The 57,671-nt window shown below is 65.2% G+C and carries 46 protein-coding genes and 1 pseudogene; 30 read left to right on the top strand and 17 right to left on the bottom strand.

All coding sequences use genetic code 11. From position 1 onward, the window contains the following. Window positions 1-234: 234 nt before the first annotated feature. The 12 genes from gcl to HNP46_RS30770 all read left to right on the top strand — a co-directional run bounded on the left by gcl (window position 235) and on the right by HNP46_RS30770 (window position 15,407). Window positions 235-2,010: a glyoxylate carboligase gene (gene gcl / locus HNP46_RS30825; RefSeq protein WP_184596716.1), complete on the top strand. Its 1,776-nt coding sequence runs from the start codon at window positions 235-237 to the stop codon at window positions 2,008-2,010. Between the two features lie 132 nt (window positions 2,011-2,142). Next, window positions 2,143-2,925, top strand: a complete 783-nt coding sequence (gene hyi / locus HNP46_RS30820) for a hydroxypyruvate isomerase (protein ID WP_184596714.1) — start codon at window positions 2,143-2,145, stop codon at window positions 2,923-2,925. A 45-nt stretch (window positions 2,926-2,970) separates the two neighbouring features. Beyond that, window positions 2,971-3,993: a 2-hydroxy-3-oxopropionate reductase gene (locus HNP46_RS30815; protein ID WP_409372477.1), complete on the top strand. Its 1,023-nt coding sequence runs from the start codon at window positions 2,971-2,973 to the stop codon at window positions 3,991-3,993. A 454-nt stretch (window positions 3,994-4,447) separates the two neighbouring features. After that, entirely contained in the window at window positions 4,448-5,719 is a 1,272-nt protein-coding gene (locus HNP46_RS30810; RefSeq protein WP_184596712.1) for a glycerate kinase type-2 family protein, read from the top strand. Continuing rightward, window positions 5,716-7,146: a pyruvate kinase gene (gene pyk / locus HNP46_RS30805; protein ID WP_184596710.1), complete on the top strand. Its 1,431-nt coding sequence runs from the start codon at window positions 5,716-5,718 to the stop codon at window positions 7,144-7,146. Before HNP46_RS30810 ends, pyk begins: the two co-directional genes overlap by 4 nt. A gap of 509 nt (window positions 7,147-7,655) precedes the next feature. Further along, the gene (locus HNP46_RS30800; protein ID WP_184596708.1) at window positions 7,656-8,573 is read left to right on the top strand and encodes an urea transporter; all 918 of its coding nucleotides are present in this window, start codon (window positions 7,656-7,658) and stop codon (window positions 8,571-8,573) included. A 33-nt stretch (window positions 8,574-8,606) separates the two neighbouring features. After that, the gene (gene dapF, locus HNP46_RS30795; protein WP_184596706.1) at window positions 8,607-9,443 is read left to right on the top strand and encodes a diaminopimelate epimerase; all 837 of its coding nucleotides are present in this window, start codon (window positions 8,607-8,609) and stop codon (window positions 9,441-9,443) included. Between the two features lie 206 nt (window positions 9,444-9,649). After that, the gene (sstT, locus tag HNP46_RS30790) at window positions 9,650-10,894 is read left to right on the top strand and encodes a serine/threonine transporter SstT (RefSeq protein ID WP_184596704.1); all 1,245 of its coding nucleotides are present in this window, start codon (window positions 9,650-9,652) and stop codon (window positions 10,892-10,894) included. 77 nt (window positions 10,895-10,971) lie between these two features. After that, window positions 10,972-11,817 carry an ion transporter gene (locus HNP46_RS30785; protein WP_184596702.1) on the top strand — a complete coding sequence of 282 codons (846 nt, stop codon included), beginning with the start codon at window positions 10,972-10,974 and terminating at the stop codon, window positions 11,815-11,817. 151 nt (window positions 11,818-11,968) lie between these two features. Next, window positions 11,969-13,630: a mucoidy inhibitor MuiA family protein gene (locus tag HNP46_RS30780; protein WP_260403314.1), complete on the top strand. Its 1,662-nt coding sequence runs from the start codon at window positions 11,969-11,971 to the stop codon at window positions 13,628-13,630. Window positions 13,631-13,702: 72 nt separating this feature from the next. Further along, complete coding sequence (locus HNP46_RS30775) at window positions 13,703-14,326, top strand: HD domain-containing protein (RefSeq protein WP_184596699.1); 624 nt, start codon at window positions 13,703-13,705, stop codon at window positions 14,324-14,326. 82 nt (window positions 14,327-14,408) lie between these two features. Further along, on the top strand, window positions 14,409-15,407 hold the full coding sequence (locus HNP46_RS30770) for a sulfate ABC transporter substrate-binding protein (RefSeq protein WP_184596697.1): 999 nt from the start codon (window positions 14,409-14,411) through the stop codon (window positions 15,405-15,407). Between the two features lie 242 nt (window positions 15,408-15,649). Here HNP46_RS30770 and HNP46_RS30765 read toward each other — a convergent pair whose 3' ends face one another. Together HNP46_RS30765 and eutH are read right to left on the bottom strand one after the other, a co-directional pair. Further along, complete coding sequence (locus HNP46_RS30765; protein WP_184596695.1) at window positions 15,650-16,006, bottom strand: DUF1937 family protein; 357 nt, start codon at window positions 16,004-16,006, stop codon at window positions 15,650-15,652. 69 nt (window positions 16,007-16,075) lie between these two features. Further along, window positions 16,076-17,311 (bottom strand): ethanolamine utilization protein EutH, encoded by a 1,236-nt coding sequence (eutH, locus tag HNP46_RS30760; RefSeq protein WP_184596693.1) that lies wholly within the window; start codon window positions 17,309-17,311, stop codon window positions 16,076-16,078. Window positions 17,312-17,670: 359 nt separating this feature from the next. On the opposite strand from eutH, the gene HNP46_RS30755 reads away from it, so the two are divergent. From HNP46_RS30755 to HNP46_RS30740, 4 genes are all read left to right on the top strand, one after another. Continuing rightward, window positions 17,671-18,447: a DeoR/GlpR family DNA-binding transcription regulator gene (locus tag HNP46_RS30755; protein ID WP_184596691.1), complete on the top strand. Its 777-nt coding sequence runs from the start codon at window positions 17,671-17,673 to the stop codon at window positions 18,445-18,447. Window positions 18,448-18,625: 178 nt separating this feature from the next. Continuing rightward, entirely contained in the window at window positions 18,626-20,032 is a 1,407-nt protein-coding gene (locus tag HNP46_RS30750) for an NAD(P)/FAD-dependent oxidoreductase (RefSeq protein ID WP_184596689.1), read from the top strand. Beyond that, the gene (locus HNP46_RS30745; protein WP_184596687.1) at window positions 20,019-21,251 is read left to right on the top strand and encodes an NAD(P)/FAD-dependent oxidoreductase; all 1,233 of its coding nucleotides are present in this window, start codon (window positions 20,019-20,021) and stop codon (window positions 21,249-21,251) included. The genes HNP46_RS30750 and HNP46_RS30745 overlap by 14 nt, the downstream gene beginning before the upstream one ends. Before the next feature lie 22 nt (window positions 21,252-21,273). Next, window positions 21,274-22,689, top strand: coding sequence for a glycerol kinase (locus HNP46_RS30740; protein ID WP_184596685.1), 1,416 nt, complete (start codon window positions 21,274-21,276; stop codon window positions 22,687-22,689). A 6-nt stretch (window positions 22,690-22,695) separates the two neighbouring features. Here HNP46_RS30740 and HNP46_RS30735 read toward each other — a convergent pair whose 3' ends face one another. Further along, window positions 22,696-23,793 carry a P1 family peptidase gene (locus tag HNP46_RS30735; RefSeq protein ID WP_184596683.1) on the bottom strand — a complete coding sequence of 366 codons (1,098 nt, stop codon included), beginning with the start codon at window positions 23,791-23,793 and terminating at the stop codon, window positions 22,696-22,698. A 19-nt stretch (window positions 23,794-23,812) separates the two neighbouring features. Then, on the bottom strand, window positions 23,813-25,177 hold the full coding sequence (locus tag HNP46_RS30730; RefSeq protein ID WP_184596681.1) for an APC family permease: 1,365 nt from the start codon (window positions 25,175-25,177) through the stop codon (window positions 23,813-23,815). Between the two features lie 198 nt (window positions 25,178-25,375). Here HNP46_RS30730 and HNP46_RS30725 point away from each other — a divergent pair, with 198 nt between their 5' ends. The 3 genes from HNP46_RS30725 (at window position 25,376) to HNP46_RS30715 (ending at window position 28,451) form a co-directional block, all read left to right on the top strand. Beyond that, on the top strand, window positions 25,376-26,179 hold the full coding sequence (locus tag HNP46_RS30725; RefSeq protein WP_184596680.1) for a helix-turn-helix transcriptional regulator: 804 nt from the start codon (window positions 25,376-25,378) through the stop codon (window positions 26,177-26,179). 153 nt (window positions 26,180-26,332) lie between these two features. Further along, on the top strand, window positions 26,333-26,917 hold the full coding sequence (locus HNP46_RS30720) for an HD domain-containing protein (protein WP_184596678.1): 585 nt from the start codon (window positions 26,333-26,335) through the stop codon (window positions 26,915-26,917). Between the two features lie 142 nt (window positions 26,918-27,059). After that, entirely contained in the window at window positions 27,060-28,451 is a 1,392-nt protein-coding gene (locus tag HNP46_RS30715) for an adenylate/guanylate cyclase domain-containing protein (RefSeq protein ID WP_184596676.1), read from the top strand. A gap of 627 nt (window positions 28,452-29,078) precedes the next feature. On the opposite strand, the pseudogene HNP46_RS30710 reads toward HNP46_RS30715, so the two are convergent. Further along, window positions 29,079-30,379, bottom strand: a pseudogene (locus HNP46_RS30710) (dicarboxylate/amino acid:cation symporter). Between the two features lie 363 nt (window positions 30,380-30,742). Here HNP46_RS30710 and HNP46_RS30705 point away from each other — a divergent pair. After that, complete coding sequence (locus HNP46_RS30705) at window positions 30,743-31,744, top strand: AraC family transcriptional regulator (protein WP_184596673.1); 1,002 nt, start codon at window positions 30,743-30,745, stop codon at window positions 31,742-31,744. Window positions 31,745-32,048: 304 nt separating this feature from the next. On the opposite strand, the gene HNP46_RS30700 is transcribed toward HNP46_RS30705, so the two are convergent. The 5 genes from HNP46_RS30700 to HNP46_RS30680 form a co-directional block, all read right to left on the bottom strand. Beyond that, window positions 32,049-33,392: an ATP-binding protein gene (locus HNP46_RS30700; RefSeq protein WP_184596665.1), complete on the bottom strand. Its 1,344-nt coding sequence runs from the start codon at window positions 33,390-33,392 to the stop codon at window positions 32,049-32,051. Further along, window positions 33,389-34,066, bottom strand: coding sequence for a response regulator (locus HNP46_RS30695; RefSeq protein ID WP_184596663.1), 678 nt, complete (start codon window positions 34,064-34,066; stop codon window positions 33,389-33,391). Before HNP46_RS30695 ends, HNP46_RS30700 begins: the two co-directional genes overlap by 4 nt. Window positions 34,067-34,121: 55 nt before the next feature. Continuing rightward, a complete protein-coding gene (locus HNP46_RS30690) occupies window positions 34,122-34,733 on the bottom strand; it encodes an outer membrane beta-barrel protein (protein ID WP_184596661.1) in 612 nt (203 codons plus the stop codon). Window positions 34,734-35,047: 314 nt separating this feature from the next. After that, window positions 35,048-36,256 (bottom strand): lytic murein transglycosylase, encoded by a 1,209-nt coding sequence (locus HNP46_RS30685; RefSeq protein WP_184596659.1) that lies wholly within the window; start codon window positions 36,254-36,256, stop codon window positions 35,048-35,050. After that, complete coding sequence (locus HNP46_RS30680; protein ID WP_184596657.1) at window positions 36,253-36,924, bottom strand: polysaccharide lyase family 7 protein; 672 nt, start codon at window positions 36,922-36,924, stop codon at window positions 36,253-36,255. The genes HNP46_RS30685 and HNP46_RS30680 overlap by 4 nt, the downstream gene beginning before the upstream one ends. Window positions 36,925-37,130: 206 nt before the next feature. Between HNP46_RS30680 and HNP46_RS30675 the strand changes: the two genes are divergently transcribed. The 3 genes from HNP46_RS30675 to HNP46_RS30665 all read left to right on the top strand — a co-directional run bounded on the left by HNP46_RS30675 (window position 37,131) and on the right by HNP46_RS30665 (window position 40,477). Continuing rightward, the gene (locus HNP46_RS30675) at window positions 37,131-37,931 is read left to right on the top strand and encodes a dienelactone hydrolase family protein (RefSeq protein WP_184596655.1); all 801 of its coding nucleotides are present in this window, start codon (window positions 37,131-37,133) and stop codon (window positions 37,929-37,931) included. Between the two features lie 239 nt (window positions 37,932-38,170). Next, the gene (locus HNP46_RS30670; protein WP_184596653.1) at window positions 38,171-38,881 is read left to right on the top strand and encodes a 4'-phosphopantetheinyl transferase family protein; all 711 of its coding nucleotides are present in this window, start codon (window positions 38,171-38,173) and stop codon (window positions 38,879-38,881) included. A 222-nt stretch (window positions 38,882-39,103) separates the two neighbouring features. Next, on the top strand, window positions 39,104-40,477 hold the full coding sequence (locus tag HNP46_RS30665) for an OprD family porin (RefSeq protein ID WP_184596651.1): 1,374 nt from the start codon (window positions 39,104-39,106) through the stop codon (window positions 40,475-40,477). A gap of 183 nt (window positions 40,478-40,660) precedes the next feature. Here the strand turns inward: HNP46_RS30665 and modC are convergent, their stop codons facing one another. From modC to HNP46_RS30635, 6 genes are all read right to left on the bottom strand, one after another. Next, window positions 40,661-41,764: a molybdenum ABC transporter ATP-binding protein gene (gene modC, locus HNP46_RS30660; RefSeq protein WP_184596649.1), complete on the bottom strand. Its 1,104-nt coding sequence runs from the start codon at window positions 41,762-41,764 to the stop codon at window positions 40,661-40,663. Between the two features lie 7 nt (window positions 41,765-41,771). Beyond that, a complete protein-coding gene (gene modB / locus HNP46_RS30655) occupies window positions 41,772-42,452 on the bottom strand; it encodes a molybdate ABC transporter permease subunit (RefSeq protein WP_138526086.1) in 681 nt (226 codons plus the stop codon). A gap of 17 nt (window positions 42,453-42,469) precedes the next feature. After that, window positions 42,470-43,225, bottom strand: coding sequence for a molybdate ABC transporter substrate-binding protein (modA, locus tag HNP46_RS30650; protein ID WP_184596647.1), 756 nt, complete (start codon window positions 43,223-43,225; stop codon window positions 42,470-42,472). 233 nt (window positions 43,226-43,458) lie between these two features. Then, window positions 43,459-45,084 carry an ATP-binding protein gene (locus HNP46_RS30645; RefSeq protein WP_221455175.1) on the bottom strand — a complete coding sequence of 542 codons (1,626 nt, stop codon included), beginning with the start codon at window positions 45,082-45,084 and terminating at the stop codon, window positions 43,459-43,461. 226 nt (window positions 45,085-45,310) lie between these two features. Beyond that, window positions 45,311-45,856 (bottom strand): GNAT family N-acetyltransferase, encoded by a 546-nt coding sequence (locus tag HNP46_RS30640; protein ID WP_221455174.1) that lies wholly within the window; start codon window positions 45,854-45,856, stop codon window positions 45,311-45,313. A gap of 12 nt (window positions 45,857-45,868) precedes the next feature. After that, window positions 45,869-46,573, bottom strand: a complete 705-nt coding sequence (locus tag HNP46_RS30635; protein ID WP_184596643.1) for a response regulator — start codon at window positions 46,571-46,573, stop codon at window positions 45,869-45,871. A 783-nt stretch (window positions 46,574-47,356) separates the two neighbouring features. On the opposite strand from HNP46_RS30635, the gene HNP46_RS30630 reads away from it, so the two are divergent. The 4 genes from HNP46_RS30630 to HNP46_RS30615 all read left to right on the top strand — a co-directional run bounded on the left by HNP46_RS30630 (window position 47,357) and on the right by HNP46_RS30615 (window position 53,763). Next, window positions 47,357-50,245, top strand: coding sequence for a ribonucleoside-diphosphate reductase subunit alpha (locus HNP46_RS30630; RefSeq protein ID WP_184596641.1), 2,889 nt, complete (start codon window positions 47,357-47,359; stop codon window positions 50,243-50,245). Window positions 50,246-50,577: 332 nt separating this feature from the next. Beyond that, complete coding sequence (locus HNP46_RS30625; RefSeq protein WP_081518061.1) at window positions 50,578-51,825, top strand: ribonucleotide-diphosphate reductase subunit beta; 1,248 nt, start codon at window positions 50,578-50,580, stop codon at window positions 51,823-51,825. A 128-nt stretch (window positions 51,826-51,953) separates the two neighbouring features. Continuing rightward, a complete protein-coding gene (locus tag HNP46_RS30620; protein WP_184596639.1) occupies window positions 51,954-52,838 on the top strand; it encodes a hypothetical protein in 885 nt (294 codons plus the stop codon). Between the two features lie 457 nt (window positions 52,839-53,295). Then, window positions 53,296-53,763, top strand: coding sequence for a BRO-N domain-containing protein (locus HNP46_RS30615; RefSeq protein WP_184596637.1), 468 nt, complete (start codon window positions 53,296-53,298; stop codon window positions 53,761-53,763). A gap of 1,423 nt (window positions 53,764-55,186) precedes the next feature. On the opposite strand, the gene ycaC is transcribed toward HNP46_RS30615, so the two are convergent. Next, the gene (gene ycaC / locus HNP46_RS30610) at window positions 55,187-55,816 is read right to left on the bottom strand and encodes an isochorismate family cysteine hydrolase YcaC (protein WP_184596635.1); all 630 of its coding nucleotides are present in this window, start codon (window positions 55,814-55,816) and stop codon (window positions 55,187-55,189) included. Between the two features lie 357 nt (window positions 55,817-56,173). Between ycaC and HNP46_RS30605 the strand changes: the two genes are divergently transcribed. The 3 genes from HNP46_RS30605 (at window position 56,174) to HNP46_RS30595 (ending at window position 57,546) form a co-directional block, all read left to right on the top strand. Next, window positions 56,174-56,395 (top strand): DUF1654 domain-containing protein, encoded by a 222-nt coding sequence (locus tag HNP46_RS30605; RefSeq protein WP_184596633.1) that lies wholly within the window; start codon window positions 56,174-56,176, stop codon window positions 56,393-56,395. Between the two features lie 359 nt (window positions 56,396-56,754). Next, entirely contained in the window at window positions 56,755-57,108 is a 354-nt protein-coding gene (locus HNP46_RS30600; RefSeq protein ID WP_184596631.1) for a hypothetical protein, read from the top strand. 243 nt (window positions 57,109-57,351) lie between these two features. Beyond that, window positions 57,352-57,546, top strand: a complete 195-nt coding sequence (locus HNP46_RS30595; protein WP_184596629.1) for a hypothetical protein — start codon at window positions 57,352-57,354, stop codon at window positions 57,544-57,546. The last annotated feature ends 125 nt before the right edge of the window (window positions 57,547-57,671 follow it).

Raw genomic sequence — 57,671 nt, 5'->3', positions numbered from 1 at the left:
TCTCACTCAAAGCAACTTAAAAGGACAATTCACATCTATTTTTGTATACATTTTTTCAAACGATAGTTTGACCCTGCGCTCAGGTTTTCGCGCAAAGCAGCGTAATAGAAGGCTTTCATGGAAAAATGACCGCTCAGTCCCTCGTATACAACCCGTCTTGACCTTCGTCGAATTGCCTGCCTAGAATCGCCTCAACTTTTGTACACAATCAGTATAAGAACCGAGGAACAAAATATGGCCAGAATGAGAGCAATCGAGGCTGCCGTACTCGTCATGCGTCGCGAAGGCGTCGATACCGCCTTCGGCGTACCGGGCGCCGCCATCAACCCCATGTATGCGGCCATGAAGAAACTCGGTGGCATCGATCACGTCCTGGCCCGCCACGTGGAAGGCGCCTCGCACATGGCCGAGGGCTACACCCGCACCAACGCCGGCAACATCGGCGTGTGCATCGGCACTTCCGGCCCCGCCGGCACCGACATGGTCACCGGCCTGTACTCGGCTTCCGCCGACTCCATCCCGATCCTCTGCATCACCGGCCAGGCTCCCCGTGCGCGTATGCACAAGGAAGACTTCCAGGCCGTGGACATCACCAGCATCGTCAAGCCGGTCACCAAGTGGGCGACCACCGTGCTGGAGCCGGGCCAGGTGCCCTACGCCTTCCAGAAGGCCTTCTTCGAAATGCGCAGCGGCCGTCCCGGCCCGGTGCTGATCGACCTGCCGTTCGACGTGCAGATGGCCGAGATCGAATTCGACATCGACGCCTACGAGCCGCTGGCGGTGAACAAGCCCAAGGCCACCCGCGCCCAGGCCGAGAAAGCCCTGGCCCTGCTCAATGACGCCGAGCGCCCGCTGCTCTGCGCCGGCGGCGGCATCATCAACGCCGACGCTTCCGACAAGCTGGTGGAGTTCGCCGAGCTGACCGGCGTGCCGGTGGTGCCGACCCTGATGGGCTGGGGCACCATCCCCGACGATCACCCGCTGATGGCCGGCATGTGCGGTCTGCAGACCTCGCACCGCTACGGCAACGCCACCGTGCTGGAGTCGGACCTGGTGTTCGGCATCGGCAACCGCTGGGCCAACCGTCACACCGGTTCGGTCGACGTCTACACCGCGGGCCGCAAGTTCGTCCACGTGGACATCGAACCGACCCAGATCGGCCGCGTGTTCACCCCGGACCTGGGCATCGTGTCCGACGCCGGTTCCGCCCTGGACGTGTTCCTCGAAGTCGCCCGCGAGTGGAAAGCCGCCGGCAAGCTGAAGGACCGCAGCGCCTGGGTCGAGTCCTGCCGCGAGCGCAAGCGCACCCTGCAGCGCAAGACCCACTTCGACAACGTGCCGGTCAAGCCGCAGCGCGTCTACGAAGAGATGAACGAGTTCTTCGGCAAGGACACCTGCTACGTCAGCACCATCGGCCTGTCGCAGATCGCCGGCGCGCAGTTCCTCCACGTCTACAAGCCGCGCCACTGGATCAACTGCGGCCAGGCCGGCCCGCTGGGCTGGACCATTCCGGCAGCGCTGGGCGTGGTCAAGGCCGATCCGAGCCGTCAGGTCGTCGCGCTGTCGGGCGACTATGACTTCCAGTTCATGATCGAAGAGCTGGCCGCCGGTGCGCAGTTCAACCTGCCGTACATCCACGTGCTGGTGAACAACTCCTACCTGGGCCTGATCCGCCAGGCGCAGCGCGGCTTCGACATCGACTACTGCGTGCAGCTGGCGTTCGAGAACGTCAACGCGCCGGAACTCAACGGCTATGGCGTCGACCACGTGGCCGTGGTCGAGGGCCTGGGCTGCAAGGCGATCCGCGTGACCGACCCGAACCAGATCGGCGCGGCCTTCGCCCAGGCTCGCGAGCTGATGCAGCAGCACCGTGTACCGGTGGTGGTCGAGGTCATCCTGGAGCGCGTCACCAACATCTCCATGGGTACCGAGATCAACGCGGTCAACGAGTTCGAAGAGCTGGCGCTCAAGGGCATCGACGCCCCCACCGCCATCTCGCTGCTGGACTGACAGAACCGCACGACTCCTCCCTGCGGGGAGGAGCTGGGGGTGGACATTTCCTGGCGGGGAGTCCCCCACCCCCTGCTCTCTTTCACGAAGAAGCCGAGCGCCACGCACCACCCGTTCAACAGGAGTGACCCCATGCCCCGTTTCTGCGCCAACCTGTCCATGCTGTTCACCGAGGTGGACTTCCTCGACCGTTTCGAAGCCGCCGCGCGCGCCGGTTTCAGCGGTGTCGAGTACCTGTTTCCGTATGACGTCGAGGCCGAGGTGATCAAGGCCCGCCTGGACGCCAACCAGCTCGAACAAGTGCTGTTCAACCTGCCTGCCGGCGACTGGGCCAAGGGCGAGCGCGGCATCGCCTGCCACCCGGATCGCGTCGAGGAATTCCGCGCCGGCGTCGACAAGGCCATCGCCTACGCCAAGGTCCTGGGCAACACCCAGGTCAACTGCCTGGCCGGCATCCGTCCGCAGGGCCATGACTGCGCGACCATCGAGAACACCTTCCTGAACAACCTGGAGTACGCGGCGGGCAAGCTCGAAGCCGCGGGCATCAAGCTGGTCATGGAAATGATCAACACGATCGACATTCCCGGCTTCTACCTGCAGACCACCCAGCAGGCCCAGGACATCCGCGAGAAGGTCGGCAGCGCCAATCTGTTCCTGCAGTACGACATCTACCACATGCAGATCATGGAAGGTGACCTGGCGCGGACCATCGAGAAGAACCTCGCCGCGATCAACCACGTGCAGCTGGCCGACAACCCCGGCCGCCACGAGCCGGGCACCGGCGAGATCAACTACCGCTTCCTGTTCGACCACCTGGACCGCATCGGCTACCGCGGCTGGGTCGGCTGCGAATACAAGCCCAGGACCACCACCGAAGCCGGCCTCGGCTGGCTGAAGAGCCACAACGTGGTGTGACCGACTCACTTCGTAGGATGGCGTGGAGCGAAGCGATACCCATCGATCCCGGCACCGCTGGGTGATGGGTATCGCAAGCTCGCGAAACGCCGCCCGGCCCATCCTACGGACTGCTCAACGACTCCCTGGGTACGCAGGGAGCCGAAAGCCCAACAAGAACAACCAGGAGAATTCCTCATGGCCAAAATCGGATTCATCGGCACCGGCATCATGGGCCTGCCCATGGCGCAGAACCTGCAGAAAGCCGGTCACCAGATCTTCGTTTCCACCCACCACGATGCCGCTCCGGCAGCCCTGGTCGAAGCCGGCGCCATCGGCCTGGCCAACCCCAAGGAAGTCGCCCAGGAAGCCGAGTTCATCATCGTGATGGTCCCGGATACCCCGCAGGTGGAAGACGTGCTGTTCCGCAAGGACGGCATCGCCGAAGGCGTGGGCCCGAACAAGGTGGTGATCGACATGAGCTCGATCTCCCCTACCGCCACCAAGACCTTCGCCGAGAAGATCAAGGCCACCGGCGCGCAGTACCTGGACGCCCCGGTTTCCGGCGGTGAAGTCGGCGCCAAGGCCGCGTCCCTGAGCATCATGGTCGGCGGCTGCCCGAACACCTTCGAACGCGCCCTGCCGCTGTTCCAGGCCATGGGCAAGAACATCACCCGCGTCGGCGGCAATGGCGACGGCCAGACCGCCAAGGTGGCCAACCAGATCATCGTCGCCCTGAACATCCAGGCCGTCGCCGAAGCCCTGCTGTTCGCCGCGAAGAACGGCGCCGACCCGGCCAAGGTGCGTGAAGCGCTGATGGGCGGCTTCGCCTCCTCGCGCATCCTCGAAGTGCACGGCGACCGCATGGTCAAGGGCACCTTCGATCCGGGCTTCCGCATCAGCCTGCACCAGAAGGACCTCAACCTGGCCCTGGCCGGCGCTCGCGAACTGGGCCTGAACCTGCCCAACACCGCCAACGCCCAGCAGGTGTTCAGCACCTGCGCGGCCATCGGCGGCAGCAACTGGGACCACTCCGGCCTGATCAAGGGCCTGGAGCACATGGCCAACTTCTCCATCCGCAAGGACTGAAGAAGCGCCGCGTTGATCGGCGCATGAAGCGCTCCGATTCATCCGCCCTGCGGGGAATACCGACGTAGGGCGGATAACGCCCCAGGCGTTATCCGCCGAAGCGCCTTCGTAGGATGGCGTGGAGCGAAGCGATACCCATCGCTCCCTTGCAAACCTGGGTGATGGGTATCGCAAGCTCCACCCATCCTACGAAGAGCAAAACGTAGGGCGAACAACGCCAAAGGTGTTATCCGCCACCGAGCAAAGTGGCGGGCGAAGTTATGGGAGTGGCCTCGCCCGCCACGCTGCAAAGCGACTCGAACACCCGGCCGGAGGGAATACGGCCTCGCCGGCCGGGATGTTCGATTCCATCGCTGAGCCTTCTGAAGACAGAGAGTCTTCTGAAGACAGAGAGCTTTCTCGAGACAGAAGCCTGAGCCATGGAACACCACAACCAGAATCACCGGAGCCTGACATGAGCCTCGACCCACGCGCCTTCCTGCGCGAGCTGTTCGACACCGCCATCGCCGCCGCGCATCCGGCCCAGGTACTGGCGCAGCACCTGCCCGCCGATACGGGCGGCCGCACCATTGTCATCGGCGCCGGCAAGGCCGCCGGGGCCATGGCCGAAGTCGCCGAGCAACACTGGAACGGCCAGGTCGAAGGCCTCGTCGTGGCGCCCTACGGCTACGGCGCGCAGTGCCGCAGCATCGAAGTGGTGGAAGCCTCGCACCCGGTGCCGGACGATGCCGGCGAGCGCGTTGCACGCCGCGTGCTGGAACTGATCAGCGGCCTTTCCGAGAACGACCGGGTGATCTTCCTGCTCTCCGGCGGCGGCTCCGCCCTGCTCGCCCTGCCCGCCGAAGGCATCAGCCTCGACGACAAGCGCAGCGTGAACAAGGCCCTGCTGAAATCCGGCGCCGCCATCAGCGAAATGAACTGCGTGCGCAAGCACCTCTCCGCCATCAAGGGCGGCCGCCTGGCCCGCGCCTGCTGGCCGGCCAGCGTGTACACCTACGCGATTTCCGACGTGCCCGGCGACGAGGCTACAGTGATCGCGTCCGGCCCAACCGTGGGCGACCCGACCACCTCCGCCGACGCCCTCGCGATCCTCAAGCGCTATGCCATCGACATCCCGGCGAACGTGCGCGCCTGGCTGGAAGACCCGCGTTCGGAGACCGTCAAACCCGGTGACGAGTGCCTGTCGCGCAGCCACTTCAAGCTGATCGCCACACCCCAGCACGCCATCGACGCGGTGGCTGCCAAGGCAGAAGCCGCGGGTATTCCGACGCTGATCCTGGGCGACCTGGAAGGCGAGTCCCGCGAGGTGGCCAAGGTCCACGCCGGCATCGCCCGGCAGATCCGCAAGCACGGCCAGCCGCTGAAGGCGCCGTGCCTGATCCTCTCCGGTGGCGAGACCACCGTGACCGTGCGCGGCAATGGCCGTGGCGGACGCAACGCCGAGTTTCTCCTCAGCCTCACCGCCGACCTGAAAGGTGAACCGAACATCTGGGCCCTGGCGGGGGACACCGACGGCATCGACGGCATGGAAAGCAACGCCGGTGCCCTGATGAGTCCGTGCAGCTACAGTCGCGCCCTCAAGGCCGGCCTGAACCCGCTGCTCGAGCTCGACAACAACAACGGCTACGGCTTCTTCGCTGAACTGGGCGACCTGGTGATCACCAAGCCGACCCGCACCAACGTCAACGACTTCCGCGCCATCCTGGTCCTCGAGAACGACAAATGACCCCTGACAAGAAAGTAAAAATTCTCGCCACCCTGGGCCCGGCGATCAAAAGCCGCGACGACATCCGCGCCCTGGTGGAAGCCGGCGCCAACCTGTTCCGCCTGAACTTCAGCCACGGCGAATACGACGACCACGCCCAGCGCTTCGCCTGGGTGCGCGAAGTGGAAAGCGAGCTGAACTACCCTATCGGCATCCTCATGGACCTGCAGGGTCCGAAGCTGCGCGTGGGCCGTTTCGCCGACGGCGCGGTGCAACTGCAGAAGGGCCAGACCTTCACCCTCGACCTGAACGACGCACCAGGCGACACCCAGCGTGTCACCCTGCCCCACCCGGAAATCATCCAGGCGCTGGAGCCGGGCATGAGCCTGCTGCTGGACGACGGCAAGATTCGCCTGCTGGTGCTCAACGCCCACAGCGACGCCATCGAAACCCGCGTGATGAACAGCGGCGAGCTGTCCGACCGCAAGGGCGTCAACGTCCCCGAGGCCGTGCTCAAGCTCAGCCCGCTGACCGCCAAGGATCGCCGTGACCTGAGCTTCGGCCTGGAGCTGGGCGTGGACTGGGTGGCGCTGTCCTTCGTGCAGCGCCCCGAGGACATCGAGGAAGCCCGCGCGCTGATCGGCGACAAGGCCTTCCTCATGGCGAAGATCGAGAAGCCTTCGGCGGTGCAGTCCATCGAAGCCATCGCCAAGCTGTCCGACGCGATCATGGTCGCCCGTGGCGACCTCGGCGTGGAGATGCCGGCCGAGAGCGTGCCGGGTATCCAGAAGCGCATCATCCAGGTCTGCCGCCAGCTCGGCCGCCCGGTGGTGGTGGCGACGCAGATGCTCGAATCCATGCGCTTCTCCCCGGCGCCGACCCGCGCCGAGGTGACCGACGTGGCCAACGCCGTCAGCGAAGGCGCCGACTGCGTGATGCTCAGCGCCGAGAGCGCCTCGGGCCAGTACCCGCGTGAAGCGGTGGAGATGATGGCGAAGATCATCCGCCAGGTCGAAGCCGAGCCGGACTACCAGGCGACGCTGGAGATCAACCGCCCGGAACCGGACGCCACCGTCTCCGACGCCATCAGCTGCGCGATCCGCCGGATCAGCCGCATCCTGCCGGTGGCGGTGCTGGTGAACTACACCGAGTCCGGCGCCTCGACCCTGCGCGCCTCCCGCGAACGGCCCAAGGCACCGATCCTCAGCCTGACGCCGCAGCTGAAATCCGCCCGCCGCCTGACCGTGGCCTGGGGCGTCCACTCGGTGGTCAACGCGCAGCTCGCCCATGTCGACGAGATCTGCTCCACCGCCCTGGACATCGCCCTGGCCCAGCGCATGGCGCGCCGTGGGGACACCGTGGTGATCACCGCCGGCGTGCCGTTTGGCCAGCCGGGCAGCACCAACATGCTGCGCATCGAGACGGTGGCGCCGGCGTTGGAAGTTTGATGCAGGCCTGAGAGCCCCTCTCCCCAACCCTCTCCCGCAAGCGGGAGAGGGAGCTTGAACGGCAGCAGGCGAACTGCAGAGTTACCGACCACTCCGAACTGTCCCCTCTCCCTTCAGGGAGAGGGTTAGGGAGAGGGAAGCAAGAGACACGAAGAAACACCGAGTTCAGGAGCCACGCCCACGCGCGTGCCTCCGCACCGAGTCACTCCCGGACGGACGGGGCCGGGAATACGGGGCCGCGTCCCCGTCCGTCCGGGTTTGACCTTGTGATTGATCAGTAGCGAATGCTTGTCGGTCCATGGCCCCCACGCAGCGACTCCCAAGCTGGCCATGGAACTTTGAGGTTGCTGGCGGTGATCCCGCCGGCAACCTCTTTTCTTTTTCCAGACCCGTGGCGCCGCTCCGTGTGGCAGCGTCACAGAATGCTCACGCAGCGCCCGCCGATGGAGCCTTGAAGCTCCACACCCAACGAGGCGCTGCGGAGTCACTTTCAACTGCCCAGAAAACCCATGCACCTGAACCAGCTCATCCCCAACCGGCTGATCGGCTTCGGCCAGATCTACCTGCAGGCCGACGCCCGCTTCGGCCTGATCCTGCTGCTGACCATCGCCTGGTCTGCCCCGCAGCTGTTGCCCGGCGCGCTGCTGGGCGCCCTGCTCGGCCCGCTCACCGCGCGCTTCGTGCGCGAGCCGCAGGCGGACGTCGACGCCGGCCTGCACGACTACAACCCGATCCTCATCGGCCTGCTGCTGCCCTTCCAGTTCCAGTGGTCGCTGGGGCTGGTGATGCTGACCGTGGCCGCCATCCTCACCAGTGTGGCGGTCCAGGCCGTACTGCTGCGCCAGTCGCGCCGACGCTTCGGCCTGCCGGCCTATACCTCGGCTTTCGTGCTGCTGGGCTGGGTGTCGGTGGCGCTGGGCAAGGCACTGGGCTTTGTGCCGGCTAGCGGGCTGGCCTGCCTGTCCTGCGGCGTGGCCAATCCGCTGCTGGACTCCACCGCGCTGGGCTTCGGCGAAGTGATCTTCCTCGGCGAACCACTGGCCGGCCTGACCATCGCCCTCGGCCTGCTGCTGGCGGATCGTCGCGCCGCCTTCTGGGCTTTTGTCGGAGCCGCGGGCGCACTCGCCCTGGCGCCGCTGCTGGACCTGCCGCCAACCTCCGCTCAGGCCGGGTTGCTCGGGCTGAATGGCGCCCTGGCCGGCATCGCCCTGTCGCTGCGCTACCGCAGCCCGCTGGCACCACTGTGCGGCATCGCCCTGGCAGTCGTGCTGCAGCCCTGCTTCGCCCTCGTCGGCCTGCCGGCGTTCACCGCGCCCTTCATCCTCGCCTGCTGGCTGGTGATCCTCGGCCAGCGTGCTCTGGAGGCACTACTGCACACTACGCGCAGGGAAAGTCCGCGCAGGGAAAACAGCGGCCCCCGTGTATAGTCGAGGGCCCTCCTGCGGCGACGGAACGCACCGATGAACTTCGTGAAATACCAGGCCCTGGGCAACGACTACCTGGTCTACGCCGGCGACGCGCCGTTCGCCCTGACGGCAGCGCAGATCAGTCGCGTCTGCGACCGCCACCACGGCATCGGCTCCGACGGCATCCTGCTGGCCAACCACAGCGACGCCGCCTTCGGCCTGCGCATCCTCAACCCCGACGGCTCCGAAGCGGAGAAGAGCGGCAACGGCCTGCGCATCTTCTCGCGCTACCTGTGGGACTGCGGGCTGGTGGCCGGACAGCCGTTCGACATCGTTACCGCCGGCGGCACGGTCACCAGCCAGGTGTTCGACGAGGGGCGCAGCGTGGAGGTGTCCATGGGCCGCGCCGAGTTCGCCTGCGCGAGGATTCCCGTGCAGATCGAAGCGCCCGAAGCGCTGGACTATCCCCTGGATGTCGACGGCGTGGAGTTGAAGATCAACGCCGTGTCCATGGGCAACCCGCACTGCGTGGTGTTCGTCGATCAGACCAGCCGCGAGCTGGCCTGCCGCCTCGGCCCGCTGCTGGAGAACCACCCGCTGTTCCCGCGGCGGACCAACGTGCAGTTCGTCCAGTGGCTGTCCCGCGATGCGCTGCGGGTGGAAATCTGGGAGCGCGGCGCCGGCTACACGCTGTCCTCGGGCACCAGCAGCTGCGCGGCGGCTTCGGTGGCGCGGCGGCTCGGTCGGTGTGACGAGCACATCGACCTGCACCTGGCCGGCGGCCTGCTGAAAATCCGCGTCGAAGATGACTTCCAGGTGACCATGCGCGGCGCCGTGCAGCGGGTCGCCGGCATCGACCTGGACCCGGAAGCCTTCGCCGACCTCGGCTGACCCCCGCCCTATTCCCGAAGCGACCGGCATGGATCAATGCCGGTCCGCACACGGCCGTCCAGACTGCGACCTGACACCTGCTGAAGCAGAACCTGCCCGATCAATCGACGGGTAACCGCGCATTTGCCGGAGGCAGACGGCATAATCCGCGCCCTTTCGCCTCCGGCCCGCCGGAGCGATCCCATTCCCACGCAGCGAAAGATGTCATGACGCTTCCAACTCCCACTCTCCTGCAGCGGCTCAAGGGCACCAGCCTGGTCCTGCGCATCTTCATCGGCATGCTCTGCGGCATCGCCCTCGCCGTGCTCTGGCCGCAGGGCGCGGTGGCGGTCGGCCTGCTCGGCAAGCTGTTCATCTCCGCGCTGAAAGCCGTGGCGCCGGTGCTCGTGCTGGTGCTGGTGATGGCCTCCATCGCCAACCACAAGCAGGGCCAGCGCACCCACATCCGGCCGATCCTCCTGCTGTACCTGATCGGCACCTTCGCCGCGGCGATGATCGGCGTGATGGCCAGCTTCGCCTTCCCCTCGACCCTGGTGCTGAGCGCGCCGACCAGCGAACTGGCGCCGCCCGGCGGCATCGGCGAGGTCATGCGCTCGCTGCTGTTCAGCGTCACCACCAACCCGGTGAAGGCGCTGCTGGAGGCGGACTTCATCGCCATCCTGGCCTGGGCCATCGGCCTGGGGATTGCCCTGCGCCACGCCCGCCAGACTACCCGCGATCTGCTGGATGACGTGGCCAACGGAGTGACGCTGATCGTCCGCGTGGTCATCGCCTTCGCCCCGCTGGGCATCTTCGGCCTGGTGGCCGGCACCATCGCCGAGTCCGGCTTCAAGGCACTGGTCGGCTACCTGCACCTGCTGGCCGTGCTGCTGGGCTGCATGCTGTTCGTGGCGCTGGTGATCAACCCGCTGATCGTCTTCGCCAAGATCCGCCGCAACCCCTATCCGCTGGTGCTGCTGTGCCTGCGCGAAAGCGGCATCACCGCCTTCTTCACCCGCAGCTCGGCGGCCAACATCCCGGTCAACCTGCAGCTGTGCGAACGCTTAGGGCTTCACGAGGACACCTACTCGGTGTCGATCCCGCTGGGCGCCACCATCAACATGGCGGGAGCGGCGATCACCATCAGCGTGCTGACCCTGGCGGCGGTACATACCCTCGGCATCGCCGTGGACCTGCCCACCGCCATCCTGCTCAGCGTGGTCGCCTCGATCTGCGCCTGCGGCGCTTCCGGCGTGGCCGGCGGCTCGCTGCTGCTGATCCCGCTGGCCTGCGGCCTGTTCGGCATCTCCAGCGAAGTGGCGATGCAGGTGGTGGCGGTCGGCTTCATCATCGGCATCCTCCAGGATTCGGCCGAGACCGCGCTGAACTCCTCCACCGACGTGCTGTTCACCGCCGCGGCGTGCATCGCCGAGGGCGACGTGGACCAGCCGCCGGCAGGCGAACGCGCCTGACCCTGCGTGCCGGGGCGGCTGCGGTCGCCCCGGCGCATCTCGGCTAAGGTGTCTGAATCCGTCTCCTGGATTCACCCATGGCCGATTCCCCCAACTGGCGCCAGCGCCTCTACGTCGTCATCTTCCAGTCCGACACCGTCGCCGGCCGGCGCTTCGACAGCGCGCTGCTGATCGTCATCCTCGCCAGCCTGCTGGTGGTGATCCTCGATAGCGTCGACGACATCAGCCACGCCTACGGCGGCCTGCTCAGCGACATCGAATGGGTGATCAACGGACTGTTCCTGGTCGAGTACCTGTTGCGCCTGTACTGCTCGCCCAAGCCGCTGCGCTACGCGCTGAGCTTCTACGGCCTGGTGGACCTGCTGGCGGTGCTGCCAGGGGTCATCGCCATCTTCTATCCCGATGCGCAGTACCTGCTGGCGGTGCGGGTGATCCGCGTGCTGCGCATCTTCCGTATCCTCAAGCTGCGCCAGTACCTGCGCCAGGCCGACTTCCTGCTCACCGCGCTGCGCGGCAGTCGGCAGAAGATCACGGTGTTCTTCGTCTCGGTGATGAGCCTGGTGACGGTGTTCGGCTCGCTGATGTATGTGGTCGAGGGGCCTGAGCATGGCTTCACCAGCATCCCGCGCGGCATCTACTGGGCCATAGTCACGCTGACCACCGTGGGCTTCGGCGACATCACGCCGAAGACTCCGCTGGGCCAGGCGATTGCCAGCCTGGTGATGCTCACCGGCTACTCGATCATCGCCGTGCCCACCGGCATCTTCAGCGCCGAGCTGCACAACGCCATGCGCCAGGAGCGCACGCCCGGCGCGCTGGACAAGCCCTGCCCGGCCTGCGCCAAGGCCAGCCACGAAGCCGAGGCGGCGTTCTGTTCGCGCTGCGGCAATGCGCTGTATCCCCGCGAGGCCGTGGATAGCTGAAGGAACCGTTCGTCGGTCATCTCGCGACGCTCAACCCCAGGCTCAACCCGTTCTGCCGCTCACCGTCGTCACAGGCAGCATGGACGGACGCCAAGGTGGCGTTCCGCAGTGCCGGCCGCCTCCCATGGAACGGCCTCGTCGAGGTGAGCACATGCCCTTTCGTATCCACCCACTGATGATTGCCCTGGCTGGCGCGCTGGCCAGCACCTCGCTGCTGGCCGCGCCGCAGGTGGCCGACAGCCGCATCAGCGCGGTCACCGTCTACACCGACCGTGCCATCGTCACCCGCACCGCTACCCTGCAACTGCCCGCCGGCCAGCATGAGATCGCCCTGGAGCAGTTGCCCCTGCGCATCGACGACAACAGCCTGCAGGCCTCGCTCAGCGCCAGCGCCGCCGCGACCCTGCTCGACGTCAGCAGCGCGCCGCAGGTTTCGCCGCCGTCGCAGGACAATCGCCTGCAACAGCTGGATGCCCAGCTGCGCGACATCGAACGGCAGGAGCGCGAGATCAGCGACCGCGGCAGCGTGCTGGAGAACCAGAAGCAGTTCCTCGCCGACATCCAGGCCAGCAGCACCAAGCCGGGCAAGAACCAGGCGCTGCCAAGCATCGAAGAACTGAAGAACCTGCTGCAGCTGAGCGAAGGCAACCTCGGCCACATCCTCGAAGAACAACGCAAGCTCGACCAGCAGGGCGAGGAATTGCAGCAACGCAAGCAGGAGCTGGAGAACCAGCGCAGCCATCTGGCCGGCGACGGCACCCACTACAAGCGCGCGATCCTCCGCGTGGCGCTGGAGAAGCCCGCGCAGGTGCAGCTGCAGCTGAGCTACACGCTGTACGACGCCTCCTGGCGCCCGGCCTACGACGCGCGCCTGCGCGATGGCGAAAAGCAGATCGAGATGACCTACCAGGGCATAGTCCGGCAGAGCAGCGGCGAGGACTGGACCGACGTCGACCTGACCCTGTCCACCGCCCGGCCGAACCTGGGCAGCAACGTACCGGCGCTGTCGCCCTGGTTCGTCGACACCGCCATGGACCGCGCGAAGATGCTCAACTCCATCGCCATGCCTGCGCCGGCCGCACCGACGATGGCGATGGAAGTGAAGAAGGCCCAGCGTTTCGCCGCGGACGAGAAGATGGCCGCCGCCGATGCCCTGGCAGAGATGCCGGCGGCCGTGGCCGAGGTCAGCGGCGCCACCACCAGCGCCTCCTTCCATATCCCCACCCGCGCCACGCTGAACAGCGACGGCAGCTCGCAGAAGGTCTCCATCGCCCAGTTCAAGCTGCCGGCGACCTTCCGCTACCTGGCCACGCCGTCGCTGCGCGAAGCCGCCTACCTGCAGGCCGATACGCGCAACGCCAGCGACTATCCGCTGCTGCCCGGCACCCTCAACACCTACCTGGGCAACACCTTCGTCGCCAGTGGCCAGCTGCGCGCGGTGATGCCCGGCGAGACCTTCGAGCTGGCCCTGGGCGGCGACGAAGCCCTGTCGATCAAGCGCAAGCTGGTCAACCGCTACACCGACTACACCGGCCTTACCGGCGGTCGCAAGCGCGTCACCTACGAGTTCCGCATCGACGCGCAGAACAACCACAAGACCGAGCAGCGCCTGCAGTTCAAGGACCAGTTGCCGGTGTCGCGCAACGAGCAGATCAAGGTGGCGCTGCTGGAGCCACAAGGCCAGGCGGTCACCCAGGAGGACGACGGCAAGCTGCTGTGGGACTGGCAGCTGAAGCCGGGCGAGAAGCGCAGCACCACCTTCAAGTTCAGCGTCGAGTATCCCAAGGAGCTGGAAGTCAGCGGGCTGGACTGACACCTCCGGGGGCAGTCATCGCCCGGCAGGCCTGCTAGGCTGCCGGGCGACCCTGGCTTTCCTGGAGCACCGATGCCCGCATTCGACCCGCAGCGCTGGGAATCCCTCTGGCGCCAGCTCGGCAGCACCCCGCCGCCGGGCAGCTTCGCCGCGCTGGAACGCCACTACGGCGGCGCCGACCGCCACTACCACGGCACGCAGCACATCCTCGCCTGCCTGGCTCATCTCGACCGCCTGCGCGACCTGGCCCGGCATCCCGCGCAGGTCGAGCTGGCCCTGTGGCTGCACGATGTGATCTACGACACCCGGCGCCAGGACAACGAGGCCGCCAGCGCCCAGCTTGCCCGTGAATGGCTCGCCGACGCGGGCCTCGACCGGCATGGCGATGCGCTGCAGGCGCTGATCCTGGCGACCTGTCACCAGGCCGGCGGACTGGCCGAGGATGCCGCGCTGGTGGCGGACATCGACCTGTCGATCCTCGCCAGCACCCCGCCCGTTTACGCGCAGTACCAGGCCGCCGTTCGCCGCGAGTATGCGTGGGTGCCCGAAGCGCTGTTCAACGCCGGGCGCGCCAAGGTACTCCGCCAGTTGCTCGACCAGCCGCAGCTCTACCAGCTGCCGTCGTTGCGGCAGGATTGGGAAGCGCCTGCGCGGAAGAACCTGGAAGATGAATTGCGCACCCTGCTCCCCGCATAAGCAAATAGCCTTTAAGTATTTAAGTGCCATATAACCTGTCGGCATAATCGACATCCAACCACACTGCCAAAAGGAACTGCTCGTGAAACGTCTGTTCAGCGCCTCGCTGCTGGCCGCCGGCCTCGCCCTGGCTTCCGCCGCCCAGGCTGCCCAGCCCCTGCTCAACGTCTCCTACGACGTGATGCGCGACTTCTACAAGGACTACAACGCCGCCTTCCAGAAACACTGGCAGGCCGAGAAAGGCGAGAAGATCACCATCCAGATGTCCCACGGCGGTTCCAGCAAACAGGCCCGTGCAGTAATCGACGGCCTGCCGGCCGACGTCATCACCATGAACCAGGCCACCGACATCGACGCCCTGGCCGACAACGGCGGCCTGGTGCCCAAGGACTGGGCGACCCGCCTGCCCAACGACAGCGCGCCCTTCACCTCGGCCACCGTGTTCATCGTGCGCAAGGGCAACCCCAAGGGCCTGAAGGACTGGGACGACCTGGTCAAGCCGGGCATCCAGGTGGTGGTGCCGAACCCCAAGACCTCCGGCAATGGCCGCTACACCTACCTCTCCGCCTGGGGCTACGCGCAGAAGCATGGCGCCGATGAAGCCAAGGCCAAGGAATTCGTCGCCCAGCTGTTCAAGAACGTCCCGGTGCTGGACACCGGCGGCCGCGCAGCGACCACCACCTTCATGCAGAACCAGATCGGCGACGTGCTGGTGACCTTCGAGAACGAAGCCGAGATGATCGCCCGCGAGTTCGGCCGTGGCGGCTTCGAAGTGGTCTACCCGAGCGTTTCGGCCGAAGCCGAACCGCCGGTGGCCGTGGTCGACAAGGTAGTGGACAAGAAAGGCACCCGCGCCGAGGCCGAGGCCTACCTGAAGTACCTGTGGTCCGACGAAGGCCAGACCATCGCCGCGAACAACTACCTGCGTCCGCGCAACCCGGAAGTGCTGGCCAAGTTCTCCGACCGCTTCCCCAAGGTGGACTTCTTCTCGGTAGTGAAGACCTTCGGCGACTGGCGCACCGTGCAGAAGACCCACTTCGCTGACGGCGGTGTGTTCGACCAGATCTACACCCCGAACTGATCCGGGCGCCCTGCGCCGATATTGGGCACGGGCGTAGGAGCGGACTTCGTCCGCGATCGACCCACCACCGGCCTCGCGGCCGGATCGCGGATGAATCCGCTCCTACAAAAACATGAAAGCCGGAGCTGCCCAGCAGCTCCGGCTTTTTTTCAAGGGTGCGGGCTTCCCTGTAGCAGCGCACTAACCGCGCGATCGCGGTCATGCCCCGCACCTGCAAGGCGGCACCCTTCGCTCGCGTCTGCTCAGTTGAACTCGTGCTTCACCTGGCTCCACAGGTTCACCGGCAGGCCGCGCGCTTCGAAGAACTCGATTTCGCGGCGAATCCCGGCGCTCTGATCCCAGCCTTCCAGATCCAGCACGATCAACTCTTCCAGCGCCTCCATGAAGAAGGTATCCACCGGGCCCCACATCTTGCCGATGGCGGCGCGATCCAGCTCCGGCAGGCAACGGTTGATCGGATGGGACATGGACACCTGGCTGTAGACCGCATGCCCCGCCTTGACGATCGCAGCTGCCACCTGGTTGCAGGCGGCAAAGCGCTGCTCGACGATCTGGGCGTCGGCGTGACTGTAGGGGCAGGCCAGGAAAATCTTGCGCATGGAGAACCTCTTCAAATGAAAGGGCCTGCTGCGACACGTGTCGAAGCAGGCCTCAAGGGAAAATGCTGATCAGGCGGTACGCAGGGCGCCGTCGGACTCTTCGTCGACCTTCGGCTCCAGCAGGGCATAGCGTTCAGCCGCCGGCACGGAAATCCTGATCGCGATGAACACCGCCAGCATGCCGCCGAACAGCTTGCCCAGCAGGACCGGCAGGATCAGCGACGGCTGGAAGTTAGCGGTGAAGGCCAGGTGATCACCGATGGTGGCCTGGGCGCAGACACCCAGGGCCACGCAGAGCACATTGTCGCGGGCGTTCATGTACTTGAACAGGTGGTAGGTGGCGATGATGTTCGCCAGCACCATGACGAAGCCCGTGGCGCCGATGCGCGAGAGGTGCAGCTGGCCGCCGAGGATCTCCATCGGGCGCTTGCAGTAGCGCTGGAACAGGTAGCAGATCGGGAAGGTACCGGCGAGCATGATGCCGATGTAGCCGGCGATCTCGATGGCGCGGAACAGCTCCTTCTGGTCGGCGAACATCGGGTCGAAACCCCAGCCGCCGAAGACCTTGGTGAACACCCCGGTGAAGTGCTCGACGATGGACAGCGCCAGCGCCATCTTGATGAAGGCGTCCATGATCTTGCCGAACACCAGGAAGCCGGTGACCATCGCGGTCGGCCGGTATTTCAGCCCCGCCGCCAGCAGGAAGCAGAAGACGAACAGCGGGCTGAGCAACTGCAGCATGCCGACGAAGCTCAACGACAGGTAATGCACGGCGGGCGCGCTGGTGGACACCAGTTCCCGCACCGGCAGGTTGTTGAGGGTGATCAGCAGCAGCGAGGCGAGGACGGCGAAGGGAATGCTGATCAACCCCGCCATGGCACCCAGGGCCAGGTACTTGTGGTCCTTGCGCTCCAGCATGGTCAAGCCCACCGGGATCAGGTAGACGATGGTGGCGCCGGAGGTGTAGCCCACCAGCATGGCGGTGATCCACATGTCGCGGTTGGCGGTCAGCGCATCGGCGAGCTGATAGCCGCCCATGTCCACGGCGATGATCGACAGCGCGGCGATGGAGACGTCCGAACCCAGCGCCTGGAAGAACGGCCCCAGCGCATGGGAAATGCCCTTGGACAGGTAGGGAATCGCCACCATGATCCCGGCCTGCGCCAGGAACACCGGGCCGATGGAATGAATCCCGTTGACGAACTCGCGCCCCAGCCCGCTGTCGGGCCGCAGGATCGAAGCCACCGCGCCGATCACCGCGCCCAGCATGATCAGATAGATCACATAGTTTCCGAACTCGGCCATGCGCCGTGCCCTCCCCTCAATCAGTCTTGTTGGTCAGCTTGCCCGGTCCGTGACGGCCGATGCATCCGTGGATCTTCATTGGTGAATGTTCATTCGCACGCTGCGTGCCAATTTTTGGTTTTATTGTTGATTTGAGTATTTAATCTGCCTAGATTGGCAAAAAAACCACAGCCCCAGATGCCCGGGACCTTGTCGGGAAACGCCCGAAATGGCTGTGGGATAGTTTCTACATTCGTACAGATTTGCCGCAGCCCGCGCCTCGCCAGGCCCGCGCCACGGTTACCGGGTCGCCCCAAAGGTGTGCCGCGGTAACAGTCGCCGCCCAGCCAGGTGGCAAAGCGGCCAGCAGGAGACGGCGCATGCGCCCCAACGAAAGACGGCAACAGATCCTCGAACTGCTTCGCCAGCGCGAGCGCATCTCGGTGGATGAACTGGCGCGCCAGCTCGCCACCTCCCAGGAAACCATCCGCCGCGATCTCGCCGAACTGTCCGCCAGCGGCCACGTCACCAAGTTCCACGGCGGCGCGGCGCTGCCGCCCAGCGGCGAACACGAGAACGCCTTCCAGACCCGCCTGAGCGAGCACGCCCAGGAGAAGCGCGCCATCGCCCGCTACGCCGCCGGGCTGTTCGCCCCCGGCGACAGCATCTTCATCGACACCGGCACCACCACCCTGCTGTTCGGCCGCGAGCTGGCGCGGCTCAACCGCATGACGGTGATCACCAATTCGCTGCTGATCGCCAATGAGGCCAGCGCCACCGGCAATCGGGTGTTCATGGTCGGCGGCGAGTTCCGCCCGGAGTCGCAGCAGAATGTCGGCGCCCTGGCCCTGGAACAGATCAGCCGGTTCAATGCCGAGCACGCGGTGATCACCATCGGCGCCCTGGACTGCGACGGCGCCATGGACTTCTCCATCGACGAAGCCGAAGTCGCCCGCGCCATGATCGCCCAGGCACGCAGCCTGACGGTCATCGCCGACTCGTCGAAAATGGGGCGTCGCGCACTGTTCAAGGTTTTCCCGCTCAGCCGGATCGATCGCCTGGTGGTGGATAGCCAACCGACGGGCGCGCTGCTGGAGGCCTTGAACGACGCAGGGGTGGAGATCCATGTGGTGCCGCAGCGCAACCCACTGCCCTGATCCCCCGCCGGTATTCCAGGCATGCGCCGCGACTGGTCGAATCCACCGTCGGCCGGGTCACTGTTGACTGAATAGAAATTCGAAGCCACATTAAAACAACAGAATTTCAACAACACTGCCAATTATTCGGGAGAAAAAACCCAGTTACCGCAGTGTTACCTCAGGAAACAGTAACAAGATGACCGAATCATCCACAAAGGATATGCCCTTTGACGTCGCCGTCATCGGCGGCGGCGTGGTGGGATGCGCCATGGCGCGGCGCTTCACCCTGGAAGGTGCCCGGGTACTGCTGATAGAGCGCGGGGCGGACATCCTCTCCGGCGCCAGCAAGGGCAACAGCGCGATCCTGCACACCGGCTTCGACGCGCCGCCCGGCAGCGTCGAGCTGGCCTGCATGCAGGAGGGTTACCGCGAGTACCTGGACATCCACCGGCAGATGAACCTGCCGCTGCTGGAAACCGGCGCCCTGGTCGTGGCCTGGAACGAGGAAGACCTCGACCGGCTGGACGCGATCGTCGCCCAGGCCCACACCAATGGCGTCACCGACACGACCCTGCTGGGGCGCGAAGCATTGCGCGCCAGCGAGCCGTCGCTGGCAAACTCCGCCCTGGGCGCGGTGCGGGTTCCCGGCGAACACCTGATCGACCCCTGGTCCGCGCCCCTGGCCTACCTGCGCCAGGCGCTGGCCCACGGCGCCGAGGTACGACTGGGCACGGAAATCACTGGCGGCGAGTTCGACGGCGACTGCTGGACGCTACGCAGCGAATCCGGCGCCTGGCGCGCCCGCACGGTGGTCAACTGCGCCGGCCTGTACGGCGATCGCCTGGAGGAACGCCTGCTGGGCGAAGCCAGCTTCAGCATCCACCCGCGCAAGGGCCAGTTCGTGGTGTACGACAAGGCCGCCTCGCGACTGATCGGCCACATCATCCTGCCGGTGCCCAACGAGCGTACCAAGGGCATCGTCTTCACCCGCACCATCTTCGGCAACCTGCTGGTCGGCCCCACGGCCGAAGAGCAGGACGACCGCGTGCACGCCGGCCTCGACACCCCGACCCTGGAGCAGTTGATGGAGGCTGCGCAGGCGCGCATTCCCGGCCTCGCCGGCATGCCGGTGACCGCCACCTACGCCGGCTTGCGCCCCGCCAGCGACAAGAAGGAATACCGCATCCGCCAGGAGCCCGAGCGTCACTGGATCACCGTCGGCGGCATCCGCTCCACCGGCCTGACCGCCGCGCTGGGTATCGCCCGGCATATCTATCGGCTTTACGCCCGGCAGCAGTCGCACCCGGCTCTGGAAACCCTGCACTGGCCGCAGATGCCCAACCTTGCCGAACACCTGCCCCGCGACTGGCAGAAGCCCGGCTACGAGGAAATCGTCTGCCATTGCGAAATGGTTACTGCGCGGGAAATCCGCGAGGCCTTCCAGGCCCCACTGCCGCCGGGGGATTTCGGCGGCCTGAAGCGCCGCACGCGCGCCTGCATGGGGCGCTGCCAGGGCTTCTATTGCGGTGCCAAGGTCGCCGAACTGAGCGCCGGCCACCTCGCCCTTCCTCTTGCCACCGGGACCTGCCATGACTCGCACTGAATCCATCGACGTCGCCATCATCGGTTCCGGTCCCGCCGGGCTGGCGGCGGCCATCGAGCTCAAGCGCCAGGGTGTGGCGCAGGTCTGCGTGTTCGAGCGCGAAAGCGAGGCCGGCGGTATCCCCCGGCACTGCGGCCACCCGCCCTTCGGCTTGCGCGAGCACGGTCGGCTGCTGACCGGCCCCGCCTATGCCCGACTCAATGCCGAACTCGCCGAGAAGGCCGGCGTGGACATTCGCCTGCGCCACAGCGTGGTCAGCCTGGGACTGCTGGGGCGCCTGCAACTGGCCACCCCCGACGGCGCGCTGGCAGTGCAGGCCAAGCGCGTGCTGCTGGCCACCGGCGCCCGGGAGACGCCGCGCTCCGCGCGCCTGCTGGGCGGCGACCGGCCGCTGGGGGTGATCAACACCGGCGCGCTGCAATCCTATCTGTACCTGCAGGGCCTCAAGCCCTTCGAACGCCCGCTGATCGTCGGCACCGAGCTGGTCAGCCTGTCGTCGGTACTCAGCTGCCGGCGCGCCGGCATCCGTCCGGTGGCGATGATCGAAGCCGGGCAGCGGGCCACCGCGCGCTGGCCGCTGAGCCTGTTCCCACGCTTGTGCGGCGTGCCCATGCACTTTGGCTGCGAGCTGGTGGAAATCCACGGCACCGGCCGGGTCGAGGCCGCCAGCGTGCGCTTCGCCGATGGCCGGACCCAGCGCATCGAGTGCGACGGCGTGCTGCTGACCGGCCGTTTCACCCCCGAATCGAGCCTGGTGCGACAGAGCCACCTGCACCTGGACCCCGCCAGCGGCGGGCCGAGCATCGACCAGTTCGGCCGCTGCTCGGATACCAGCTATTTTGCCGCCGGCAACCTGCTGCGCCCGATCGAAACCGCCGGCTGGTCCTACCGCGAAGGCAAGCGCATCGCCCAGTTGATCGCCAGCGACCTGAAGCAGTCACTGCCGACACCGCTCGGCGCCATCGCCGTGAAATGCGCCGCACCCTTGAAACTCTGCGTGCCCCAACGGCTGCTGAGCAGCGACATCAGCGGCATGAAGCAGCTGCAATTGCGGGTGGAGCGAGCGGTCAGCGCGCAACTGCAGGTCTGCCTGGACGGCCGCGAGATCTGGCGCCGACAGGTGTCCTGCCTGCCGGAGCGGCGCCTGCTGATCCCGCTGCACGAGCTGCCGCTGACACCAGGAGCGCAGCACCTGGACATCGCCTTCCTTTCCCACTGATCCACGCCCAAGAGACCACGCCATGCGTATCGCCGCCCTCGATCAGGGAACCACCAGCACCCGCGTCCTGGTCGCCAGCCAGGACGGTTCCGCCGATATCCAGCTGGCGCTCCGCCACCAGCAGCACCATCCGCAAGCCGGCTGGGTGGAGCACGACCCGCTGGAGCTGCTGGCCAACCTGCAGCGCTGCCTGGAGGCCACCGGCCGGGTCGACGCCATCGGCCTCGCCAACCAGGGCGAAAGCTGCATGGCCTGGGACGCCCGCAGCGGCGAACCGCTGTCGCCACTGATCGTCTGGCAGGACAACCGCACCGCCCAGCGCATCGAGCAACTGCGTGCCGATGGCGGCGAAGCCCTGACCCTGGAACGCGCCGGCCTGCCGCTGGACGCCTACTTCTCGGCCAGCAAGCTGGCCTGGATCGTCGAGCACCTGCCCGCCGCCCGCCAGGCGCACGCCGCCGGCCACCTGCGCTTGGGCACCAGCGACGCCTGGTTCCTCGACCGCCTGACCGGGGTCTTTGCCACGGACGTCACCACCGCCTCGCGCACCTCGCTGATGAACCTCTCCAGCGGCCAGTGGGACCCGGAGCTGTGCGCGCTGTTCGGCGTGCCACTGGAAGCCCTGCCGGAAATCCGCGATACCGTCGGGCATTTCGGCGAAATCGGCGTCACCCCGGTGACCGCCTCGGTGGTCGACCAGCAGGCCTCGCTCTACGGCCACGGTTGCCGCCAGCCGGGCGACGCGAAGATCACCTTCGGCACCGGCGCCTTCGCCCTCACCCTGAGCGGCGAGCGCATCATCCGCTCGCCGGAGAACGGCCTGCTGGCGACCATCGCCTGGCAGATCGACGGCAAGCCGGTGTACGCCATGGACGGCGGCGTCTACGACGCCAGTGCCGCGGTGGAATGGGCCGGACGCCTGGGGCTGTTCAGCGATTTTTCCGAGCTGGCTGGGTTCGACCAGCCGGCGGCCATCGGCCGTGGGCTGGCCTTCGTGCCGGCGCTTTCCGGCCTCGCCTGCCCCCACTGGGACCGCAGCGCCGGCGCACTGTGGCTGGGCATGAACGCCGCCACCACGCGCCAGGACATGTGCCAGGCGCTGCTCGAAGGCGTCGCCCTGCGCAGCGCGGAAGTGATCCGCGCGATGGACGGCTTCCTCACCGTCACCGACAAGCTCTCCATCGATGGCGGTCTGGCCCGCAGTCCCTACTTCGCGCAGTTCCTCGCCGATATCCTGCAGCGCCACATCACCACCCAGCGCTTCGACGAACTCACCGCCTTCGGCTGTGCGGCGCTGGCGGCGCGCGGCCTGGGCATCGAGCTGAAGCCGCCGCGCAATACCTGCACCGAGTTCCGCCCGCGCATCGACGCGGCCCTCGCCCGGCAATGGCAGGACCGCTTCAGCGACGCCATCGGCCGCACCCGCGGCTGGCGCTGAGGGCGCTCAGCCGCGCCAGCCGGTCTCCCGCAGGGCGGCCAGCAGGCGCTCTCCGCTCAGTGCCGGCACCAGCACGCCGTCATCGGTGCGCATGTCCCTGCCGGCCAGCAGCACGTTGACGATGGCCTCTTCCACCGCTTCGGCGGCGGCGGCGAACAGCGGCGAGATGTGGTCGTTGTTGACCATCTCCAGCGCCGTGGCGAACGGCAGGTTCTTGCGCCCGTAGTCCGCCGGCGGCAGGTCGCGATTGCCGGTGGCGAAGGCGAGGAAGATGTCGCCGCTGGAGTCATCGGTGCCGCCGCCGGTACGGGCGATGCCCAGCGAGGCGCGCTGTGCCAGGCGCTGGCACTGGTGCGGCAGCAGTGGCGCGTCGGTGGCGAGGATCACCACGATGGAGCCCATGCCCGGCGTGCCCTGCTCGGCGAAGGGTGACGGCAGGTCACCCAGATGGCGGCCGACCGGGTAGCCATCCACCCGCAGCTCGCGGCGCTGGCCGTGGTTGGCCTGCACCAGCGCGCCCACGGTCCAGCCGCCCTGCTCTGCCGACAACTTGCGCGAGGCCGTGCCGATGCCGCCCTTGAACTCGTGGCAGATCATCCCCGTGCCGCCGCCTACCGGGCCTTCGCGCACCGGGCCGGACTCGGCGGCGGCGAGCGCCTCGCGCACCTGCTCGGGGCCGACATGCTGGCCCCAGATGTCGTTGAGCAGGCCGTCGTAGGTCTCCATCACCACCGGCATGCACCAGTACACCGAAGGGTCCGCCAGCTCGGCATGTTCGGCGGCGATCAGCGCATCGCGCACCGCACCCACGCTGTGGGTGTTGGTGATGGCGATGGGCGTGGTCAGCAGGCCCGCCTCGCGAATCCATTCCAGACCGGTAGCGTCGCCGTTGCCGTTGAGCACATGGCAGCCGGCGAAGCAGGGTTGCTGCCGCGCCGCCCCTTCGCGCGGCTGCACCACGGTGACCCCGGTGCGCACGGCCTTGCCGTCGCGCCCACCGATCAGGGTGCTGTGGCCGACGCGGATGCCGGGGACATCGGTGATGGCATTGAATTCGCCGGGAGTGCCCAGGCCGAGGGTGATGCCGAGTTGACGAGCGCGCATGCTGTCTCCTTGGAGGGGTTCAGAGCTTCTGGAAGGCCGGGCTGAGCTTGCCGTAGGTGCTGTAGAGAATCACCGACACGGCCAGTATCCCGACAATGATCATGACGTCCCGCGAGGAAGCGTCCAGTAGCAGGTTGAGCAACAGGTAGCCGGCGCCGACCACCGCCAGCATCGCCGGCAGCGGCCACAGCGGCATGCGGTAGGGATGCTCGCGGTCGCGGCGCAGCACGCGGCTGAACAGCGCGCAGAGCGCCACCACCAGGTAGACCATCACCAGCAGCAGCACGGTGAAGGAAGTCAGCTCCTCCAGGTTCGAGCTGAAGCTCAGCGCGGCGGAGGGCACGCCGAGGAACAGCGTGGCGATCCACGGCGACTCCCAGCGCGGGTGGATGCGGGTGAAGGCGCGGTTCATCAGCGGCGTCCACAGCTCGTCGCGGCCGCTGCTGAAGATCACCCGGCCGACCTGGATGACGATGGCGACGATGGCGTTGAACACCGAGAGGAAGATGCCGGCGCTGACCAGCCGCGACAGGGTTGCGTTGCCGTGGGCGGTGAGCAGGTAACCGACCGGATCGGGGCTGGCGATCATGTCCTGCAGCGAGGGCGCGCCCAGCAGCAGCGCGGTCAGAGGGACGATCTCGATCCCCACCACCAGCACCAGCGACCAGATCACCGCGCGGTGCACATTGCGCCCGCCGCACTTCATGTCCTCGGCCAACAGCACTGCGCCACCGAAGCCGTTGTAGGAGAACAGCGCGGTACCCACGGCGCCGATCACCAGCGCCCAGGGCGCGGCGGCCAATATGCCGCCGTCGATGTGCTGCGGCTGCACCAGCACGCTCACCGGCTGGCTGACGTGGCCGAAACCGAGCACGACTATCACCAGCAATGCCGCCACTTCGCAGAGCAGGAACACCCCGGTGATCCAGGCGTTCACCCGGATATTGAGGATGCCCAGAACGTAGCTGGCGGCGACTATCACCAGGGCGACGGTCTGGGTGTCGAAGCTGGTGCCCAGGGCGTTGTTCAGGTAGGTCGCCGCGCCCGTGGCCAGGACCGGCGGGATGAACAGCAGCGAGACCAGCACGGTGAGGAAGGTGGCGTAGCCGGCCAGGCCACCGAACACACGCTTGGCGTAGACGTACTCGCCGCCGGCGGAACTGTGGGCGCGGCCGAGCTCGGCGTAGCACCAGGCGAACATCAGCGCCAGGAAGCCGGCGAAGACGAAGGCCAGGAAGGCGCCGCTGCCGGCCTGCTGGATGGCGAAGGGGGCGATGACGAAGACGGAGCTGGCGGGGGTGACCGCCGAGACGGTGATGGCGACCACGTCGAGCACGCCCAGGCTGGGCTTGAGCGCGCTCGCTGGCGCAGGGGAAGCGCTCATATCGTTGTTTCCTCGTGTTGTTATTGGTGGCTGAGGCAGGAACGAGAACCTTGTCGCGCCCTCTGTGCGGGGCGCTGCGTGGGGTGCAGTCTGGGCATGGCGCAGGTGGCGGCCAATCACCATTTGGGGTTACGCCCCCTTGACGGCGGGCAGGTAAAAGGAGGAAACCGTGGGCCGAATCCCGGACAGGACCCTCCCATGCACACCCTCTTCCGCGAGGTCGGCATGCACGCCAACCTCGGCCGCGCCATCGAGCAGATCGGCCAGCCGCGCTTCTGGAAGCAACTGGTCCTGCTGCTGCGCCAGTGGCTGCCGTTCGATAACGCCCTGGCGATGTTCTACCCGGCCAGCGGCACCCCGGTGGCGCTGGAGGAATACGACGCCGAGCCCACCGCCGGGCCGGCGGCCATGGCCATCTACCTGGACGGCCTGTTCCAGCTCGATCCGTTCTACCAGGCCTGCCGCGAGGGCGTGCCCAGCGGGTTGTACCGGCTGGAGGAAATTGCCCCCGACCAGTTCCGCCAGAGCGAGTACTTCCTCAGCTACTTCCACGACAACGTGCTGGAAGACGAGGTGCAGTTCATCCTGCAGTTGCCCGGCCAGGGCGCGCTGTCGCTGTCGCTGGGCATGCGCCGGCTGTTCGACGGCGAGCAGACCGGCCTGCTGGCGATGCTCTGCCCCTGGGTGCTGGCGCTGATGCAGCAGCATTGGCAGCAATGCAGCCAGCGCCTGCTGCCGGGCGCCAGCGATGGCGTGGCGGTGCAGGTGCGCGACGCCCTGAGCCACTTCGGCGCCGGGGTGCTGTCCGAGCGCGAACTGGAGATCGCCCGGCTGATCCTGCGGGGTTACTCCTCCAAGGCCATGGCCGAGCGCCTGGCGATCTCGCCGGAAACCATCAAGGTCCACCGCCGCCACCTGTACAACAAGCTCGACATCTCCTCGCAACCGGAGCTGTTCTCGCTGTTCCTGCAGTCGCTGGGGCACGATCCGCAGAATCCCTGAGCGCGCCGGGTATCCGCCGCCATGCGCGCGGCTGATGCCACGCCATTCGCGCGCGCCAGGACACCCCGCTGGCGCTGCTCGGACACTACCGCGCCGACGCCGTGCTTCTAGACTGCAGCCGTCCCCCTCCAACAATCACAAGAGGACAGCCCGATGAACGCACGCGCCAACTTCACCCACATGGAAGACGGCAGCGCCGAGGACTGGGCGATCATCGCCAAGGACTTCGGCCAGTACGCCGCCCTCCTGCCCGACCGGATCATGACCCACCTGCGCCTGCTCGACGGCGACTTCGGTGGCTTCCCGGTGGACCGCCTGACCCACTCGCTGCAGACCGCCACCCTCGCCCACCGCGACGGCCGCGACGAGGAATACGTGGTCTGCGCCCTGCTCCACGACATCGGCGACACCCTCGGCTCGTTCAACCACGCCGACATCGCCGCGGCCATCCTCAAGCCGTTCGTCAGCGAGGCGAACCTGTGGATGATCGAGAAGCACGCGATCTTCCAGGGCTACTACTTCTTCCATCACCTGGGCCTGGACCGCCACCTGCGCGAGCAGTTCAAGGACCACCCGCAGTTCGAGCAGACCATCGAATTCTGCGCGCGCTATGACGCCGCCGCCTTCGATCCGGACGCCGAGGTGCTGCCCCTGGAGTTCTTCGAACCCATGCTGCGCCGGGTGTTCGCCCAGCCGCGCCGCTCGATCTACCAGAAGCCCGACGGGACCATGGCCTGAGGGTCCTGATACGACCGGCGGTCCGCGACGAAGAGTGGCGAACCGCCGCTGGCCGCGGGGCCTGCGCTTGGCATAAGATTCCCCCAAAATTCATACGCGCAACCGGCCACAAGCCCACGCGCAATAGGGAAGTTTCCTGCGCATGAAGCCTAATGTACTTGAGCGATCCAGCAGTCCGCTCACCGCCGCCCCCCTGCGCGAATACCATTCCCGCGTGCTGGCCTATATCGCCGTCGCCGCCACCATCACCGCCGGCACCTTCGCCCGCTACTTCGGCTACGACATCCTCTGGATGATCCCGTACGCCCTGCTCTACCCGCATCTGGCGCAGCAGATCAGCCGCCGCTTCAAGCGCGACAATCCGCAGCGCACCCGCCTGGTGCTGCTGTTCATCGACGCCCTGCACGCCGGCATCGCCACCACGCTGCTGGGCTTCTCCGAAGTGCCCAGCCTGATGCTGGTGCTGATCCTCGCCTTCTCCGCGCTGGTCATCGGCGGCCTGCGCTCCCTGGGCCTGGCGCTGCTGGTGGCGCTGAGCGCCGCGGTGCTCAGCGCCGCGCTGATCTCGCCGGCCTACAAGGGCCAGACGCCGAGCATCGTCGCCCTGGTCAGCGTGCTGTTCTCCACCCTGTACATCTGCATCACCGCCTTCTTCGTCCACCAGCAGGGCCTGCGCCTGGCCCAGGCGCGCTCGGAGATCACCCTGGAGCAGGAGAAGGCCGCGCGGCTGGCCAGCAACCTGGCCAAGTACCTGTCGCCGCAGGTGTGGGAATCGATCTTCAGCGGCAAGCGCACGGTGCGCCTGGAGACCCAGCGCAAGAAGCTCACGGTGTTCTTCTCCGACATCAAGGGCTTCACCGAGCTGTCCGAGGAGCTGGAAGCCGAAGCCCTCACCGACATGCTCAACAACTACCTCAACGAGATGTCGAAGATCGCCCTGAAGTACGGCGGCACCATCGACAAGTTCGTCGGCGACTGCGTGATGGTGTTCTTCGGCGACCCCTCGACCCAGGGCGCCAAGAAGGACGCCGTGGCCGCCGTATCCATGGCCGTGGCCATGCGCAAGCACATGAAGGTCATGCGCCAGCAGTGGCGCGCCCAGGGCATCACCAAGCCGCTGGAAATCCGCATGGGCCTGAACACCGGCTACTGCACCGTGGGCAACTTCGGCGCCGACACGCGCATGGACTACACCATCATCGGCCGCGAGGTGAACCTCGCCAGCCGCCTGGAAAGCGCCGCCGAAGCCGGCGAGATCCTCATCAGCCACGAGACCTACTCGCTGGTGAAGGACGTGCTGATGTGCCGCGACAAGGGCCAGATCGCCGTGAAGGGCTTCAGCAAGCCGGTGCAGATCTACCAGGTGGTCGACTTCCGCCGCGACCTGGGCTCCAACCCCAGCTTCATCGAGCACGAGGTGCCGGGCTTCTCCATGTACCTGGACACCAACAACGTGCAGAACTACGACAAGGAACGGGTCATCCAGGCGCTGCAGCAGGCGGCGGAGAAGCTCAAGGACAAGATCATTCTCTGATCCCCCGACCTCCTCGATCACGCTCATCCGATCGTGGACGGAGTTCGCTCCTACCCGAATTGTTGCGCAAGAGCATGCCCTCTCCCCCGCCCTCTCCCTGAAGGGAGAGGGAGCCGCCTGTGCCGGCTGACACTTTGGTTTCAACCTGTGCTGAACGGTCCCCTCTCCCTTCAGGGAGAGGGTTAGGGAGAGGGAAATCGCTGGCACAGAGTTTCAGATAAAGACAGTTGCTCCGGCGCTCGCCGGGCAGTATCTGGCGTCCGGCAAGGCTCACACCTGGCACCGCGGTGTGGCCCGCTGGCGCAGGAGCGGACCTTGTCCGCGAAAGCCATCGCGGCGTAACCCCCTCTCACCAGTTGGCACCGATGCGTGACGCCATCTGCGGACGCACATCCTGCCCCCACCCCATCGTCATACGACGGGGTTCAACGCACAGGTGTAGGAGCGAGCTTGCTCGCGAACCCGCCCAAGGCCGCAGCCGCCGGAAATCCGTTCGCGAACAAGCTCGCTCCTACAACAGAACACCGGCGACAAAACACCCGCCCATAAAAAAGCCCGCTCAATTGAGCGGGCTGGAAAGGCTCCGGTGCTTCACGTTCACCGGGCCGAATTGCTCTGGGTGGGCACTCAGGAAGGCTGCAGCTCCGCGGAGTTGCCGGGGCCTGCGGCCAGTTCCTTGGACAGGGTCTGCTCGTCCAGCTGCTTGCACCACTTGGCGACCACGATGGTGGCCACGCCGTTGCCGACCAGGTTGGTCAGGGCGCGGGCTTCGGACATGAAGCGATCGATACCCAGGATCAGCGCAAGGCCTGCAACCGGCAGGTGGCCGACGGCGGACAGGGTGGCGGCCAGCACGATGAAGCCCGAACCGGTGACACCGGCGGCGCCCTTGGAGGCGATCAGCAGCACGACCAGCAGGGTCAGCTGGTGGGTGATGTCCATCGGCGTGTCAGTAGCCTGGGCGATGAACACGGCGGCCATGGTCAGGTAGATCGAGGTGCCGTCGAGGTTGAACGAGTAGCCGGTGGGGATCACCAGGCCGACCACGCTCTTGTCGGCGCCCAGCTTCTCCATCTTGGCGATCATGCGCGGCAGGGCCGACTCGGAGGACGAGGTGCCCAGCACGATCAGCAGTTCTTCGCGGATGTAGGAGATGAAGCGCAGGATGCTGAAGCCGTGGGCGCGGGCGATGCCGCCGAGGATGATCAGCACGAACAGCAGGCAGGTGATGTAGAAGCACAGCATCAGCTGGCCCAGCTGCACCAGCGAACCGAGGCCGTAGGCGCCGATGGTGAACGCCATGGCACCGAAGGCACCGATGGGAGGACCTTCATGATCACGTTGATGATGTTGAACATCACGTGGGTGATGCGATCGATGAACTCGAACACCGGCTTGCCGTAGTCACCCAGGCGGTGCAGCGCGTAGCCGAACAGCACGGAGAAGAACAGCACCTGGAGGATGTCACCGTTGGCGAAGGCGCCGACCACGGTGCTGGGGATGACGTTCATGAAGAAGTCGATGGTGCTCTGCTTCTCGCCCGAGGCGATGAAGCCGGTGAGCGCCGCGTTCTTGTTCATTTCCGCAGTCAGCGTGGCGACATCGGCGTGCATGCCGGCGCCCGGCTGGACGACGTTGACCACGACCAGGCCGATGATCAGCGCGATGGTGGAAACGATTTCGAAGTACAGCAGTGCCATGCCGCCGGTCTTGCCCACGGCCTTCATGCTCTGCATGCCGGCGATGCCGGTCACCACGGTGCAGAAGATGATCGGCGCGATGGCCATCTTGATCAGTTTGACGAAGCCATCGCCCAGCGGCTTCATCAGTTTGGCGGTGTCGGGGTAGAAGTGGCCGAGCGCGATACCGATGGCGATGGCGATCAGTACCTGCACGTACAGGCTCTTGTAGAAGGGTTGCTTGGTCATGGCAGCTCTGTCCTCACGGGCGAGTGCTCCAGCGGGGGAACACAAGACCGAACGCGTTATCTCCCTGCAATGGGAGAATTTGTTTTCAGGGCATGCCAGACGGCAGGCCTTGATCGCATATGGCAAGTGCTGTGCCAGACCTTTAAAAAATGTTTAATTCCTTTAAATTCAATGACTTCCAATTAAAGTCACGGCACGGAAGACCGCGAATCTGGCGGATTCCCGCCTTCACCCTGGCGGATTTCCCGCCCTCTGGCGGGTATCCGCCACGGCCTTCGTACCGTAGATTGTAGAACCCCGGTCAGGTTCGACCGGGATTACCGCGCAGCTGTGCAGACGCGGCCAGAACAACAAGGACCACCCATGCGTGAACGCACCATTGCCAGCCATTTCGTCCGCGCCGCCGTGTTCGGCGCCCAGCGTCAGGGGCTGAACGTCCCCGCCCTGCTGCGCGACGCCGGTATCGCCCCGGCGATCCTCGACGAACCTCGCGCGCGGGTCGACCCCGAGCAGTTCAGCCGGCTGATGCAGATTCTCTGGGAAGCCCTGGACGACGAGTACATGGGCTTCGGCAGCCTGCCGAGCAAGCGCGGCACCTTCGCCATGATGTGCAACGCCATCATCCACTGCCGCACGCTGGAGAAGGCGCTGGGGCGCGGCTCGCTGTTCTACGGCCTGTTCCCCGAGGCGCCGCGGATCGAACTGGTGCGCGACGGCGAGTACGCGCGCCTGACCCTGGACGAAACCCACCTGCGCGACCCGGACCACTTCCTCGCCGAGAGCCTGCTGCTGATCTGGCACCGTCTTGCCAGCTGGCTGATCGGCCAGCGCATCCGCCTGGAGGACGCCACCTTCAGCTACCCGGCGCCGGAGCACCAGGCCGAGTACGACCTGCTGTTCCCCTGCCCGCGTCATTTCTCCGCGGGCAGCACTAGCCTGCTGATCCAGGCGCGCTACCTGGACATGCCGCTGCTGCAGGACGAGCGCACGCTCAAGCATTTCCTCAAGGATTCGCCCGCTGACCTGCTCGCCCGCCCCGACGGCGGCGACAGCCTGACCAGCCAGATCCGCCGCCTGCTCGGCCGCGACTGTCGCAGCTGGCCGGACCTGGAGCAGGTCGCCGCACAACTGCACATGAGCCCACAGACCCTGCGCCGCCACCTGCGCGAGGAAGGCCCGAACTTCCAGGAACTCAAGGACCAGCTGCGCCGCGACCTGGCGATCTACTACCTGGGCCGCGACGAGCTGTCGATCCAGGACATTGCCGACCAGCTCGGTTTCTCCGAGCCCTCGGCCTTCCACCGGGCTTTCAAGAAATGGACGGGGCTGACGCCGGGGGCCTATCGGGCGCAACACGGCGAGTGAGGCCGCTCGCCGGAGGGATTCGCGGACAAGGTCCGCTCCTACATGAAGCCCGTCGTCTGGCCCCACCCTCACCCTAGCCCTCTCCCAGTGGGAGAGGGGACCGTTCGGTGCGGGTTGAAACCAAGGTGTCAGCCGGCACAGACAGCTCCCTCTCCCTCTGGGAGAGGGTTGGGGTGAGGGGAGCCTCTGGCACAAGCTCGCCGGAAAGACCGTTGCTCCTACGAATCCGGCAGCGACGGCGTTGGCCTGTAGGAGCGCGTCCCGCTCGATCGCGGGCAAGGCCCGCTCCTACAGAGACGAAGGCCTAGCCCGGCAGGCGAATGCGGAAGCACGCCCCGCCCAATTCGGAATCCTCCAGCGCCAGCTCACCGTCGTAGCTGTCGATGATGTCCTTGACCACCGCGGTGCCGATGCCCTGGCCGGGGTGCTGGGTGTCCAGGCGTTCGCCGCGCTTGAGGATGCGTTCGCGCTGGTCGGCGGGTACGCCGGGGCCGTCGTCCTCGATGATCAGCTCGAACATCCGGCCGTTCTTCCGCGCACTGACCTTCACCGTGGTCAGGCACAGGCGGTAGGCGTTCTCCAGCAGGTTGCCGAGCATCTCCAGCAGCGCGCCCTTCTCCAGCGGCAGGACGAAGCCCGGCGGAATGTCGCGTTCGAGCTTCACGCGCTTGTCGCGGTAGACCTTGTCCAGCGCGCCGCCGATGGTTTCCAGCAAGGGGTCGAGGGCCGTGCGGTGGCGGATCAGGCCGCTCTTGCGCATGGTCGCGCGCTGCAGCTGGTAGCCGATCTGCTGGCTCATGCGCTCGATCTGGGTCTGCAGCACCTGCACCTGATCGCGGTTCTTCGGTTCGTCGGCGAGGGTTTCGCTGACGCCCTGCAGCACCGCCAGCGGGGTCTTCAGACTGTGGGCGAGGTCGCCCAGGGAGTTGCGGTAGCGCTCGCGCTGGGCGCGTTCGCTTTCCAGCAGGCGGTTCACCGAATCGGTGAGGCGCAGCATCTCGTCGGGATGGTCGTCGCTCAGGCGTTCGCGGTCGCCGGTCTCGATCTGGTCCAGTTCGAAGCGCAACCCGCGCATGGAGCGGAAGCCCCAGCCCAGGCCGAGCCAGAGCAGCCCCAGGAGGAGGAGCAACGCGCCGCCGAGCCAGAGATAGAGCTGGTCGCGGAAGCCGCTGACCAGTTCGCGGAATTCGCTTTCCGGCTGCATGGTGACGATGCTGTAGGCCGCGCGCTTGCCGCCCAGCAGGTCGATCTCCACGTCGTAGACGAAGAACTCCTGGCCGGATTTGTCGCGGATGCGAGTGAACTCATCGATCATGCCGTCGTACTTGGGCGAGTAGTCGACGCTTTCGTCCAGGGCGGAAGTGGAGCGCCAGACCAGCTTGCCGGCCTGGTCGTAGATGTAGCCCAGCAGCTTGGATTCGGGGAGGTTGAAATCCTCCACCGGCAGGTGGTCGGGCATGCTCAGGATTTCGCCATCGATGCGCGCCGAGGAAACCAGGGTCGCCACGTCCGCCGCCAGGCGCTGCTGGATGGCGTTCTCCAGGGCGATGCTGAACGCGCGCTGGAGCGCCGGCAGCAGCGCGGCCATGAACAGCACGGCGAGGATCGCCGCCCCTATCATCAGCCGCAGCCGCAGCGAGCGGATCATTTGCACAGCTCGTTGAAGATGTAGCCCTGGCCGCGCACGGTATCGATGGGTTTGAAGCTGGCGGCGGCCTCCAGCTTGCGGCGCAGGCGGCCGACCAGCACTTCGATGACGTTGGGGTCGCGCTCGTCGTCGTCCGGGTAGAGCTGCTCGATCAGGCGCTCCTTGGCCACCACCTGCTGGTGATGGCGCATGAGGTACTCGAGGATGCGGTATTCGAAGGCGGTCAGCTGCAGCGATTCGCCGTTGACCAGCGCCTGCTTGCGGTTGATGTCCAGCACCAGCGGGCCGGCCTCGATGCTCGACTGGGCGAAGCCACTGGAGCGGCGCAGCAGGGCATTCAGGCGGGCTTCCAGCTCTTCGAACTGGAAGGGTTTGACTACGTAGTCGTCGGCGCCGGCGGCCAGGCCTTCGACCTTGTCCTGCCAGTTGCCGCGAGCGGTGAGGATGAGAATGGGGAAGGTCTTGCCCTGGCTGCGGAACTCGCGGATCAGGTCCAGGCCGCTCATGCCGGGCAGGCCGAGGTCGATCATCGCCAGGTCGTGATGGTATTCGGCGGCGCGGTACAGCGCCTCTTCGGCGTTGGCGACGGCATCGACCACGTGGCCTTGCTCGCCGAGCCGGGTGTACAGGTGATGGCGCAGCAGCGCCTCGTCTTCCACCACCAGCAGTTTCATGCGCGTGCTCCCTGAGTCAGGCAACCGGGCCGCGCGGGCCCGGTTGCGTTACCGGTCAGAACTTGTAGTTGGCACCCAGGTAGAACTGGGAGCTGCTGTGCAGGTCAAGGGATCCCACCTTGCTGCCACCGTGCGGGCTCATCTCGGTACTCGCGTTGGTACGCAGGTAACGGTAGCCGCCTTCCACGGATGCGTTCTTGCCGAGTTCCTGGAGGATACCGGCTTGGGCGCCGATGGCGTAACCCACATCGCTGTCGCGGCTGTAGCCCTTGGAGTCCTGTTCCAGCTTGACCAGGCCGGCGGTACCGCCGCCGAACAGCTTGGTGCCCTGGTCGCCCAGCGGCAGGAAGGCGTCGTAGCTGCCGAGCAGATTCTGCTGGCGCAGCTTCAGGCCCTTCTCGGTGTCGGAGACGTTTTCATAGGTGATGTAGTAGCGACCCTGCTCCATCTGCTGGCCGGCGCGCACGCCCCAGGTGCCGCTGTTGTTGATCACGCTGTCGAACTTGGGATGGTTCAGGTTGCGGTTCAGCGCATCGGATTTCTGGATGTTGTTGCTGGTTTCGCCCCAGGTCATCCCGACGAAGGTATCGGCGGCGCTGGCAGCGGTAGCGGCGAAGCTGGCACCGAGGATGGCGGTGGCGAGGGCGATTTTCTTCATGGCTTTCATAGGGGTTTCTCCCGTCTGAGGTCAGTAATGTGTTGACGGAGAGAAGGTTACGAGGGGGGCACTGAACGGAACCTGTCGGACCGCTGAACCCGAGCTGAACGATCTTTCTGAAGGGTATTTCGCGAGATTTTTCCTCTCTGCTGTGGTTTCCGCTGCATGCGTCGGGTTCGCGAGCAAGCTCGCTCCTACAGTCATTCGCCATCCTCTGCCGGACTGTTTTTCGTAGGAGCGAGCTTGCTCGCGAACAGATGCCCCAGCGCAAAAAAGAAAAGCCCCGGTACGTACCGGGGCTCCGCCTAAGCCAGTCAGACCGCTCAGCCGCCCTGCAAGACCTTGAGAATCTTCTGCCCCGCCCGCCCATCCGCCGGGCTCATTCCGCGCTTGTTCTGCTCCTGCTGGATCGCCTTGCGCGTCACGTCGCCGATCATGCCGTCAGGCTGGCCGATGTCGTAGCCACGCTTGATCAGCAGCTCCTGCAGCTCCTTGCGCTGCGCGCGACTCAGGCCGGGGTCATCGGTCGGCCACGGCGTACGCAGGCCCGGCTCGCCGCGCAGGCGGTCGGACAGCAGGGCGATGGCCAGCGCGTAGCTTTCCGCGGCGTTGTACGAATAGATCGCGTCGTAGTTGCGCAGCACCAGGAAGGCCGGGCCGTTGGCCCCCGCCGGCAGCAGGATGGCGGCCTTGGAATCGATGCTGGGGATCGGCTTGCCGTCGATACGCTTGACGCCACGGCTGGTCCAGTCCGACAGCGCGCGGCGCTTGGTGCGCCCCGCCAGCGACGCATCGAAGCCCGCCGGCAGTTTCACTTCGTAGCCCCAGGGCTGGCCTTCGCGCCAGCCGGCCTTGCGCAGGTAGTTGGCGGTGGACGCCAGGGCGTCGGCAGTGCTGCCCACCAGGTCGCGGTGGCCGTCGCCGTCGAAGTCCTCGGCGATGCGCGCATAGGTCGAGGGCATGAACTGCGTCTGGCCGAAGGCGCCAGCCCAGGAGCCGGTGATGCCGCTGTCGCGGATATCGCCCTGTTGCAGCAGCTTGAGGGTGGCGATGAACTCGCCCTGGAAGAACGACTGGCGCCGCCCATAGCAGGACAGCGTCGACAGCGACACCAGCAGCGGACGCTTGCCGGTGATGCGCCCGTAGTCGCTCTCCACGCCCCAGACGGCGACCACCGTGGCCGGGTCGACCTGGTAGCGCGCGGCGACCTTGCGCAGCAGGTCGGCGTGCTCGGTCATCCGCGCCTTGCCGTCGGCGACGCGCTGGTCGTCCACCAGGCCGGCCAGGTAGTCCCAGATCGGCGTGGTGAACTCGGGCTGGGCATCCAGCAGTGGCAGCACCGTCATGTCAGGCTGCAGTCCCTGGGTGAACTGCGCGAAGCTGGCGGCGCTGACGCCCTTGGCCTGGGCAGCGCCCTGCAGGCGGTTCAGGCAGGCGCCGAAATCGTCGCCCGGTGCGGCCTGGGCCAGCGCTGCCGGCAGCAGCAGGGACAAGGCCAGGGACGCGCGGCGCGCGATGGAGGAAGTCTTCATTGGTGTCGAATGCTCAGATCGGTGAAGGTGGCGCGCCCGCCTTCGCTGGCGGGCCCGCGATTGTCCTGCAGGTAGAGACCTGCCTTGAAGTACAGGCCCTGGTAGGCCCATTTCGTGTCCAGTTGCTGGCTGACCTGGCCGTCCTCGACCTGCACGCTCAGCACCCCGCTGCTGGACACGCCCAGCCGGTAGGTGAAGGTATCGCCCAGGGGAATGCCGTCATAGACGGTATAGGTGCGCGTGGTGATGTCGTCGGGCCGATCGCGAACCAGCGCCTGTACCCGCGCCTTGTCCAGGCGCTGCTGGTAGACCAGCTTGACCAGCGGCAGGGCTTCGGCGCTGCCGCTGCCATTGCTGTGGATTTGCCCGATGACCATGCGTCGACTGGACGGCACCGCTTCCACACGCAAGGTAGCGACCATCAGGTTATCCGCCAGCGGGTAGCGCCAGGTCAGCAGGCGCCCGTCGGTCCGGGTCTCGCGCAGTTCGGTGCGAGGGTATTCGCTGCCGCTGGTGTGGGCGCCGTTCACCGGCACCCAGAACACCACGCCGTCGGTGCTGCGCTGGAAATACGGGCTCTGGTAGTCGCGGCGCAGTTGCGCCGTGGTGATGGTCGCGGTCGGGCCGCGCTGGGGAATGGTCAGATTCCAGGTGCTCAGGTCCAACATCGGCCTATCGCTTCGCGGGTCAGGACATGGGCGCAAGGGTAGACGAGGCTGTCGGACTTTTCATCCGCCAGGCTACGTACCCTTTCGCCAACAGCCGCGCCCTTGAGCGGCTGCGTGCGCTCTGCACGGGCGTTTTCCGCATCAGCGGCTATCTTCTTGGATTCCGCCATCCGCCTTCGCCACGGCCAACGCCACGGAGAGTCCCCATGCGCCTGCTCACCGCCCTGCTGATGCTCATCTTCGCCACCGGCGCCTCAGCCGCGATCAAGACCCAGGAAATCCCCTACGAATCCGCTGACGGCACGAAGATGATCGGCTACTTCGCCTACGACGACGCCAAGTCCGGCATCCGTCCCGGCGTGCTGGTCGTCCACGAGTTCTGGGGGCTCAACGACTACGCCAAGCGCCGCGCCCGCGACCTCGCCGAACTGGGCTACAGCGCCCTGGCCATCGACATGTACGGCGGCGGCAAGCACACCGAACACCCCAACGATGCCAAGGCCTTCATGGCCGAGGCGCTGAAGAACGCCGACGCTGCCAAGGCGCGCTTCCAGGCCGGCCTCGACCTGCTGAAGAAACAGCCGCAGACCGACCCGAGCAAGATCGCCGCCATCGGCTACTGCTTCGGCGGCAAGGTGGTGCTGGACATGGCCCGCGCCGGCCTGCCGCTGGCCGGCGTGGCCAGTTTCCACGGCGTGCTGGCGACCCAGACGCCGGCGCAGCCGGGGCAGATCAAGGCGAAGATCCTGGTCGAACACGGCGCCGCCGATTCCCTGGTGCCGGCGGACAGCGTGGCGGCCTTCAAGGCCGAGATGGACAACGCCAAGGCCGACTACAAGCTGGTGATCCAGCCGGGCGCCAAGCACAGCTTCACCAATCCCGACGCCGACCAGCACAAGGGCCACGGACTGGACGTGGGCTACGACAAGACCGCCGACCAGAAGTCCTGGGCGGATCTGCAGGCGTTCTTCAAGGACATCTTCGACGTCAAACCCGACGCGCAATAAATCGCGGGCAATAAAAAACGGGAGCCCATTCGGGCTCCCGCACTCAATCAAGTGTCTAAGGTCGGAGCCCACCGTGGCAGCACTCCAACAACAACCTCACCTGCGTCCCCTTGGGGGAACGCGGCGCGCAGTGTGACAAAGCTTGTAGGACGAATCCGTACGCCTTTGGTGAAGGTTTGCAAAGGAATGTAAGTGCCGCGTGACTGGTGAGCCACGTTCTGGCGCGGCAGAATGCTCCCATGACTGCTCTCCCCGACTTCTGCACCCCACTCGACGCCGACTGGCCCCTGCCCACGCCCCTGGCCGGCTGCCACCTGCGCAGCACCCGCTTCGACCGCCAGCGCCTGCGGGCCGGGGACTTTGCCATGGGTCAGGTCGAGGCGCCGGCGAACATCCAGCGTTCGGTGGCCAAGCGCCAGGCCGAATACCTCGCCGGGCGTCTCTGTGCCCGCGAGGCATTGCAGGCCTGCGGTGGCCCGGCGCAGGTGCCGGGCACCGATGAAGAGCGCGCACCGCTCTGGCCGGCCGGCTTCTGCGGTTCCATCACCCACGGCGACGGCTGGGCAGCCGCCATCGTCGCGCAGAGCAACCAATGGCGCGGACTCGGGCTGGACGTGGAGAATCGCCTGGAGACCGCCCGCGCCGAGCGGCTGGCCGCAGAAATCCTCACTCCCGACGAACTCACCCGCCTCGATCCACAGCAGGCGGCGCTGCAGGTCACCCTGACCTTTTCCCTCAAGGAAAGCCTGTTCAAGGCCCTCTTCCCGCTGGTGCGCAAGCGCTTCTATTTCGAGCACGCCGAGCTGCTCAGCTGGTCCGCCGGCGGCCACGCGCAGCTGCGCCTGCTCACCGACCTGTCGGAGGAGTGGCACCACGGCAAGGAGATCAGCGGGCAGTTCAGCCTGTTCGACGAGCGCCTGCTGAGCCTGATCGCCATCCCTGCCGTCTGACCGCTGCGACTGACAGACACAGCTGAAAGTCTTGACTTAAAAGTCAGAATTTGGCGTCATGCACGCCGTCCAGACGAACCCGTACCTCTTTTGAGCCTCGGATTTTACCTTCCGAGGAATCGTCAGCAGGCCAATCGGTATATAGAATTCTATACAACCAAACGACAACGTCTGGTTCTTGGGGTCCCCACAAAAAGAAATGACCATCGGAGCAAACGTCACATGACCAGAAACACCCTGGCGCTCGCCATTGCGGCCAGCTCGCTCGGCCTCATCGCGCAATCGGCCCACGCCGGCGGCTTCATCGAAGACAGCAAGGCCAGCCTGAGCCTGCGCAACTTCTACATCAACACCGACAACCGCAATGGCCCCGCCTCGCCCAGCAAGCAGGAAGAATGGGGCCAGGGCTTCATGCTCAACTATTCCTCCGGCTTCACCGAAGGCACCGTGGGCTTCGGCGTCGACGCCCTGGGCCTGCTCGGCGTGCGCCTGGACGGCGGCGGCAAGGCCGGCAAGGCCGGTATCGATCGCCAGCCGGGCACCATCTTCCCGCTGGAAAGCGATGGCAGCGCCGTCGATGAATTCAGCAGCCTGGGTATGACCGCCAAGGCGAAGATCTCCAAGACCGAGTTCCGCTACGGCACCCTGCAGCCCAAGCTGCCGGTGGTCGTCTACAACGACGCCCGCCTGCTGCCGATGACCTATGAAGGTGGCCAGGTCACCTCCACCGACATCGACGGCCTGACCCTGACCGGCGGCCAGCTGACCCACACCAAGGGCCGCAACTCCACCGACTGGCGCAGCATGTCGATTGCCGGCGCCAACGGCAGCAGCGCCTCCTCGCGCGACAGCAACAAGTTCTACTTCGCCGGCGGTGACTACAAGGCGACCAAGAACCTGACCCTGTCGTACTACTACGGCGAGCTGGACAACTTCTACAAGCAGAACTACCTCGGCCTCGTCCATAACTGGGGCATCGGCCCGGGCACCCTGAAGTCGGACATCCGCGTCTTCATCAGTGACTCCGACGGCAAGAACGGCAGCGCCTCGGGCCGTGCCGACGGCTACGTCAGCAGCGGCTACTACGGCGGCAACAGCCTCAAGGGCGAAGTCGACAACAACGTCTACAGCGGCATGTTCACCTACGCCCTGGGCGGCCACAGCCTTGGCGCCGGCTACCAGGTGCTGACCGGTGACAGCGACTTCCCCTACCTCAACCGCGGCGACGGCGAAGGCACCAGCACCTACCTGATCTCCGACGCCCAGCTGCTGAAGTTCAACCGCGCCGGCGAGCGCACCTGGATCGGTCGCTACGCCTACGACTTCGCCGACCTCGGCGTACCGGGCCTGACCTTCAGCGTGCTCTACCTGAACGCCGACAACATCGACACCAAGCAAGGCGACAAGGGCGAGTGGGAACGCGATATCGCCCTGGGCTACGTCGTTCCGGAAGGCACCTTCAAGGGCCTGGGCCTGGCCTGGAAGAACGCCGCCATGCGCAGCGGCCTGCCGGCAGCCTCCACCCCAGGCGTACCGAGCCAACGCGACCAGGACGAGAACCGCCTGATCGTCAGCTACACCATTCCGCTGCTGTAAGGCGTGGAGTGAAAGAAAAAGGGCGGCCCATGGCCGCCCTTTTTCTTTCGGGTCGACCGGCAAAGCCGACACCCGAGACGCACTTGTAGGATGGCGTGGAGCGCAGCGATACCCATCGTTCCAGTGCACCGGCAGCATGGGTATCGCTGCGCTCCACCCATCCTACGAAATGCGGCTGCGGACTCAGGCCAGCAACGCCACCGACTTGATCTGCGCCCACACTGCCTGGCCGGCATGCAGCCCGAGCTGGTCGTGGGAGTAGCGGGTGATCCGCGCCAGCAACGGCGTGCCGGCCACGTCCAGTTTCACCAGCAGGTGTGCAGGATTGTCGGTAGGCACGATCTCGACGACGGTGGCCGGCAGCACGTTGAGGATGCTGCTGTGGGCCGCCGGCTCCAGGCTCAGGCTGACGTCCCGCGCCTGCACCTTGATACGCAGCGCCCTGCCCTTGTCCATCGGCGCGTGGGCCAGGCGGATGCGCTGCTCGCAGTGCGGCAGCGCCAGGCTCAGCAGGCCGTAGTCGGCGTCGTGTCCCAGCACCTGGCCATCGACCACCACGCCGGCATCCTCCAGATGGGAGATCGGCAGGTCGGTGCGCGCCAGGGTTTCCATCACCGGGCCGCTGGCAATCGCCTTGCCCTGGTCGAGCAAGACCAGGTGATCGGCCAGCCGCGCCACTTCGTCCGGCGAGTGGCTGACGTAGAGAATCGGGATATCCAGCTCGTCGTGCAGACGCTCCAGGTAGGGCAGGATTTCCGCCTTGCGCTTGAGGTCCAGCGCCGCCAGTGGCTCGTCCATCAACAACAGGCGCGGGCTGGTCAGCAGCGCGCGGGCCATGCCGACACGCTGGCGTTCGCCGCCAGACAAGTGCCCCGGCATGCGCTCCAGCAGATGGCCGATGCCGAGCAACTCGGTGGCCTGCTCCAGCTCCACGCGATGCTCGGCGCGCGGCACGCGCCGCATGCCATAGGTGAGATTGCGCTTCACCGAAAGGTGCTCGAACAGGTTGGCGTCCTGGAACACATAGCCCAGCGCGCGTTTGTGCGGCGGCAGGAACACGCCGGATGCGCTGTCCTGCCAGACCTCGCCGTTGACCACCAGCCGGCCGAGCGGCGCGCGCTCAAGGCCCGCCACGCAGCGCAGGCAGGTGGTCTTGCCGGAGCCGGAATGGCCGAACAGCGCGGTCACGCCCTTGCCCGGCAGTTGCAGGTCAACGTCCAGGCTGAAGCCCGAATAGGCGATCTGGAATCGGGCCTCGATGGCGCGCGCGGGAAGCTCTTGCGACATGCCCACCTCAGGCCCAGGCCGAACGGCTGCGGCGGCTCGCATAAAGCGCCAGCAGCACGAAGAAGGAGAAGATCACCATGCCGCCGGCCAGCCAGTGCGCCTGGGCGTACTCCATGGCCTCGACGTGATCGAAGATCTGCACCGAGACCACGCGGGTCTTGCCCGGAATATTGCCGCCGATCATCAGCACCACGCCGAACTCCCCCACGGTGTGGGCGAAGCCGAGGATGCTGGCGGTGATGAAGCCCGGCCGCGCCAGCGGCAGGACCACCGAAAAGAAGGTATCCAGGGGGCTCGCGCGCAGCGTCGCGGCGGCCTCCAGCGGTTTGTTGCCGATGGCCTCGAACGCGTTCTGCAACGGCTGCACCACGAAGGGCAGCGAATAGAACACCGAACCCACCACCAGCCCGGCGAAAGTGAACGGCAAGCGCCCCAGGCCCAGGCTCTCGGTGGCATGGCCGATGAAGCCGTGGGGCCCCATGGTGATCAGCAGGTAGAAGCCGATCACCGTGGGCGGCAGCACCAGCGGCAGCGCCACCACCGCTCCCAGCGGACCTTTCAGCCAGGAGCGGGTGCGCGACAGCCACCAGGCGATCGGTGTGCCGATCAGCAGGAGGATCAGGGTACTCAGGGCCGCCAGCTCGATGGTGAGCCGGATGGCCAGGAAATCCTCCTGCGTGAGGGGCATCGCTGTTCCTTAACGACTTAGAGTTCGTAACCGTAGGACTTGATCACCGCAGCGGCCTTCGGCCCCTTCAGGTACTCGACCAGCGCCTTGGCAGCGGCACTGTCCTTGCCCTTGTTGAGGATCACCGCATCCTGGCGGATCGGGTCATGCAGGTCGGCCGGGACGATCCAGGCGGAGCCGCTGGTCACCTTGCCATCCTTGTAGATCTGCGACAACGCCACGAAGCCCAGCTCCGCGTTGCCGGTGGAGACGAACTGGAAGGCCTGGGTGATGTTCTGGCCTTCGACGATCTTGCCGGCGACCTTGTCCTTCAGCCCGAGCTTGTCGATCACCTGGGTAGCGGCCAGGCCGTAGGGCGCAGCTTTCGGGTTGGCGATGGACAGGTGCTTGAACTCGTTCTTCTTCAGCACGTCGCCCTTGGCGTCGACGTAGCCGTCTTTCGCCGACCACAGCGCCAGGGTGCCGATGGCGTAAGTGAAGCGCGAGCCGGGGACGATTTCCTTCTCCTCCTCGAGCTTCTTCGGCGTGGTGTCGTCGGCGGCGAGGAAGACTTCGAACGGCGCGCCGTTCTTGATCTGGGTGTAGAACTGGCCGGTGGCGCCGTAGGCGGCGACCAGCTTGTGGCCGGTGTCCTTCTCGAAGTCCTTGGCGATCGCCTGGATCGGCGCGGTGAAGTTGGCGGCGACGGCTACCTGCACTTCATCGGCCAGGGCCGAGTGCAGGGCGAAGCAGGAAGCGACCAGCAGGGACAAGCTTGCGAAGCGATGTTTCATCGTGATGCTCCAGTGGGTTGTTGTTTTCAAGCGTCGAACCGGCAGAAGAACCAGCGCCTGCATGCGTTCGCTATAACAAAAATTACATAACGATACCGCTACCTATGCAATACCCCGCAAGGGATATAGCTCTGGGTGGAAAGATCAATCAGGCGGAACGGCGGCGGGGTGCAGCGGAAGGCGCCATCGGCCGGTGATGGCACCGGTGCATTCTGCATTTTTTGACTCCAAGGTCAAATACTGTCATCGACCTTCGGCGCCTGCCGACGCGGCCACATCAGAGTGAAGCACGCCCCGCCCAGCACTTCGCTGCGGGCGATCTGCGCGCGGCCACCGTGCCAGTGGATGATCCGCCGCACGATGGACAGCCCCAGCCCATGCCCACCGGTGACCCGCGCGCGGCTGTCGTCGGCGCGGAAGAACGGCTGGAACAGCCGGTGCCACTGCGCTTCCGGCACTCCGGGGCCGTCGTCTTCGACGTCCACCTGGCAGCGGTCCACGCTCACCCGGTAACTGATCCGTACCCGCCCCTCGGCGTAGCGCAACGCGTTGGTCATCAGGTTCTGCAGGGCACGATGCAGGTAGCGCGGCTCGGCCTCGATCCAGCTGCCCTGGTCGAACGGCACCAGCGAACCCGCCTCGCAGGTCACGGTGATTTCCCGGCGCAGCGGTGCGATCTCCGCCACCACCTGCTCCACCAGCGCACCCAGTTCGATGCGCTGGTAGCTCAGCGCTGGCGAGCCCTGCTCCAGCCGCGCGTAGGTGAGCATCTCGTCCACCAGCTGGTCGAGGTCCTGGATGTCGCCATCCATGCCTTCCATGTACTTGCGCCGTGCCTTGTCGGTCTCGGCGGACTCGATCATCTCCAGCCCGAAGCGCAGCCGCGCCACCGGCGTGCGCAGCTCGTGGGAGACCGCGCGCACCAGTTCGCGCTGCACCGTCAGCAGCAGGTGCAACTGCTCAGCCATGTGGTTGAAAGCCCCGGCGAGCCGCCCCACCGAGTCGGCGCCGCGCACTTCCACACGGGTGTCCAGGCTGCCGCGGGCAATGCGCGTGGCGGCGGATTCGAGGCTGCGCAGACGCTGCTCCAGGCCGCTGATCAGCAGATAGAGCGTGAGCCCGATCAGCGTCAACGCCACCACCACGATGATCGTCAGCAACTGCGGCGGGTACGGGTTCATCTGGTAGATCGGCCCCAGCTCCAGCACCCAGGGCGTGTCGAGAATGCCCGAAAGCACGCGAATGGAATCGCCGCCCTTGCCCAGCGCCATCACCGTGTCGCCCTCCTCCACCCGGCGGCTCTGGTCGTCGTCGAGGTCGACCTCCTTCAGGCGCAGCAGGTGCACCTCGAAACCGAAGCGCTTGTCGCGGACGATGCGCGCCAGGTGATAGGGCTGCTCGCTGGCCGGGTAACGCTTGAGCTCGTCCATCAGCAGGTAGATGGTGGCGCGCGCCAGCTGCTCGCTGACCTGCTCCACCTCGCCGGTGAGGATCAGCCCTTCCGCCGCGCTCACCTGGGTCATCACCTGCACTTCATGGGGCGCCCTGGCCTGCACCACCACCTGATCGTTCATCAGCCGCGCCCGGCTTCGCCCTTCCATACCCAGCGAGTCCAGGCCGGTGAGTTTGAGCGGGATGCCCAGCAGGCGACTCCACTGGCTCAGCGCGCGCTTGCGATCCACCTCGCTCATGGGCAGCAGCTCATCGGCCATCAGGCGGAAGGTGCCGCGCGCCAGGTCCTCGCGGTAGCGCTCGCCGCGCACGTCGTTGACCAGGTGCAGCGTCAGTACCGCCAACGCGGCGACCGCCACCAGGGTCAACAGCATGCCGCCGTAGATGCGCAGGAAGATGGATTTCATGGGTGGTGGTTCCGGACTGGCGCGGTGCAGGCTGGGAGCCCCCTCACCCTAGCCCTCTCCCGGAGGGAGAGGGGACTGTTCGGCGTGTGCGCGAAGCATGCCGTTAAAGACGAACGATTCGATTGGCGTCGATCACCACAGGACAACGCCGAACCGGCGCACGGCACGGTCGGCCCCCTCTCCCCCCGGGAGAGGGCTGGGGTGAGGGCCAGCCCCTGCGCCGAACTCACCCGACCTCCGCCGAATTGAGCAACCCGTAGTAATCCAGACTGAGGAACGCGCCGTCCTTCACCTCGCACTCGCGACGCCGGCCTTCCAGCGTGAACCCCTGGCGCAGCAGCAGGCGGCCGCTGGCAAGGTTCTCCGTCTCCACCTCGGCCTCGATGCGGTGCACGTTCATTTCGCGGAAGGCGTGGCGGAAGATCAGCGGCAGGCATTCGCTCATCACCCCCTGCCCCCAGTGCTCCGGCAACAGCCAGTAGCCCAGCTCCAGGCGCCGATGCTCCTGTTGCCAGTTGTTGAAGCCGCAGCCGCCGAGGATCGCCTCGGGCGCTTCCGGACGGCAGATCGCCCACCAGATGCCGCTGCCCTCTTCATGGATGCGCTCGAACCACTCCATCTGCTCGCGGGTGGCCTCCAGCGTCGCGTAGGAGACGCCGTAGTAGCGGATCACCTCGGGATGCGACAGCGCACGGAATACCGTCGGCTGGTCGGCATCGGTGAAGGCGCGCAGACGGAAGCGTTCGCCGTGCAGCTCGGGGAAAGGTCGCACGGCGCTCACAACTCAGAGCTCGCCGACGAACAGGTAGCCCTTGCTGCGCACCGTCTTGATCAGGCGCGGGTGCATCGGGTCGTCGCCGATCTTCGGGCGGATGCGCGAGATGCGCACGTCGATGGAACGGTCCTGGCCGTCGTACTCGATGCCGCGCAGGGAGTTGAAGATTTCCTCGCGGGAGAGGATGCGCCCGGCGTTGGCCGCCAGCAGCCAGAGCAGGTCGAACTCGGCGCTGGTCAGCTCGATGGTCTGCTCGTCCAGCCAGGCCTCGCGCATGGCGTTGTCGATCACCAGCTTGCCGAAGGTCAGGCGCTTGCCGCCTGCCACCGGCACGGCTTCGGCCGGCTCACTGCGGCGCAGAAGGGCACGGATGCGCGCCAGCAGCACGCGCGGGCGCACCGGTTTGCACACGTAGTCGTCGGCGCCCATCTCCAGGCCCTGCACCTGATCCATATCGTCGGTGCGCGCGGTGAGCATCAGGATCGGCCCGTCGTAATCGGGGCGCAAACGTCTGCAGATGGACAGTCCATCCTCCCCCGGCAGCATCAGGTCGAGCACCACCAGGTCCGGCCGCTCGGCCAGCACCCGCTCCACCGCCCTGCCACCATGGGACTCGATGGACACCGCCAGGCCGTTGCTCTCCAGGTAGTCCTGGGTCAGTTCGGCCAGTCGCTGGTCGTCCTCGACGATGAGAATGCGCGCTTCTTGTTCCACCTTGCCTCCTGATGCGCCATGAGCGAGCGCGGGCCTGCCTACTATAGAGAGCCTGCTGGCAGAGCCCGCAAAAGCGGCCGGCATTGTAGCCAGATTGCCCGCGCCATCGCACGCCAGCGGCGTAAGCAGGCATTGCGCGCAAAGGTCAATACCTGCTGCAGCAGAAACACTACATATTGTGGTAGTGTTCCTTCCCACACAGCGCCTCCGATGCGTCAGAAAAATCTCTCACCAACCACGACGAACGGTGAAAGGCAGACAACATCAGGGATAGCGCGAGTTACCCCGCTTCACCCACATTCCATGCACATTTTATCCACAGCTTTTCCCCCGCCGCCCGCCTTGCAAACACCCCCATAGCGCATTATCTTGTATCCCCGTTGCGGCATACCCCTACATCTTGGGGTTGCGGCGATGAACCGGACACAAGAAGAAAGTCGAAATCCCGAGCCCGTTCCACGGCTCCTCCGGTTCCACCACAACGTATTCCAGACGGTCTGATGTGCCAGGCGGCCCTGCCCGCAAGGAGCGATTCATGTCGATGGAAATGCGGTACGGGTGTTGCAACGTAACGTTCAACACCACTAGGTATTGTGGTCCCGGCCCGTAAAGCCGGCACCCGAGTCGGGCCAGGGAGGCGCTTCGGGTCATTCCCCCTGTTCCAGATGAATTCCAGCTTGCGGTCCTGCCGCGGGCTTTCGCTCTTTTCGCTCTTTATTTTCGGGACGGTGCCCCCGGGCACCACGCAACACACCAATTACGAGAACGTGGAGAACACCACCCATGCAAATCGACACCACTCGCGAGAACCCGCAGGCCAACGCGCCGCAGGCCGCCGAATCCGCTCAGGATCTGGCTGCCACCGCGCCCGGCCAGCTGCGCGTGATCAAGCGCAACGGCACTGTAGTTCCCTACACCGATGACAAGATCACCGTAGCCATCACCAAGGCGTTCCTCGCCGTGGAAGGCGGCACCGCCGCCGCCTCGTCGCGCATCCATGAGACCGTGCGCCGCCTGACCGAACAGGTCACCGCGACCTTCAAGCGCCGCATGCCCTCCGGTGGCACCATCCACATCGAAGAGATCCAGGACCAGGTCGAACTGTCCCTGATGCGCGCCGGCGAGCAGAAAGTCGCCCGCGACTACGTGATCTACCGCGAAGCCCGTGCCAACGAGCGCAAGACCGCAGGCGTCGCCAGCGACATCGCCCAGCCGCACCCGAGCATCCGCATCACCAAGGCCGACGGCAGCACCCAGCCGCTGGACATGGGCCGCCTGCAGACCATCATCCGCGAAGCCTGCGAAGGCCTGGCCGAAGTCGATGGCGCGCTGATCGAACGCGAGACCCTGAAGAACCTGTACGACGGCGTCGCCGAGAAGGACGTCAACACCGCCCTGGTGATGACTGCCCGTACCCTGGTCGAGCGCGAGCCGAACTACTCCTACGTCACCGCCCGCCTGCTGATGGACACCCTGCGCGCCGAAGCCCTGGGCTTCCTCGGCGTGGCCGACAGCGCCACTCACCACGAGATGGCCGACCTGTACGCCAAGGCCCTGGCCGCCTACGTCGAGAAAGGCTCCGAGTTCGAGCTGATCGACAGCAAGCTCAAAGAGTACGACCTGGCCAAACTGGGCGCCGCGATCAACCATGAGCGCGACCAGCAGTTCACCTACCTCGGCCTGCAGACCCTGTACGACCGCTACTTCATCCACAAGGACGGCATCCGTTTCGAACTGCCGCAGGTCTTCTTCATGCGCGTGGCCATGGGCCTGGCCATCGAAGAGAAGGACCGTGAAGCTCGCGCCATCGAGTTCTACAACCTGCTCTCCTCGTTCGACTACATGTCGTCCACCCCGACCCTGTTCAACGCCGGCACCCTGCGTCCGCAGCTCTCCAGCTGCTACCTGACCACCGTTCCGGACGACCTGTCGGGCATCTACAACGCCATCCACGACAACGCCATGCTGTCCAAGTTTGCTGGCGGCCTGGGCAACGACTGGACTCCGGTCCGCGCGCTGGGCTCCTACATCAAGGGCACCAACGGCAAGTCCCAGGGCGTGGTTCCGTTCCTCAAGGTAGTGAACGACACCGCCGTCGCCGTCAACCAGGGTGGCAAGCGCAAGGGCGCCGTCTGCGCCTACCTGGAAACCTGGCACCTGGACATCGAGGAATTCCTCGAGCTGCGCAAGAACACCGGTGACGACCGTCGCCGCACCCACGACATGAACACCGCGAACTGGATTCCGGACCTGTTCATGAAGCGCGTCTTCGACGACGGCAAGTGGACCCTGTTCTCCCCGTCCGAGGTACCGGACCTGCACGATCTGACCGGCAAGGCCTTCGAAGAGCGCTACGAGTATTACGAAGCCCTGACCGAGTACAACAAGATCAAGGTGTTCAAGGTCGTCCAGGCCAAGGACCTGTGGCGCAAGATGCTCTCCATGCTCTTCGAGACCGGCCACCCGTGGCTGACCTTCAAGGACCCGTGCAACCTGCGCAGCCCGCAGCAGCACGTGGGCGTGGTGCACAGCTCGAACCTGTGCACCGAGATCACCCTGAACACCAACAAGGACGAGATCGCGGTCTGCAACCTGGGCTCGATCAACCTGGTCAACCACATCGTCGACGGCAAGCTGGACACCGCCAAGCTCGAGAAGACCGTGAAGACCGCCGTGCGCATGCTCGATAACGTTATCGACATCAACTACTACTCGGTCCCGCAGGCTCGCAACTCGAACCTCAAGCACCGTCCGGTCGGCCTCGGCATCATGGGCTTCCAGGACGCGCTGTACCTGCAGCACATCGCCTACGGCTCCGACGCGGCCATCGAGTTCGCCGACAAGTCCATGGAAGCGGTGAGCTACTTCGCCATCCAGGCTTCCTGTGACCTGGCCGACGAGCGTGGCGCCTACGAGACCTTCGACGGCTCCCTGTGGTCCAAGGGCATCCTGCCGCTGGACTCCCAGCAGATCCTCATCGAAGCCCGTGGCCAGAAGTACATCGACGTCGACCTCACCGAATCCCTCGACTGGGCTCCGGTCCGTGCCCGCGTACAGAAAGGCATCCGTAACTCGAACATCATGGCCATCGCGCCGACCGCGACCATCGCCAACATCACCGGCGTATCGCAGTCCATCGAGCCGACCTACCAGAACCTGTACGTGAAATCGAACCTCTCCGGCGAGTTCACCGTGATCAACCCCTACCTGGTTCGCGACCTGAAAGTGCGCGGCCTGTGGGACCCGGTCATGGTCAACGACCTGAAGTACTACGACGGCTCCGTGCAGCAGATCGAGCGCATCCCGCAAGACCTGAAAGACCTGTACGCCACCGCCTTCGAAGTCGAGACCAAGTGGATCGTCGACGCCGCCAGCCGCCGCCAGAAGTGGATCGATCAGGCCCAGTCGCTGAACCTCTACATCGCCGGCGCCTCGGGCAAGAAGCTGGACGTGACCTACCGCATGGCGTGGTTCCGTGGCCTGAAAACCACCTACTACCTCCGCGCCCTGGCCGCCACCAGCACCGAGAAGTCCACCATCAACACCGGCAAGCTCAACGCCGTGTCGGCCGGTGGCAACGACGGCCTGCAAGCCGCCGCTGCCGAACCGCAGCCGGCTCCGGTCCCTCAGGCCTGCTCCATCGACAACCCGGACTGCGAAGCCTGCCAGTAAGGGGGCAAGCGGTCCTCGGAACGGTCCGCGCGTCGTTGCCCGGCAGGTCGGCCCCCATCACGTACAGTCGTACGCTCAGGGGCTCCGACCTACCAGGCGCCTAGCGCGGCCTCGCTCCGAGGCACCGCCAGAACTCCGCAGCTTCACAGTCCCCTCTCCCCCTGGGAGAGGGCTAGGGTGAGGGGCCCTTCAAGGCCCCTCCTCCCTGACGAACAACAGCCTCCTCCGCCGCGCACCGCGCAGGAAGGAAGACGCACAAGCTCTTAGCGTGCACCACACGCCACCAGACATCAGGCCGCTACAGAACGGCCATCCAGAACAGGAGAGGACCCATGCTGAGCTGGGACGAATTCGACAAAGAAGACGCCACCGAAGCCAAGGCCGCACCGGCCGTCGCCCAGGCCGCCGCGCAGAACGCTGACAAACTCGACGCCGACGCCGCCGGCTCCGTCGAAGAAGCGCGCGCCGTATCCGCCGACGACTCCGACGCCGTCGCCCGCGCCAAGCAGGCCCTCGACGCCCTGGACATCCAGGAAGGCCTGGACGATCTCGAAGGCTCCGCCGCCCGCGTACAGGTCGGCGACAAGCAGATGATCAACGCCCGCGCCGACCTCAACCAGCTCGTACCCTTCAAGTACGACTGGGCCTGGCAGAAGTATCTGGATGGTTGCGCCAACCACTGGATGCCCCAGGAAGTGAACATGAACGCCGACATTGCCCTGTGGAAGAGCAAGGACGGCCTCAGTGAAGACGAGCGCCGCATCGTCATGCGCAACCTCGGCTTCTTCTCCACCGCCGACTCCCTGGTCGCCAACAACCTGGTGCTGGCCGTCTACCGCCTGATCACCAACCCCGAGTGCCGCCAGTACATCCTGCGCCAGGCCTTCGAAGAAGCGATCCACACCCACGCCTACCAGTACTGCATCGAGTCGCTGGGCATGGACGAGGGCGAAATCTTCAACATGTACCACGAGATTCCTTCGGTCGCGAAGAAAGCCTCCTGGGGCCTGAAGTACACCCGCTCGATCTCCGATCCGAAGTTCGAAACCGGAACGCCTGAGACCGACCGCCAGTTCCTGCGCAACCTGATCGCCTACTACTGCGTTCTGGAAGGCATCTTCTTCTACTGCGGCTTCACCCAGATCCTCTCCATGGGCCGCCGCAACAAGATGACCGGCACCGCCGAGCAGTTCCAGTACATCCTGCGCGACGAATCCATGCACCTGAACTTCGGCATCGACGTGATCAACCAGATCAAGATCGAAAACCCGCACCTGTGGGATGCCCAGATGAAGGACGAGGCCACCCAGATGATCCTCCAGGGCACCCAGCTGGAGATCGAATACGCTCGCGACACCATGCCGCGTGGCGTACTGGGCATGAACGCCGCGATGATGGAGGACTACCTCAAGTTCATCGCCAACCGCCGCCTGACCCAGATCGGCCTCAAAGAAGAATACCCGGGCACCAGCAACCCGTTCCCGTGGATGAGCGAAATCATGGACTTGAAGAAAGAGAAGAACTTCTTCGAGACCCGCGTGATCGAGTACCAGACCGGCGGCGCGCTGAGCTGGGACTGACGGAAGTAGTAGAAAGACCGCAAGTCAAGACCATTAGAAACGCTGTAACCCGAAATGGAATGTTGGGGCAGTGATTAGAAAGCGAAGAGCCCCGCCTAGTGCGGGGCTTTTTTATGGAGAACTCAAACATGAGATGTAAATACCCAAAATCAAAGAGCCAAAGATCATTACTTGAAAGGGCGAACGATAAGTTTCTCGACGAGATGGATAAATTCAAGCACGAAGAATTCTACCCCCTCCAATATGAAATATGCGAAGCAATTAAAGAGCACGAGTGGCACATACCACTCATGGAGATAAGCATCTCTGGAGACCTCAAAGAGGCGATCAACAAAATCCACCAATGGTATAACACAGAAAAACATTGGAAATGCTGGGAGCGTGCAATATCCTCCTTCAAACTCAAAGACGCCTGGACTATCAGAAACATTTATATAGAAAGCTTATCTCAATACTGTTTACTACAACCAAGTGCCACAAGAGATAGATTTGGAACCATTGCCACAACTGCACTACATCAAGCCAACCTTCAACTTATCGAAAAGTATGAAGACAAACTCGATTCAGACAAACGCGGATTCCTTACCCGCCCAGATAGAGAAAAGCAACTAAAGAGATTAGGAATGGTGGGAAACTGGAAAGAAGCTCAAGGCTTTCTAACCAGCCTCAGCAGGCTTGACGATAACAACTATAAAAAGAAAACCTATAACTTCCGAAATCTGGCCAGCCATGGAATTTCCCCACGAATCGAGATAGGCGAAACAAATTTCGTCACTAGAGAAATCACGAACTCAACTTACAGATCAGAACAGCAAGATGGAAGCTATTTAGTGCTAGAAGACCCTAGCAAAAAATCTGTAACCTACGGAATAGGGGGGACCAGCCCACTAAATCCTTCGGAAACACTTCTAACAATTGACACCGAGATCAAAAAAACTATAGAAGTTTTTAATTCATACAAAAAATTACTACTAGAGATCACATCTCGCCTTCCTCGCACAGAAAGTAAATAGGCCATGGCTGATACGCTTTAGAAATTCACTTCAAGCGTTACCTGATCGAGCAGCCATCCAGTTCAGCCTCGACCTAGTGCTCGGACACCTAGGCAGAATCACTTCAGATGCACACACGGTTGACCCGAGCCAACCAAGCCCCTACCCTCTCGCCCGGCGCCTAAGAAACGCCTCAAGTAGCGGCCTGACCGCTCCCGAAAGTTAAGCGGCTTTTTCGAGCACGCTGGATTCATTCGTCCTCGAAAAACCTCTGCTATGTCGGGAGTGGGCTAATACAAGACCCGAAAGGGGAATACGTCCGGCCCTCTACTTGGGGTTTCTTAGCTCCCGACTCCCCAGCCCTAAGAAAGCTGGTCAATTCAAGTAGAGGTAATGGAAATGCCTGTCACCCCCAGCCTTCGCCCCGAAGACGCTTCGCTGTACCCGCCCTCTTCTTCCTCCTTCGCGGAGGTGCGCCATGTCTGAAGAGTTCCTGATCCCTACCGAATTCATCCGCCACAAGCGCCTGCTGCGCGCCGTGCTGCTGGAAGACCAATGCTGGTTCTGCGCCCACGACCTGGGCCGGCTGATCGGTTCGCCCTACCTGGCCGAGCGCGTGGAACGCAACCTCGACGACGACCAGTTCCGCCGCGCCTGGATGCGCGATGGCAGCGGCGATTACCTCGATGAGCTGCTGATCAGCGAGTCGGCGGTGTATGCGGCGCTGATTCACTACTTCCATCCGGAGAATCGCAGCGTCCGGCAATGGTTGTCGCAGCATGTGATTCCGACGTTGCGGGACCAGCATCGGATGGATGCCGGTGAACCGAGGCGGGAAATCCTGAGGGGGACGACGACGTTATCGGTATTGAAATGGCAGGGCGTGGTCTGGGTGCCGTTCCGCAGCTGGCCCGAGCTGAGCGTCGAGCAGGAAAGCACGACGTAGGATGGTGTGGAGCGGAGCGATACCCATCGCTCTGCTCTCCCCCGTCGACACGCGGGCGTTCCCGTAGGAGCGGACTCTGTCCGCGATCCGCCGGCAGGGCCGGTGCTTTCTTTCGCTCCGGCCTGCTGCGTTGGCTTGGGTATTCCAGCGTCGCTTCGGCGTGCGCGCGGGCATCGTGTTTCGCCCCCTCGGGCGACCCACTTTGGAAAGACCCAAAGTGGGCAAAGGTCTTCGCCCCTGCCATCCGGCTTTTCGCTTCGCGAAAAGTACCCTCGGTTCCTCGGAGTTTCAGGGGGCCGCCGCGAAGGGCCATCCCTGGCCAGTCGCGGCTTGCGCGGCATCCATGCCGCTCTCCCCCTGAAACTCCGTTCACCTTCGGCCTCCTGAAAGGGGCACTTCAGCGCGTGTGGATGTTTCGCTGGAAGACCTTAAGGGCAAGAGCAGGAGCAAGGGCGCGCACTGTGGCGCGGCGTGGTGCGGTGTTTCCGTAGGAGCGGACCTTGTCCGCGAAATCCCTCGCGGCGGCATTCGGTCTGCCCAGGGAACGCCGATGCACAGCGCGCAATTGTAGGAGCGAGCTTGCTCGCGAACCGCACTCTGCCGGCACTCCCGGCGAACGCTTGGATCTTGCGGCGTGGCGCTTGCGATACCCATCGATTCCCGCGTGAGAACAGCATGGGTATCGCAAGCTCGCGGAACGCCGCCCGACCCATCCTACGTTCGTGCTCCGGTGAGATATCGATGCGGGGTGGGATTCTGATCGCGGACGGAGTCCGCTCCTACGAGGAAGACGCGGCACCGGTTTGGCTTTGGCTCTGGCTCTGGCTCTGGCTCTGGCTCTGGCTCTGGCTCTGGCTCTGAAAGTCTTCCAGAGAAACACCCGCGCACTCCGAACGCCCCGTTCAGGAGGCCTCGTTGAAGCGGAGTTTCAGGGGTTGAGCGACATGGATGTCGCGAGAGCCGCGATGGGCCAGGGATGGCCCTTCGCGGCGGGCCCCTGAAACTGCGCTTCAACGAGGGTATTTTTCGCCTAAGCGAAAAACCGGATGTCCGGGGCAAGACCTTTTGGTTCCTTTTGTGGCGTTTGACAAAAGGGACTCGCCCGAGGGGGCGAAACAGGAAGTCCGCGCGCACGCCGAAGCGGCGCAGAAACACCCAAGCTAGAGCATTCGCGGAGAAGCTCCGCCCCACCAAAAGCCCGCCCAGCGCACACGCCGGAGCCGCACAGTAAACCCGGCGCGAGGCAGGCACATTGCGAACGTAGTCCGCTCCTACGCCGGCATGGGGCAAAGGCATTTACCGGTGACAGCGAATCCCGCCGCGCAGTGGTTCGCGAGCAAGGACTGGGCGTCCCCCTCGGTCCTACGAAAAGCACAAAAACCGGAGCCCCACGGGAGGCTCCGGTTTTCATTTCAGCGAACGCTTACTTACCAGCGGTGAGCGCGTTGTAGCTGGTCATCAGGTTGCGATAGTCCGGGATGTGGTTCGAGCACAGCGCCGCCAGCCCTTCGATATCGTTGCGCCAGTCGCGGTGCAGCTCACAGGCCACGCCGAACCAGGTCATCAGCTGCGCACCGGCCGCTTCCATCCGGCGCCAGGCCGCGTCGCGGGTCATCTCGTTGAAGGTGCCGGAGGCATCCGCCACCACGAACACATCGAAGCCTTCCGCCAGGGCCGACAGCGCCGGGAACGCCACGCACACCTCGGTCACCACGCCGGCGATGATCAGTTGCTTCTTGCCGGTGGCCTTCACCGCTTTCACGAAGTCTTCGTTGTCCCAGGCGTTGATCTGGCCAGGGCGGGCGATGTACGGCGCGTCCGGGAACTGCTCTTTCAGCTCGGGGACCAGCGGGCCGTTGGGGCCGGTTTCGAAGCTGGTGGTGAGAATGGTCGGCAGGTTGAAGAACTTGGCGAGGTCGCCCAGCGCCAGCACGTTGTTCTTGAACTTGTCCGGATCGATGTCGCGCACCAGCGAGAGCAGACCGGCCTGGTGGTCGACCAGCAGTACGGCGGCGTTGTCTTTGTCCAGGCGGTTGTAGGTGGCGTTGGTCATGGTGAAATCCTCGATTTGCTTTCAGTGGGACCGGCTGGGCCGGGAAGGTTTTGGACTTGTTTGCAGTGCGTCACTGCATGGGAAGAGAGATTAATTTCGACACCCTTCCTCCACCAGACGGCAAAAATCGCTTCTAGCGTTCCATTTTCAGAACGATAGCTACAGACGAACCCGCCAACCCACGGTCCCACTGCCTGCACCCACGAACAAACGCCACCCGTTACTCAGAACGCCGTCGCAGAACCCTGCGGATTCACGTCCTTCAGAAATCCGCCTACCGATGGTCATGCAGGCCTTTACAAGAAATACTGTATTTACATACAGTATTTTCTATCCACCCCGAACCGGAGGCCTCCCATGCACGCCGCTACCTACAATCAGCTGTCCGCCCGCGTGAACGCCCTGCTGGCAGACCCTACCACCCTGAAGAACCTCGGCATCACCCTGCGCCGCGAGCCCAGCGACGATTCGGCCGCCTGGAGCCAGCTGGTCACCGACCTGCGCCAGACCCCGAACCTCACCCTGCTGCCCCTGCAGGACGGCGCCATTCGCCTGGCGTGGCACAGCTGGCTGGATTGACGGCCACGCTGAAAATTTGTGGATTGCGTAGTAGCCGCTTGCCATATCCCCAGGCAGAATCCCGCAGGAACCACCGGGATTTCAGGGACGAAACGCCATGGCACAGCCAGACCTGCAGCGGCTTCACGCGCAAGCTCGCACTCGCGATGCAGCGAAGCGTGCGCCTCGCGTTTCAACCACTCCCCGCCCCACTGCTGAACGCCCTCGGCAGCGCTCGCTGCCGGCGCTGAACCCTGCTCGATGAACGAAGAACCTCGCCCGTGTGCGGGGTGCTTTCGTTGCTGAATCAGTCGTTGCTCAACCAGAGACGGCGCTGGATCAACGCCGCCATCCTCAACCCAGTAGAACGGAGTCTGCCCATGCACCTGCGCACCACCCTGCTCGCCCTCGGCCTGGCTTTGGCCGGCAGCGCCCACGCCCTGGAACTGGACGAAGCGCAATCGCGCCACCAGGGCGCCGTCACCTGTATCGACCGGCTGTTCTACGACGGCGGCTACAGCGTCGGCGACGCCCAGCGCACGGCGCTGATCAACGAATTCCTCAGCCATTACAAGCTCCCCGCCTACGACGAAACGGCCTACAGCCAGGCCCAGGTGAGCGGCACCCAATTCGACATGACGGCTTACATGGCGGGCTATCAGCTGTGCGATGAGGACGTGGACTATGTGACCGCGCTGGGCAAACGCCACGGCCGGGAGTTGCCGGAGGGCTGATCGGTTTACGAGAAGCAGCGCCACAAAATGCGGGCGCTCGCTCCTGAGACAGGTGAAATCCGAGACGCCGCGCACAAGCTCATCATCAAATTTTTTCCTACTCAAAAGTAGGAACACTCGTGCAACAAAAACAGAATATAAGGGAGCCAACCGCGACTACCGCCCACCGCGCCTCGACAGGTAGTGAGCGGAAACCGCCAAGCGCCCAGGGATGGGGTTCTCATTACCCATAGGCACGACACGATGAAACTGCGAAAAGAAATAGAAAAAGTAATTCGCGAAGCCAACGAAGACCGCGCCAGCGCCGCCGAGGCGATCTGCGCCATGCTGGAAAGCCGATTCGGCCTGTCTGCCAAGGGCTGGTTCGACGATGATCCGCTGATGCAGCAAGCCCTTCTGGCCCTGCAGCCGGGGCGGCACCTCAAAGCGCTGGCATAAGTCTGCGCTGCCTCAGGAAAGCCCCCTTCACTGAACTGACCCCCAGATGTTGGACACCAACTCTGAGGGGTCCACATGGCAAGGCATGATGGGAAGTTCAAGCTAGAGGTGGCGCGCCACTATGT

This window comes from Pseudomonas nitroreducens (assembly GCF_014204515.1).
GTDB classification, from domain to species: domain Bacteria; phylum Pseudomonadota; class Gammaproteobacteria; order Pseudomonadales; family Pseudomonadaceae; genus Pseudomonas; species Pseudomonas nitritireducens_A.
Note: the sequence above shows the minus strand (reverse complement) of the source record. Positions and strands in the feature narration are given on the sequence as shown.

Excerpts from the sequence above, each read along its gene's own strand:
- HNP46_RS30750 (WP_184596689.1), top strand. The coding sequence starts at position 18,626 with ATGACCGAATCATCCACAAAGGATATGCCCTTTGACGTCGCCGTCATC.
- gcl (WP_184596716.1), top strand. The coding sequence starts at position 235 with ATGGCCAGAATGAGAGCAATCGAGGCTGCCGTACTCGTCATGCGTCGC.
- HNP46_RS30810 (WP_184596712.1), top strand. The coding sequence starts at position 4,448 with ATGAGCCTCGACCCACGCGCCTTCCTGCGCGAGCTGTTCGACACCGCC.
- pyk (WP_184596710.1), top strand. The coding sequence starts at position 5,716 with ATGACCCCTGACAAGAAAGTAAAAATTCTCGCCACCCTGGGCCCGGCG.
- dapF (WP_184596706.1), top strand. The coding sequence starts at position 8,607 with ATGAACTTCGTGAAATACCAGGCCCTGGGCAACGACTACCTGGTCTAC.
- HNP46_RS30775 (WP_184596699.1), top strand. The coding sequence starts at position 13,703 with ATGCCCGCATTCGACCCGCAGCGCTGGGAATCCCTCTGGCGCCAGCTC.
- HNP46_RS30630 (WP_184596641.1), top strand. The coding sequence starts at position 47,357 with ATGCAAATCGACACCACTCGCGAGAACCCGCAGGCCAACGCGCCGCAG.
- HNP46_RS30800 (WP_184596708.1), top strand. The coding sequence starts at position 7,656 with ATGCACCTGAACCAGCTCATCCCCAACCGGCTGATCGGCTTCGGCCAG.
- HNP46_RS30600 (WP_184596631.1), top strand. The coding sequence starts at position 56,755 with ATGCACCTGCGCACCACCCTGCTCGCCCTCGGCCTGGCTTTGGCCGGC.
- HNP46_RS30715 (WP_184596676.1), top strand. The coding sequence starts at position 27,060 with ATGAAGCCTAATGTACTTGAGCGATCCAGCAGTCCGCTCACCGCCGCC.
- HNP46_RS30725 (WP_184596680.1), top strand. The coding sequence starts at position 25,376 with ATGCACACCCTCTTCCGCGAGGTCGGCATGCACGCCAACCTCGGCCGC.
- modA (WP_184596647.1), bottom strand. The coding sequence starts at position 43,225 with ATGAAACATCGCTTCGCAAGCTTGTCCCTGCTGGTCGCTTCCTGCTTC.
- HNP46_RS30780 (WP_260403314.1), top strand. The coding sequence starts at position 11,969 with ATGCCCTTTCGTATCCACCCACTGATGATTGCCCTGGCTGGCGCGCTG.
- HNP46_RS30745 (WP_184596687.1), top strand. The coding sequence starts at position 20,019 with ATGACTCGCACTGAATCCATCGACGTCGCCATCATCGGTTCCGGTCCC.
- HNP46_RS30665 (WP_184596651.1), top strand. The coding sequence starts at position 39,104 with ATGACCAGAAACACCCTGGCGCTCGCCATTGCGGCCAGCTCGCTCGGC.
- sstT (WP_184596704.1), top strand. The coding sequence starts at position 9,650 with ATGACGCTTCCAACTCCCACTCTCCTGCAGCGGCTCAAGGGCACCAGC.
- HNP46_RS30615 (WP_184596637.1), top strand. The coding sequence starts at position 53,296 with ATGTCTGAAGAGTTCCTGATCCCTACCGAATTCATCCGCCACAAGCGC.
- modB (WP_138526086.1), bottom strand. The coding sequence starts at position 42,452 with ATGCCCCTCACGCAGGAGGATTTCCTGGCCATCCGGCTCACCATCGAG.
- HNP46_RS30680 (WP_184596657.1), bottom strand. The coding sequence starts at position 36,924 with ATGTTGGACCTGAGCACCTGGAATCTGACCATTCCCCAGCGCGGCCCG.
- HNP46_RS30605 (WP_184596633.1), top strand. The coding sequence starts at position 56,174 with ATGCACGCCGCTACCTACAATCAGCTGTCCGCCCGCGTGAACGCCCTG.
- HNP46_RS30645 (WP_221455175.1), bottom strand. The coding sequence starts at position 45,084 with ATGAAATCCATCTTCCTGCGCATCTACGGCGGCATGCTGTTGACCCTG.
- HNP46_RS30625 (WP_081518061.1), top strand. The coding sequence starts at position 50,578 with ATGCTGAGCTGGGACGAATTCGACAAAGAAGACGCCACCGAAGCCAAG.
- HNP46_RS30620 (WP_184596639.1), top strand. The coding sequence starts at position 51,954 with ATGAGATGTAAATACCCAAAATCAAAGAGCCAAAGATCATTACTTGAA.
- HNP46_RS30730 (WP_184596681.1), bottom strand. The coding sequence starts at position 25,177 with ATGAGCGCTTCCCCTGCGCCAGCGAGCGCGCTCAAGCCCAGCCTGGGC.
- HNP46_RS30705 (WP_184596673.1), top strand. The coding sequence starts at position 30,743 with ATGCGTGAACGCACCATTGCCAGCCATTTCGTCCGCGCCGCCGTGTTC.
- HNP46_RS30765 (WP_184596695.1), bottom strand. The coding sequence starts at position 16,006 with ATGCGCAAGATTTTCCTGGCCTGCCCCTACAGTCACGCCGACGCCCAG.
- HNP46_RS30675 (WP_184596655.1), top strand. The coding sequence starts at position 37,131 with ATGCGCCTGCTCACCGCCCTGCTGATGCTCATCTTCGCCACCGGCGCC.
- HNP46_RS30755 (WP_184596691.1), top strand. The coding sequence starts at position 17,671 with ATGCGCCCCAACGAAAGACGGCAACAGATCCTCGAACTGCTTCGCCAG.
- modC (WP_184596649.1), bottom strand. The coding sequence starts at position 41,764 with ATGTCGCAAGAGCTTCCCGCGCGCGCCATCGAGGCCCGATTCCAGATC.
- eutH (WP_184596693.1), bottom strand. The coding sequence starts at position 17,311 with ATGGCCGAGTTCGGAAACTATGTGATCTATCTGATCATGCTGGGCGCG.
- ycaC (WP_184596635.1), bottom strand. The coding sequence starts at position 55,816 with ATGACCAACGCCACCTACAACCGCCTGGACAAAGACAACGCCGCCGTA.
- HNP46_RS30740 (WP_184596685.1), top strand. The coding sequence starts at position 21,274 with ATGCGTATCGCCGCCCTCGATCAGGGAACCACCAGCACCCGCGTCCTG.
- HNP46_RS30720 (WP_184596678.1), top strand. The coding sequence starts at position 26,333 with ATGAACGCACGCGCCAACTTCACCCACATGGAAGACGGCAGCGCCGAG.
- HNP46_RS30690 (WP_184596661.1), bottom strand. The coding sequence starts at position 34,733 with ATGAAAGCCATGAAGAAAATCGCCCTCGCCACCGCCATCCTCGGTGCC.
- hyi (WP_184596714.1), top strand. The coding sequence starts at position 2,143 with ATGCCCCGTTTCTGCGCCAACCTGTCCATGCTGTTCACCGAGGTGGAC.
- HNP46_RS30735 (WP_184596683.1), bottom strand. The coding sequence starts at position 23,793 with ATGCGCGCTCGTCAACTCGGCATCACCCTCGGCCTGGGCACTCCCGGC.
- HNP46_RS30700 (WP_184596665.1), bottom strand. The coding sequence starts at position 33,392 with ATGATCCGCTCGCTGCGGCTGCGGCTGATGATAGGGGCGGCGATCCTC.
- HNP46_RS30685 (WP_184596659.1), bottom strand. The coding sequence starts at position 36,256 with ATGAAGACTTCCTCCATCGCGCGCCGCGCGTCCCTGGCCTTGTCCCTG.
- HNP46_RS30785 (WP_184596702.1), top strand. The coding sequence starts at position 10,972 with ATGGCCGATTCCCCCAACTGGCGCCAGCGCCTCTACGTCGTCATCTTC.
- HNP46_RS30695 (WP_184596663.1), bottom strand. The coding sequence starts at position 34,066 with ATGAAACTGCTGGTGGTGGAAGACGAGGCGCTGCTGCGCCATCACCTG.
- HNP46_RS30670 (WP_184596653.1), top strand. The coding sequence starts at position 38,171 with ATGACTGCTCTCCCCGACTTCTGCACCCCACTCGACGCCGACTGGCCC.
- HNP46_RS30595 (WP_184596629.1), top strand. The coding sequence starts at position 57,352 with ATGAAACTGCGAAAAGAAATAGAAAAAGTAATTCGCGAAGCCAACGAA.